This window comes from Streptomyces sp. NPDC017979 (genome assembly GCF_044328175.1).
Taxonomy (GTDB): domain Bacteria; phylum Actinomycetota; class Actinomycetes; order Streptomycetales; family Streptomycetaceae; genus Streptomyces.
On the sequence record NZ_JBIRGU010000001.1, the window covers coordinates 228,660 to 286,330 of the forward strand.

General features: G+C 71.6%; 49 protein-coding genes, 1 pseudogene and 1 riboswitch (1 of these 51 only partly in view). Of the genes and pseudogenes, 12 read left to right on the forward strand and 38 right to left on the reverse strand.

Annotated elements, in window-relative coordinates; translation table 11 throughout:
* Positions 1-1,045: the 3' portion of an MFS transporter gene (locus ACH4E8_RS01010; protein WP_398443065.1), read on the forward strand. Its footprint begins 287 nt before the window's first position; the window shows 1,045 of its 1,332 coding nt (coding positions 288-1,332); its start codon lies beyond the left edge, outside the window; the stop codon is at positions 1,043-1,045.
* A 16-nt stretch (positions 1,046-1,061) separates the two neighbouring features.
* Here ACH4E8_RS01010 and ACH4E8_RS01015 read toward each other — a convergent pair whose 3' ends face one another.
* The 4 genes from ACH4E8_RS01015 to ACH4E8_RS01030 all read right to left on the reverse strand — a co-directional run bounded on the left by ACH4E8_RS01015 (position 1,062) and on the right by ACH4E8_RS01030 (position 7,214).
* Entirely contained in the window at positions 1,062-1,847 is a 786-nt protein-coding gene (locus ACH4E8_RS01015; protein ID WP_398443067.1) for a GNAT family N-acetyltransferase, read from the reverse strand.
* Between the two features lie 64 nt (positions 1,848-1,911).
* Positions 1,912-2,493 carry a GNAT family N-acetyltransferase gene (locus ACH4E8_RS01020; protein ID WP_398443070.1) on the reverse strand — a complete coding sequence of 194 codons (582 nt, stop codon included), beginning with the start codon at positions 2,491-2,493 and terminating at the stop codon, positions 1,912-1,914.
* Between the two features lie 71 nt (positions 2,494-2,564).
* A complete protein-coding gene (locus ACH4E8_RS01025; protein WP_398443072.1) occupies positions 2,565-4,802 on the reverse strand; it encodes an MMPL family transporter in 2,238 nt (745 codons plus the stop codon).
* A 183-nt stretch (positions 4,803-4,985) separates the two neighbouring features.
* A complete protein-coding gene (locus ACH4E8_RS01030; RefSeq protein WP_398443074.1) occupies positions 4,986-7,214 on the reverse strand; it encodes a phosphocholine-specific phospholipase C in 2,229 nt (742 codons plus the stop codon).
* A 480-nt stretch (positions 7,215-7,694) separates the two neighbouring features.
* Here ACH4E8_RS01030 and ACH4E8_RS01035 point away from each other — a divergent pair, with 480 nt between their 5' ends.
* Positions 7,695-8,594 (forward strand): hypothetical protein, encoded by a 900-nt coding sequence (locus ACH4E8_RS01035; RefSeq protein ID WP_398443076.1) that lies wholly within the window; start codon positions 7,695-7,697, stop codon positions 8,592-8,594.
* A 98-nt stretch (positions 8,595-8,692) separates the two neighbouring features.
* Here the strand turns inward: ACH4E8_RS01035 and gatB are convergent, their stop codons facing one another.
* The 9 genes from gatB to ACH4E8_RS01080 form a co-directional block, all read right to left on the reverse strand.
* A complete protein-coding gene (gene gatB / locus ACH4E8_RS01040) occupies positions 8,693-10,204 on the reverse strand; it encodes an Asp-tRNA(Asn)/Glu-tRNA(Gln) amidotransferase subunit GatB (RefSeq protein ID WP_398443078.1) in 1,512 nt (503 codons plus the stop codon).
* Between the two features lie 17 nt (positions 10,205-10,221).
* Complete coding sequence (locus ACH4E8_RS01045; RefSeq protein ID WP_398443079.1) at positions 10,222-10,461, reverse strand: hypothetical protein; 240 nt, start codon at positions 10,459-10,461, stop codon at positions 10,222-10,224.
* Positions 10,458-11,951 (reverse strand): Asp-tRNA(Asn)/Glu-tRNA(Gln) amidotransferase subunit GatA, encoded by a 1,494-nt coding sequence (gatA, locus tag ACH4E8_RS01050; protein ID WP_398443081.1) that lies wholly within the window; start codon positions 11,949-11,951, stop codon positions 10,458-10,460. The genes ACH4E8_RS01045 and gatA overlap by 4 nt, the downstream gene beginning before the upstream one ends.
* 7 nt (positions 11,952-11,958) lie before the next feature.
* The gene (gene gatC, locus ACH4E8_RS01055) at positions 11,959-12,255 is read right to left on the reverse strand and encodes an Asp-tRNA(Asn)/Glu-tRNA(Gln) amidotransferase subunit GatC (RefSeq protein ID WP_018845281.1); all 297 of its coding nucleotides are present in this window, start codon (positions 12,253-12,255) and stop codon (positions 11,959-11,961) included.
* 351 nt (positions 12,256-12,606) lie between these two features.
* Positions 12,607-14,841: a putative bifunctional diguanylate cyclase/phosphodiesterase gene (locus ACH4E8_RS01060; RefSeq protein WP_398443083.1), complete on the reverse strand. Its 2,235-nt coding sequence runs from the start codon at positions 14,839-14,841 to the stop codon at positions 12,607-12,609.
* Between the two features lie 356 nt (positions 14,842-15,197).
* Positions 15,198-17,498: an NAD-dependent DNA ligase LigA gene (gene ligA, locus ACH4E8_RS01065; RefSeq protein ID WP_398443085.1), complete on the reverse strand. Its 2,301-nt coding sequence runs from the start codon at positions 17,496-17,498 to the stop codon at positions 15,198-15,200.
* A 14-nt stretch (positions 17,499-17,512) separates the two neighbouring features.
* Entirely contained in the window at positions 17,513-18,511 is a 999-nt protein-coding gene (locus tag ACH4E8_RS01070) for a methionine synthase (RefSeq protein ID WP_398443087.1), read from the reverse strand.
* Between the two features lie 117 nt (positions 18,512-18,628).
* Entirely contained in the window at positions 18,629-19,318 is a 690-nt protein-coding gene (locus ACH4E8_RS01075; RefSeq protein ID WP_398443088.1) for an SDR family oxidoreductase, read from the reverse strand.
* A 74-nt stretch (positions 19,319-19,392) separates the two neighbouring features.
* Positions 19,393-19,932, reverse strand: a complete 540-nt coding sequence (locus ACH4E8_RS01080; RefSeq protein WP_398443090.1) for a TIGR00730 family Rossman fold protein — start codon at positions 19,930-19,932, stop codon at positions 19,393-19,395.
* Positions 19,933-20,134: 202 nt separating this feature from the next.
* Between ACH4E8_RS01080 and ACH4E8_RS01085 the strand changes: the two genes are divergently transcribed.
* The gene (locus tag ACH4E8_RS01085; protein ID WP_398443092.1) at positions 20,135-20,932 is read left to right on the forward strand and encodes an alpha/beta fold hydrolase; all 798 of its coding nucleotides are present in this window, start codon (positions 20,135-20,137) and stop codon (positions 20,930-20,932) included.
* Positions 20,933-21,114: 182 nt separating this feature from the next.
* Here the strand turns inward: ACH4E8_RS01085 and mnmA are convergent, their stop codons facing one another.
* Entirely contained in the window at positions 21,115-22,239 is a 1,125-nt protein-coding gene (gene mnmA / locus ACH4E8_RS01090) for a tRNA 2-thiouridine(34) synthase MnmA (protein WP_398443094.1), read from the reverse strand.
* A 60-nt stretch (positions 22,240-22,299) separates the two neighbouring features.
* Here mnmA and ACH4E8_RS01095 point away from each other — a divergent pair, with 60 nt between their 5' ends.
* A complete protein-coding gene (locus tag ACH4E8_RS01095; RefSeq protein WP_398443096.1) occupies positions 22,300-23,040 on the forward strand; it encodes an N-acetylmuramoyl-L-alanine amidase in 741 nt (246 codons plus the stop codon).
* Between the two features lie 128 nt (positions 23,041-23,168).
* Here the strand turns inward: ACH4E8_RS01095 and ACH4E8_RS01100 are convergent, their stop codons facing one another.
* From ACH4E8_RS01100 to ACH4E8_RS01155, 12 genes are all read right to left on the reverse strand, one after another.
* Entirely contained in the window at positions 23,169-24,332 is a 1,164-nt protein-coding gene (locus ACH4E8_RS01100) for a cysteine desulfurase family protein (protein ID WP_398443098.1), read from the reverse strand.
* A gap of 136 nt (positions 24,333-24,468) precedes the next feature.
* Positions 24,469-25,545, reverse strand: coding sequence for a helix-turn-helix transcriptional regulator (locus tag ACH4E8_RS01105; RefSeq protein WP_398443100.1), 1,077 nt, complete (start codon positions 25,543-25,545; stop codon positions 24,469-24,471).
* Positions 25,546-25,561: 16 nt separating this feature from the next.
* Positions 25,562-26,407 carry a thioesterase family protein gene (locus ACH4E8_RS01110; protein ID WP_398443102.1) on the reverse strand — a complete coding sequence of 282 codons (846 nt, stop codon included), beginning with the start codon at positions 26,405-26,407 and terminating at the stop codon, positions 25,562-25,564.
* Between the two features lie 200 nt (positions 26,408-26,607).
* Positions 26,608-27,267 carry a trimeric intracellular cation channel family protein gene (locus ACH4E8_RS01115; protein ID WP_398443104.1) on the reverse strand — a complete coding sequence of 220 codons (660 nt, stop codon included), beginning with the start codon at positions 27,265-27,267 and terminating at the stop codon, positions 26,608-26,610.
* Positions 27,268-27,310: 43 nt separating this feature from the next.
* Positions 27,311-28,501 carry an ABC transporter ATP-binding protein gene (locus ACH4E8_RS01120; RefSeq protein WP_398443105.1) on the reverse strand — a complete coding sequence of 397 codons (1,191 nt, stop codon included), beginning with the start codon at positions 28,499-28,501 and terminating at the stop codon, positions 27,311-27,313.
* 8 nt (positions 28,502-28,509) lie between these two features.
* Entirely contained in the window at positions 28,510-29,628 is a 1,119-nt protein-coding gene (locus ACH4E8_RS01125) for an ABC transporter ATP-binding protein (RefSeq protein WP_398443107.1), read from the reverse strand.
* Positions 29,625-30,581 (reverse strand): ABC transporter permease, encoded by a 957-nt coding sequence (locus tag ACH4E8_RS01130; protein WP_398444672.1) that lies wholly within the window; start codon positions 30,579-30,581, stop codon positions 29,625-29,627. The genes ACH4E8_RS01125 and ACH4E8_RS01130 overlap by 4 nt, the downstream gene beginning before the upstream one ends.
* 218 nt (positions 30,582-30,799) lie before the next feature.
* Positions 30,800-32,578 carry an ABC transporter substrate-binding protein gene (locus tag ACH4E8_RS01135; RefSeq protein WP_398443109.1) on the reverse strand — a complete coding sequence of 593 codons (1,779 nt, stop codon included), beginning with the start codon at positions 32,576-32,578 and terminating at the stop codon, positions 30,800-30,802.
* A gap of 122 nt (positions 32,579-32,700) precedes the next feature.
* Positions 32,701-33,705 (reverse strand): ABC transporter permease, encoded by a 1,005-nt coding sequence (locus tag ACH4E8_RS01140; RefSeq protein ID WP_398443111.1) that lies wholly within the window; start codon positions 33,703-33,705, stop codon positions 32,701-32,703.
* Between the two features lie 478 nt (positions 33,706-34,183).
* On the reverse strand, positions 34,184-34,993 hold the full coding sequence (locus ACH4E8_RS01145) for an enhanced serine sensitivity protein SseB C-terminal domain-containing protein (RefSeq protein ID WP_398443113.1): 810 nt from the start codon (positions 34,991-34,993) through the stop codon (positions 34,184-34,186).
* Between the two features lie 171 nt (positions 34,994-35,164).
* Positions 35,165-35,959: an enhanced serine sensitivity protein SseB gene (locus ACH4E8_RS01150; protein WP_398443115.1), complete on the reverse strand. Its 795-nt coding sequence runs from the start codon at positions 35,957-35,959 to the stop codon at positions 35,165-35,167.
* A gap of 169 nt (positions 35,960-36,128) precedes the next feature.
* Positions 36,129-36,836, reverse strand: a complete 708-nt coding sequence (locus ACH4E8_RS01155; RefSeq protein WP_398443117.1) for an AAA family ATPase — start codon at positions 36,834-36,836, stop codon at positions 36,129-36,131.
* A 212-nt stretch (positions 36,837-37,048) separates the two neighbouring features.
* A riboswitch (glycine riboswitch) is annotated at positions 37,049-37,142 on the forward strand.
* A 169-nt stretch (positions 37,143-37,311) separates the two neighbouring features.
* Between ACH4E8_RS01155 and gcvT the strand changes: the two genes are divergently transcribed.
* The 8 genes and pseudogenes from gcvT (at position 37,312) to ACH4E8_RS01195 (ending at position 44,856) form a co-directional block, all read left to right on the forward strand.
* The gene (gene gcvT, locus ACH4E8_RS01160) at positions 37,312-38,439 is read left to right on the forward strand and encodes a glycine cleavage system aminomethyltransferase GcvT (RefSeq protein ID WP_398443119.1); all 1,128 of its coding nucleotides are present in this window, start codon (positions 37,312-37,314) and stop codon (positions 38,437-38,439) included.
* Positions 38,440-38,621: 182 nt separating this feature from the next.
* Positions 38,622-38,999: a glycine cleavage system protein GcvH gene (gene gcvH, locus ACH4E8_RS01165; RefSeq protein WP_398443121.1), complete on the forward strand. Its 378-nt coding sequence runs from the start codon at positions 38,622-38,624 to the stop codon at positions 38,997-38,999.
* Between the two features lie 61 nt (positions 39,000-39,060).
* Entirely contained in the window at positions 39,061-40,320 is a 1,260-nt protein-coding gene (gene glyA / locus ACH4E8_RS01170; protein ID WP_398443123.1) for a serine hydroxymethyltransferase, read from the forward strand.
* 209 nt (positions 40,321-40,529) lie between these two features.
* Positions 40,530-41,897 (forward strand): L-serine ammonia-lyase, encoded by a 1,368-nt coding sequence (locus ACH4E8_RS01175; RefSeq protein ID WP_398443125.1) that lies wholly within the window; start codon positions 40,530-40,532, stop codon positions 41,895-41,897.
* A 445-nt stretch (positions 41,898-42,342) separates the two neighbouring features.
* Positions 42,343-42,537, forward strand: a pseudogene (locus ACH4E8_RS01180) (HAD hydrolase-like protein); the annotation flags it as partial.
* Positions 42,538-42,701: 164 nt separating this feature from the next.
* Complete coding sequence (locus tag ACH4E8_RS01185; protein ID WP_398443127.1) at positions 42,702-43,247, forward strand: hypothetical protein; 546 nt, start codon at positions 42,702-42,704, stop codon at positions 43,245-43,247.
* Positions 43,248-43,605: 358 nt separating this feature from the next.
* Positions 43,606-44,103, forward strand: coding sequence for a hypothetical protein (locus ACH4E8_RS01190; protein WP_398443129.1), 498 nt, complete (start codon positions 43,606-43,608; stop codon positions 44,101-44,103).
* Between the two features lie 246 nt (positions 44,104-44,349).
* Positions 44,350-44,856 (forward strand): hypothetical protein, encoded by a 507-nt coding sequence (locus tag ACH4E8_RS01195; RefSeq protein ID WP_398443131.1) that lies wholly within the window; start codon positions 44,350-44,352, stop codon positions 44,854-44,856.
* Here ACH4E8_RS01195 and ACH4E8_RS01200 read toward each other — a convergent pair.
* The 12 genes from ACH4E8_RS01200 to ACH4E8_RS01255 form a co-directional block, all read right to left on the reverse strand.
* Positions 44,853-46,391: a helix-turn-helix domain-containing protein gene (locus ACH4E8_RS01200; protein ID WP_398443133.1), complete on the reverse strand. Its 1,539-nt coding sequence runs from the start codon at positions 46,389-46,391 to the stop codon at positions 44,853-44,855. The two genes, ACH4E8_RS01195 and ACH4E8_RS01200, sit on opposite strands and share 4 nt — an antisense overlap.
* A gap of 452 nt (positions 46,392-46,843) precedes the next feature.
* A complete protein-coding gene (locus tag ACH4E8_RS01205; RefSeq protein ID WP_398443135.1) occupies positions 46,844-47,059 on the reverse strand; it encodes an EF-hand domain-containing protein in 216 nt (71 codons plus the stop codon).
* Between the two features lie 109 nt (positions 47,060-47,168).
* On the reverse strand, positions 47,169-47,888 hold the full coding sequence (locus ACH4E8_RS01210; RefSeq protein WP_398443136.1) for an ADP-ribosyltransferase: 720 nt from the start codon (positions 47,886-47,888) through the stop codon (positions 47,169-47,171).
* Between the two features lie 120 nt (positions 47,889-48,008).
* Positions 48,009-49,280, reverse strand: a complete 1,272-nt coding sequence (locus tag ACH4E8_RS01215; protein WP_398443138.1) for a YncE family protein — start codon at positions 49,278-49,280, stop codon at positions 48,009-48,011.
* Positions 49,280-50,074 carry a polysaccharide deacetylase family protein gene (locus ACH4E8_RS01220; protein WP_398443140.1) on the reverse strand — a complete coding sequence of 265 codons (795 nt, stop codon included), beginning with the start codon at positions 50,072-50,074 and terminating at the stop codon, positions 49,280-49,282. Before ACH4E8_RS01220 ends, ACH4E8_RS01215 begins: the two co-directional genes overlap by 1 nt.
* A gap of 484 nt (positions 50,075-50,558) precedes the next feature.
* Complete coding sequence (locus ACH4E8_RS01225; RefSeq protein ID WP_398443142.1) at positions 50,559-51,077, reverse strand: ATP-binding protein; 519 nt, start codon at positions 51,075-51,077, stop codon at positions 50,559-50,561.
* Positions 51,078-51,399: 322 nt separating this feature from the next.
* Positions 51,400-52,185, reverse strand: coding sequence for an enoyl-CoA hydratase/isomerase family protein (locus ACH4E8_RS01230; RefSeq protein WP_398443144.1), 786 nt, complete (start codon positions 52,183-52,185; stop codon positions 51,400-51,402).
* A 97-nt stretch (positions 52,186-52,282) separates the two neighbouring features.
* Positions 52,283-53,548 (reverse strand): Ig-like domain-containing protein, encoded by a 1,266-nt coding sequence (locus ACH4E8_RS01235; protein WP_398443146.1) that lies wholly within the window; start codon positions 53,546-53,548, stop codon positions 52,283-52,285.
* 164 nt (positions 53,549-53,712) lie between these two features.
* Entirely contained in the window at positions 53,713-54,975 is a 1,263-nt protein-coding gene (locus ACH4E8_RS01240) for an Ig-like domain-containing protein (protein ID WP_398443150.1), read from the reverse strand.
* 233 nt (positions 54,976-55,208) lie between these two features.
* Positions 55,209-55,853, reverse strand: coding sequence for a response regulator (locus ACH4E8_RS01245; protein WP_398443152.1), 645 nt, complete (start codon positions 55,851-55,853; stop codon positions 55,209-55,211).
* Positions 55,846-57,225, reverse strand: a complete 1,380-nt coding sequence (locus tag ACH4E8_RS01250) for a sensor histidine kinase (RefSeq protein ID WP_398443154.1) — start codon at positions 57,223-57,225, stop codon at positions 55,846-55,848. The genes ACH4E8_RS01245 and ACH4E8_RS01250 overlap by 8 nt, the downstream gene beginning before the upstream one ends.
* Before the next feature lie 85 nt (positions 57,226-57,310).
* Positions 57,311-57,514 (reverse strand): hypothetical protein, encoded by a 204-nt coding sequence (locus ACH4E8_RS01255; protein ID WP_398443156.1) that lies wholly within the window; start codon positions 57,512-57,514, stop codon positions 57,311-57,313.
* Positions 57,515-57,671 lie beyond the last annotated feature (157 nt).

A 57,671-nucleotide genomic window follows, 5' to 3' on the forward strand; every position in this document is an offset into this window, starting at 1 on the left:
GATGGTGGTGCTGGCCGTGGGCAACGCCCTGACCGCGGTGGCGGACGACTTCGGCCTGCTCATGGCCGCCCGGGTGATCCTCGGCATCGGGATGGGAGTCGTGTGGGGCCTCTCGTCCGCGATCGCGCCCCGGCTCGTATCACCGCGCAATGCCGCGCTGGCCGTGTCCGTCTCGGTCAGCGGAGTCGCGGCGGCGTCGGTCGTCGGCGTGCCGCTGGGCACGCTGGTCAGCAGCTCCTTCGGGTGGCGGACGGTCTTCGGCGCGCTCGCGGGCTGCGCGGTGGCGCTCGCCGCCGGCCTGCTGTTCGCGCTGCCCCGACTGCCTCGCCCGGCGGCGCCGACCGCCACCGCTGACGGCGCGGACGCGGCGTCCCCGCTGCGCGTCCGCCCGGTGCGGGTCGGGCTGGCCCTGTTCCTGGTCCTGGTCACCGCGCACTTCGCGGCGTACACCTACGTACGGCCCGTCCTTGAGGAGCGCACCGGGCTGACGCCGAGCACCATCGCCGTCGTCCTGCTCGTGTACGGGTTCTTCGGGCTGTTCGGCAACTTCACGGCCGGCGCCCTGGCGGCCCGCCGCGCCCGCGGCACCGTGCTCGTCCTGACGGCCGGCATCGGCGCGTCGATCGTCCTGCTCGCGCTCGTCAGCCGGTGGGCAGGACCCACCGGCATCGCCGTGGCGCTGTGGGGCCTGACGTACGGCGGGCTCTCGGTGGCCGGTCAGATCTGGATGGCGCGGTCGGCGCCCGACCGCGTCGAGCAGGTGACCGGGATCTACGTGGGCGTCTTCACCGCGGCCATCGCCCTCGGCGCCTTCCTCGGCGGCGTCGTGGTGGAGGCGTCGGGAGTCACGGCGCTGCTGTGGAGCGCTGCGGTTCTCGCGGCCGCGGCGCTCGCCGTGGGACTGCTCGGCGGCGGCCGGACGCCGTCGACCACCCCGCCCGTGCCGGCCGCGGCTGCGAACGTCCGGGCCACGACGACCGTCCCGAACGGCCAGGAGTCCGCGGCGGTGCGGGAGCCCTGCGCCGGTGCTGCGCCTCGGGAGTGAGCCCGGGCCGGGGTGATCAGCCGGCGGACGCGGTCCCCGCGGGCGTCCACACGTACGGCGTGGTGGTGCTGAGCACCCGGAACCCGAGCCGTTCCAGGATCGGCCGGCTCTGGTCGCTGGCGTCCACCTGGAGGTGACGGTAGCCGCGCGCCGCGGCGATCTCGGCGCGGTGGGCGACCAGCGCCCGGTAGATGCCCCGGCCGCGCCACTCGGGGTGCGTGCCGCCGCCCCACAGGCTGGCGAACCCGGTGCCGGGGTGCAGGTCCATCCGGGCCGAGCACACCGGCACGTCGCCGGCCATCGCCACGGCCATCACCGTGGTGTCGCTGCCGAGCTGCCGCAGGAGCTGTTGCTCCATCTCGGCGTGGTCCCGCCCGAACGCCAGCTCGTTGACCCGGGTCATCAGCCGTACGCCCGCCGCGTCGGTGACGTCGTCGATCCGCACGCCCTCCGGTAGGGGCGCTTCCGTGGGCAGTTCGGCGATCTCGGCGACCATCAGGGCCTCCTCGGGCTCGGGCACGAAGCCCGCCGCGAGCAGCCGGTCCCCGAGGTCGGCGGGCCGGTCGTGGGAGTACAGCTTCCACTCGAAGTCCCGCCCGGCCGCCGCGAAGTACGCCGTCTCGGCGGCGATCGCGGCGTCCGCGGTGGCGTCGTCGAGGTCGGACCACAGGACGCCGTTCCAGTCGGGCGCGGTCGCCCGTACGACGTCGCCGACCCGCTCGAAGCGGGTGTCGGGGTCGTCGGCGACGAGGTCGCGGCGCAGGTGCACGTCGAACAGGGCGAGCAGTTCTGTCTGGTCCATCCGCCCATTGGAGCAGCCGGGAACCGGGGCGACCAGCGGGTTTTTCCCAGCGCCCCGGCCGTCGTCAGCCGGCGGCCTCCGCGGCGGCGCGCAGCTCGTGCCACTCGGGCGCCAGCACCGACCAGACCTCCATGTCGTGCCGTACGCCGCGGTGCTCGTACGACTCCCGCAGGACCCCGTCCCGGCGCATCCCCAGCCGCTGGGCGACGTTCACGCTGGCGGTGTTCCCCGATGCGACGACCCACTCGACCCGGTGCACCCCGCGCACCTGCACCGCCCAGTCGACGAGGACCGTGACGGACTGGGTGACCAGCCCGCGGCCGACCGCGGCGGGCTCCAGCCAGCAGCCCACCTCGCAGCTCCCGCCGACGGCGTCGAGGGAGACGAAGAGGACCCCGCCGACCAGGGTGCCGTCCAGCCAGATGCCGTAGATCCTGGCGCCGTCGGCGGCCTGCCGGTCGGCGTACGACTGGAGCAGGGCGCGGGCGGACGGGAGGTCCGCGGCCCGGTCGGCGAAGGAGATGAACCGTCCGACGAAGTCCCGGCCGCGGTCCATGTGGGCGAGGAACTCGGCCGCGCGCCACGGCTCCAGGGGCCGCAGTTCCGCCGTCTCGCCGTCCCGCGCCTTCAGGGGTATCGCAAACATCGCCGCCGCCGTTCTCGTCTTCGTTCTTCGTGTACGTTCTCGTACTCGCCCGTGCCGTGGTGCGCGCCCGGTCAGCGCCGCCCGACCGTGCTCCGCTCGTGGTGCTGCTCCGGGATCTTCGCATGTGCCCGGCACTCGGGCCGTTCGATGCTGATCCGCGGCAGCCGCCGGTCCAGCCAGCGCGGCAGCCACCAGTTCGCCCCGCCGAGCATGTGCATGAGGGCCGGGACGAGCAGCGTGCGGAGCACGAAGGCGTCGAGGGCGACGGCCGCGGCGAGCGCGATGCCGAACATGGCGATCACCCGGTCGCCGCTGAGGACGAAGGCCAGGAAGACCGAGATCATGATGACGGCCGCCGAGTTGATCACACGGCTGGTCTCGGCGAGGCCCACCCGCACCGCCCGCCGGTTGTCCCCGGTCTCCAACCACTCCTCGTACATCCGACTGACGAGGAAGACCTGGTAGTCCATGGAGAGTCCGAAGAGCACGGAGACCATGATGACCGGCAGGAACGGTTCGATCGGGCCCGCCCTGCCCAGTCCGAGCAGCTCGCTGCCCCACCCCCACTGGAAGATGGCGACGACGACGCCGAAGGACGAGGCGACGGCGGCCACGTTCATCGCCGCCGCCTTCAGCGGGATGCCGATGGAGCGGAAGGCGAGCAACAGCAGCAGACAACCGAAGGCGATCACGGAACCCACGAAGAGCGGCAGCTTCCCCACGATCACCGCCGCGAAGTCGTCGTACCCGGCCGTCACCCCGCCGACGTGGACCTTCAGCGAGGTGCCCGCGGCGGCCTTCGGCAACAGCTCGCCGCGCAGCCGGTCGACCAGTTCGCTGGTGGCCTCGGCCTGCGGCGCCGAGTCGGGGACGACCGTGAGCACCGCCGTGTCCCCGCTGCCGTTGTACGTGACCGGACCGACCGAAGCGACGCCGTCCGCGCCGCGCAGCTCCTGCGGCAGCCGGTCCATGGCCACCTGCTGGGCGGCCCCGTCGAGCCGGGCGACCAGGGTGAGCGGACCGTTCACGCCGGGGCCGAAGCCGCCGCCCGAGCCCTCGGGCTGCCCCGGGCCGCCGTGCGCCAGCAGGTCGTACGCCTTGCGGGTGGTGCTGGACGCCGGGTTGTTGCCCTGGTCGGAGCTGCCGAGGTGGAGGGAGAGCGCGGGCAGCGCGAGCACCGCCATCACCACCACGGCGACGGCCCCCAACAGCTTCGGACGGCGTTCCACGAAGGCGGACCAGCGGGCCGCGAAACCGGTCGGCACCTCCGGCTGGGGTCCCGCGTCGCGCAGCCGGCGCCGCTCGCGCCCGCTGAGCGCGCGGTCCCCGATGTACGACAGCAGCGCCGGCAGCAGCGTCACGGACGCGGCCACGGTGAGCACCACCGTGAGGCAGGCGGCGATCGCGACGCCGTTGAGGAAGCTGAGGCGCAGTATCAACATCCCGAGCAGCGCGATGCACACGGTGGCGCCGGCGAAGACGACGGCCCGGCCGGTGGTCGCCACTGCGTTCTGCGCGGCACGGGGCACGGTGAGGCCCGCGCGCAGCCCCTTGCGGTGCCGGGTGACGATGAACAGGGCGTAGTCGATCCCGACGCCGAGACCGATCAGCATGCCGAGCATGGGCGCGAAGTCGGCGACGGTCATCAGGTGGCCGAGCAGGACGATGCCGGCGTACGCCGTGCCGACGGAGACGACCGCGGTGGCTATCGGGAGCAGGCTGGCGGCGAGGGAGCCGAAGGCCAGGAAGAGGACGACGGCGGCGACGGCCACGCCCACGGCTTCGGCGAGGTGGCCCGGGGAGGACTCGGAGAGGCCGACGGTCGGGCCGCCCAGCTCGACCTGGACGCCGTCCGTCTGCGCCGCCTTCGCGGTCTTCGTCACGGCGTCGACGTGGGACGTCGGCACGGAGTCCGGCGGCTCGTCGTAGCTGACGGTGGCGTAGGCCGTGCGCCCGTCGGGGCTGATCCGGCTCGCGCCGTCGGTCGCGTACGGGCTGCTCACGGCGGCCACCGAGGGCAGTTCGGCGACGTCGTCGAGCATCGTGGACATCCGCTGCTGCACGTCGGGCGCGCGGACGGTGCCGCGCTCCACGTGCCACACGACGGTGTCGCCCTCGCCGCCCTGGCCGCGGAAGCCCTCCTCGATCAGCGCGGTGGCGCGACCGGACTCGGTGCCGGGGACTTCGTAGTCGCTGGAGTAGGCGGAGCCGATCGCGCCCGCCGCGGTGACGACGCCCGCACAGGCGAACAACCAGATGAGGACGGTGGCGAGTCGGTGCTTGACGCACCACCGGGCGATGGCTGCCAACGGACGTGCTCCCTGGTGGTTCGTGGATCTTGATCGGGAACAGCCCGAAAAGAACTCAATGAACTCTTGGCCCCTGCGCTGACACTCTCGCAGCCAATCGTGATCGTTTGTCCCTTTGGGGCTCTTTCGTGGGCTTAGTCACAGTCGGTGTGCTGCGGGCAGCAGCGGCCCGTGCGCGCCGGCTCATCCGGAGACGCTGGGCCGCCCGTTCTCGATGTGCCCCGTCAACCTGCGACGGAACGCCGGATCCCGGTCCGCGGTGACCTCCAGGTCGTACCAGCCGTGGGCGTCGGCCGCGGAGTGCACGACGGTGCGGCTGCGCCCCGGCTTCACCCTGATGGTGCGCGTCCAGTCAGCGAGGTCGGCGTCGTCCACGTACGCCAGCGGGCGGACGGTGAAGGTGACCGAGGTGGCGCCGGTGTTGCGCAGGACGAGGTGCAGATCGCGGTCGTGGTGGTCGACGGCGGTGGCCACCTCGGGTCCGCGGCGGCGCCCCGCGCTGCCGGCGAACTCCCGGCGGAAGCCGTTGGGCCCGGTGACGGTGAACCGGTAGGCGCCCCCGGCGACGCCGGCGAGCGGCACGTTCCACTGCGCCGTGCCCTGCACGTCCCGGTGCTGGGGCCCGGCGAACTCCCCCGCGTACGGATAGAGCGCGAGGTGGGCGCTCGACCGCCCGGCGTTGGTCACGGTCAACTCGAAGGCGTCGCCCGCGACCCGGCCGTGCGCGTCCGGCTGGTACGGCAGCGGACGGGCCGGCCGGCGCCCCGGCTCCTGCCGCGGCATCCGCTGCACCTGCGGCGGCTTCGGCCGCCACCGCTCGCCGAGGGGCGGCACGGCGCCCGGCGGCTCGACTTCGGGACCCGGCCGGGCGCGGCGGAAGTCGAACGCGGACGTCAGATCGCCGGCGACGGTGCGCCGCCAGGCGCCGATGTTCGGCTCCCGCACCCCGGTCCAGCGCTCCAGGAAGCGGACCACGGAGGTGTGGTCGAAGACCTCGGAGCAGACGTAACCGCCGACGGACCAGGGCGAGACGACGAGCATCGGCACCCGGACGCCGAGCCCGGTGGGCCGGCCCTGCCACCACTCCGCCGCGACCTCGGGCGGTGCGACGGGCGGCGGCACGTGGTCGAAGAAGCCGTCGTTCTCGTCGTAGGTGATCAGCAGCACGGTGCGCCGCCACACCTCGGGGTGGCGGCCGAGCGCGTCGAGCACCTGGTAGACGATCGAGGCGCTGTGGGCGGGCGAGGAGACGCTCGGGTGCTCGGAGTCGACGGCGGACGGCACCAGGTACGAGACCTCCGGCAGGGTGCCGTCCGCCACGTCCCGGGCGAACTCCTCGGCCAGCGTCCCCGTCGGCACCCTGCGCAGCCCGCGCTCGAAGAGGCTGCGCCGCTCCGCGTCGAGGCCGGCGACGCCCTCCTCCAGCAGGGCCAGCAGCCGGGCCCGCTCCGCCTCGTCGCGGGCGTCGCGCACGGCGGCGTAGAAGGACTCCATGTAGGTGTGGCCGCCGGTCCGGTCGAGGGCGGCGCGGGCGACCTCCTTGAAGGTGGTGAAGAACTCGACCTGGTTGTCGGTGAAGTTCTCCCACTCCGTGTACGTCTTCCAACTCCGCCCCGCCCGCTCCAGGCGCTCGGCGTAGGTGGTCCAGCCGTAGCCGGGGTGGGTGCCCTCGGCGTACGCGTCGTTGCCGACGGCCCGCGCGCCGCTGGCCTCGAAGCCGGTCCAGCCGCTCCACAGGTGGTTGCGGTTGGGGCTGGTGGAGCTGTGGATGGAGGAGTGGTACGCGTCGCAGACGGTGAAGGTGTCCGCCAACTCGTAGTGCAGGGGCAGGTCGCGCCGGTCGTAGTACGCCATGGTCGCGGCGGACTTCGCGGTGACCCAGCCGTTCATCCACCCGCCGCCCCACGCCGTGGCGCCGCCGCTGAAGGAGTGGTCGAGGGCGCCCACGTACTGGAGGTCCTTCTGCTGGGCAGCGGCCGCCTCGCGCACGGGGAAGGGCAGCACGGCGCCGCCGCCGGGGGCGGGCTGCTCGAAGACGGGGGCGCCGGTGGGGAGCGTCACGGCGTTGCGGTCGCTGAAGCCCCGCACCCCGCGGAGGGTGCCGAAGTAGTGGTCGAAGGAACGGTTCTCCTGCATCAGCACCACGACGTGCCGCACCTGGTCGAGACCGCCGCGGTCCGCCGGGGGCTCGGCGGCCAGCGCCGAGCGCAGGGAGGGCGGCAGGAACGACCCCGCGGTGGACGCCGCGACGGCGGAGGCGCCGACGACCCCGGAGAGGGTGAGGAGCCGACGGCGCGAGACGTCGCGTGAGCCTTCGACGCGCGAACCTTCGACGCGTGAGTCTTCGTCGAGTGGTGCTTGGTGCCGCGTGCTACCCGTGGTGTTCGGGGTGTCCGTGTGATCCGTGGACACGTGATCTCCTCCATGGTCCGGTGCCGCAGCGGCGACGCTATGCGGGGCGGATGACCCCGCGGCGTCCCGCGCAGAACGGCACGGTGAACAGGCGTGGTGGCAGGGTGCCGCTGGTTCGGATCGGGTTCGGGTTCGGGATCGAGACCGGGGATCGGGGATCGGGGATCGGGGACCGAGGTTCGGGAACGGGTATCCGGAACGGGTGCAGGGTTCGGGGTGCAGGGTTCGGGGTTCGGGGTTCGGGGTCGAGTCTGGGTTCAGATGCACGTTCGAGTCCGGGCGCTGTGCGAATGATCCATGCGAATGTCCGTACGGACCAGCCGACGGTGCCCGGCAACCGCATATGCCGCAGGTCTGACGTACCGTCAATTCACTCTGCACGCCCGCCGACCGGGCAGGACACGACCGATCGACCACCCGTCAGGGCACACCGCGATTAACCCCGGGACCGTTGTCGGTCACGACTGGCACGATGGGTTCATGGAGACGATGGGGACCAGCCAGCCGATCCTGGATCCGTACGCCGCGGCCGAGTTGGCCCGGGTGCTGCACGACTCCCCCGGCCGGTTCCTCGGCCGCGAGCCGGTCCCCGTGCACGCGTTCGCCCCCGGCGCCTCGCTGCGCGAGCGGCGCGAGTCCTTCGCCGAGGTGTACGGCACGATCCTGGCCCGCATCGGCGAGCCCACGCTCTACGGCGGCTCGGCCTACGGCCCCAACGTCCGCTGGCGCAGCGCCGAGCGGACCGTCCTGCTCCACTGCGCCGGCCACTGGGCCCTGCTCTCCGCCCACCACACGGAGTCCCTGGAGGCCGCCGAGCACCGTTCGTTCGCCTGGAGCGGCCCTTGGTCGGCGACCGAGCCGCACGAGTTCGACCTGCTGCCGTACGTCTGGCAGTTGGACCGCAGCGGTCCGGGCGAGCAGCCCGCCGAGCGCTCCCCCGGGCGGATGGCCTCCTGCCTGGAGCACTTCGAATCCGCCCTGGAGCTGATGCTGACGTCCTGGGTCGAGCAGCTCCCGGTCCAGGTCGGGTGCGACTGGGCCGGCTTCACGCTGACCAGCAGCGCCGATCGCGGCCGACGCCTCCAGGTGTCGTACGCGCTGGAGGACGGCCTGCACGTCTCCGTCGACGACCGGGACGGCGAGGACACCCCGGAGCGGTCCGCCCTGATGCGCTCCCGCGGCTGGCAGTCCCGCGACCGCGGTTGGTGGCAGGCGGAGTTCCCGGCCCCCGAGCGCCCCGACGCTTCAGAGGCGGCCCGCCTCACCCTGGCCGAACTCCGCGCCCGCGGCACCAGCGCCCCGAAGGAACTCCGCGCGCGCGACGTCAGTTGCAAGGACCGCGGCGAACTGTTCCTCCCCGGCCTGGGCATACGCCATTAAGCCGTACGGGCCGCCGATGCCCGTCGGGTCACCCGCGACGCGAAGGGCGGCCCCCACCCGATGGTGGAGGCCGCCCCTGTTGCGCATCATCCCGAGCGTCAGCCTTCGGTGACGCCCAGCTTCTCCAGGATCAGCTCCTTGACGCGCGCCGCGTCCGCCTGGCCGCGGGTGGCCTTCATGACCGCTCCCACGAGCGCACCGGCCGCCGCCACCTTGCCGCCGCGGATCTTGTCCGCGACCGCCGCGTTCTGTGCGATGGCCTCGTCCACGGCCGCCCCGAGCGCGCCCTCGTCGGACACGACCTTCAGGCCGCGCTTGTCGACGACGGCGTCCGGGTCGCCCTCGCCCGCGAGCACGCCCTCGATCACCTGGCGGGCCAGCTTGTCGTTCAGGTCGCCCGCGGCGACCAGCTCGGCGACCCGGGCCACCTGCACCGGCGTGATCGGCAGCTCGTCGAGCCCGCGACCGGACTCGTTGGCGTTGCGGGCCAGCTCGCCCATCCACCACTTGCGCGCCTGGTCGGCCGGCGCGCCCGCGTCCGTCGTGGCGACGATCAGGTCGACCGCGCCCGCGTTCAGGATCGACTGCATGTCGTGCGCGGAGACCCCCCACTCCTCACGGAGCCGGTTGCGGCGCACCCGCGGCAGCTCGGGCAGGGTGGCCCGCAGCTCCTCGACCCACGCGCGGGCGGGGGCGACCGGGACGAGGTCGGGCTCCGGGAAGTACCGGTAGTCCTCGGCCTCCTCCTTCACCCGGCCGGACGTCGTGGAGCCGTCGTCCTCGTGGAAGTGCCGGGTCTCCTGGACGATCGTCCCGCCCGACTCCAGCACCGCGGCGTGCCGCTGGATCTCGTACGTCGCCGCCCGCTCGACCGAGCGCAGCGAGTTGACGTTCTTGGTCTCGGAGCGGGTGCCGAACGTCGACGTGCCCTTGGGCATCAGCGACAGGTTCACGTCGCACCGCATCTGGCCCATCTCCATGCGCGCTTCGGAGACTCCGAGCGCCCGGATCAGCTCCCGCAGCTCCGCGACGTACGCCCGCGCGACCTCGGGCGCGCGCTCGCCCGCTCCGACGATCGGCTTGGTGACGATCTCGATGAGCGGGATGCCGGCGCGGTTGTAGTCCAGCAGGGAGTGGGACGCGCCGTGGATGCGGCCGGTGGCGCCGCCGACGTGCGTCGACTTGCCGGTGTCCTCCTCCATGTGGGCGCGCTCGATCTCCACGCGGAAGACCTCGCCGTCCTCCAACTGCACGTCGAGGTAGCCGTTGAAGGCGATCGGCTCGTCGTACTGGGAGGTCTGGAAGTTCTTCGGCATGTCCGGATAGAAGTAGTTCTTCCGGGCGAAGCGGCACCACTCGGCGATCTCGCAGTTCAGCGCGAGACCGATCTTGATCGCGGACTCGATGCCGATCGCGTTGACGACCGGCAGCGAGCCGGGCAGCCCCAGACAGGTCGGGCAGGTCTGCGCGTTGGGCTCCGCGCCCAGCTCCGTGGAGCAGCCGCAGAACATCTTGGTCTTCGTACCGAGTTCGACATGGACCTCAAGGCCCATGACGGGGTCGTACTCGGCGAGCGCCGCCTCGTACGACACCAGTTCAGTGACGGTCACAGTAGAAACTTTCCCTCTCAGCCCAGCAGGACGTCGTCGTCGCCGATGCGCTTGAGCTCGCGCACCAGCAGGGCGATGCCGGTGACGATGGCGGCCCCGGTGATCACGGCGTCCACCAGCCGCAGCGCGTCGTGCTCGCTGCGGGCCTTCTGTACCTGCTTGGCGACGCCGACCGCGCCGAACGCCGTCGTGCCGATGGACAGGTAGGTGCCCGCCTTGGACTTCTTGAAGCCCTTGGCCTTGCTCAGTGCGTTCACAGCGACGGTGCCTCCTCCAGGAGTGGGTGACCCCACTTTTCCACGAACGCGGCCTCGACGGCGGCGCCGACCTTGTACAGCCGGTCGTCCTTCATGGCGGGGGCGATGATCTGCAGGCCGACCGGGAGGCCGTCCTCGGGCGCGAGGCCGCAGGGCAGCGACATCGCCGCGTTGCCCGCCAGGTTGGTCGGGATGGTGCACACGTCGGCGAGGTACATCGCCATCGGGTCGTCGGCCCGCTCCCCGATCGGGAACGCGGTCGTCGGCGTCGACGGCGAGACGATCACGTCGACCTGCTCGAAGGCCCGCTCGAAGTCCTGCTTGATCAGGGTGCGGACCTTCTGCGCGCTGCCGTAGTACGCGTCGTAGTAGCCGGAGCTCAGGGCGTAGGTGCCGAGCATGATCCGGCGCTTGACCTCGTCACCGAAGCCGGCCTCGCGGGTGAGCGCGGTGACCTCCTCGGCGGACTTCGTGCCGTCGTCGCCGACCCGCAGCCCGTACCGCATGGCGTCGAAGCGCGCGAGGTTCGAGGAGCACTCCGACGGTGCGATGAGGTAGTACGCCGACAGGGCGAGGTCGAAGGACGGGCAGTCCAGCTCGACGATCTCCGCGCCGAGCTCCTTCAGCAGCGTGACGGCCTCGTCGAAGCGCTGGACGACGCCGGCCTGGTAGCCCTCGCCGCGGAACTGCTTGACGACGCCGACCCGCATGCCCGCCACGCTGCCGTTGCGGGCGGCCTCGACGACCGGGGGCACCGGGGCGTCGATGGAGGTCGAGTCCAGCGGGTCGTGGCCCGCGATGACCTCGTGCAGCAGCGCTGCGTCCAGGACCGTGCGGGCGCACGGCCCGCCCTGGTCCAGCGAGGACGAGAAGGCGACCATGCCGTAGCGGGAGACGCCGCCGTACGTGGGCTTGACGCCGACCGTGCCGGTGACGGAGGCGGGCTGGCGGATCGAACCGCCGGTGTCCGTGCCGATCGCCAACGGAGCCTCGTACGCGGCGAGCGCGGCGCTGGAGCCGCCGCCGGAGCCACCGGGGATCCGGGTGAGGTCCCACGGGTTGCCCGTCGGGCCGTACGCGCTGTTCTCGGTCGACGAACCCATGGCGAACTCGTCCATGTTCGTCTTGCCGAGGATGACGACGTCCGCTTCCTTCAGCTTGCGCGTCAGGGTGGCGTCGTACGGCGGGATCCAGCCTTCGAGGATCTTGGAGCCGACCGTCGTCGGGACGCCCTCGGTGGTGAAGATGTCCTTGAGCGCGAGCGGGACGCCCGCGAGGGGGCCCAGCTTCTCGCCGGCGGCGCGCTTGGCGTCCACGGCGCGGGCCTGAGCGAGGGCGCCCTCCCGGTCGACGTGCAGGAAGGCGTGCACCTTCTCGTCGACGGCGGCGATCCGGGCCAGGTGGGCCTCGGTGACCTCGACGGCGGTGAGCTCGCCGGAGGCGATCTTCGCGGCGATCTCGGCCGCGGTGAGCTTGATGATGTCCGTCATGACGTTCTCAGTCCTCCCCCAGGATCTGCGGCACCTTGAAGCGCTGCTGCTCCTGGGCCGGGGCGCCGGAGAGCGCCTGCTCGGGCGTGAGCGACGGACGGACCTCGTCGGCGCGCATGACGTTCGTCAGCGGCAGAGGGTGGGAGGTCGGGGGTACGTCCTGGTCGGCGACCTCTGCGACACGGGCGACCGCGCCGATGATGTCGTCGAGCTGACCTGCGAAGTGATCGAGTTCCTCGCCGGACAACTCCAGACGTGCCAGCCGGGCGAGGTGGGCGACCTCCTCGCGCGTGATGCCAGGCATGCGGAGATCCTCATCAGGGTGAGTGTTGGTTTTCCCCAATCCTATGGGTCCCCCCGCCCCCGGCACGAAACGGCCGCCCGACGACCCCCCGCCACCCGGTGACGACCAACGCACCCGCGGAACGACGGAGGGCACATCAGGGCCGCGCTGGGGCTCCCCCCATGCCCTCTGGGCGTAGGTGGGGGTGCCTCCGTGCCCGCAGGGCGCAGGGGGAGGAACCGCGTGACAGGCCCACCACCGGCCCGCGGACGGGCCACGGACCGAACCCCGCCGGCGCGCCCCGCACGAGCACCGCCCGCATGAGCACCGCCCGCACGACCATCGCCCGTGCGATGCCCGCCCGCGCCGGCCTCACCGCACCGCCCGGCCCGACGCCTCCCCCGTTTCCAAGTCCGGCGACGGCCGTCCCGCACCCGCCGCGGCCGACGAAGCGGCCGGAGTCCCGGCACTCGCGGGATCCGGGCCCCCCGAAGCACCCGGCGCAGCCGAAACCGCACCGGCTGTGCCGTCCCCCGGCCGGTGCCACCCCCGCTCCCCCCGCGCCCGCAACCACGCCGTCGTCTCCTGCGGCGGCATCGCCGCGGCCACCAGCCACCCCTGCACGGCGTCGCACCCCAGGTCCCGCAACCGCTCCCAGGTCTCGTCGTCCTCCACGCCCTCCGCGACGACCAGCAGTCCCAGCGAGTGGGCGAGGTCGACCGTGCAGCGCACGATCTCCGCGTCCTGGGCGTCGACGGCCAGCCGGGCCACGAAGGAACGGTCGATCTTCAGCTCGCTCACCGGCAGTCGCCGCAGGTGGACGAGGGAGGAGTACCCCGTACCGAAGTCGTCGAGCGACATGCGCACGCCGTGGTCGCAGAGCCCCGCGAGGGTGTCCGCGGCCCGCTGCGGGTCCTCCAGCAGCACGTGCTCCGTTATCTCCAACTGGAGCGCTCCCGCGGGCACCCCGTGCCGCGCCAGCCGCGCGGCGACGGAGCCGGCGAAGCCGGGGGTGTGCACGTCCCGCGGCGACACGTTGACCGCCACCGGCACCATCAGCCCCTGCGAGCGCCACCTCGCCACCTGGGCGAGCGCGGTCTCCAGGACGTACTCGGTGAGGTGCGGCATCAGGCCGGAGGACTCGGCGATCGCGATGAACTCGTCGGGCGGCACGCGCCCGCGCTCCGGGTGCACCCAGCGGACCAGCGCCTCAAGCCCGGCGACCTGACCGTCGAAGCGGACCTTCGGCTGGTAGTGCAGCTCGACCTCGTGCGCGTCCAGGGCCCGCCGCAGGTCTCCGAGGAGCCCGAGGCGGTCGGGTGTGTTGCTGTCCCGCTTGGACTCGTACACCTCCACGCCCGTGCGGTCGCGCTTGGCCTGGTACATCGCCACGTCGGCGCGGCGCAGCAGCCCCTCCGCGTCCAACGCGTGCTCGGGGAAGACGGCGACCCCGGCACTGGCCTCCAGCACGAGGGTCAGCCCGTCGAGGTCGAGCGGCGACGAGAGCTCCGCGGCGAGTTGCCGGGCGACGCGCTGCGCGCTGGTGATGGAGTCCGCCGTCGGCAGCAGCACGGCGAACTCGTCGCCGCCGAGCCGCGCGGCCTCCGCACCGCGCGGCAGTGCCTGCCGCAGCCGCTGGGCTATCTGCAACAGCAGCCGGTCGCCGGCGAGGTGTCCGAGCGTGTCGTTGACGGAACGGAAGCGGTCGAGGTCGATCAGGACGAGCGCGGCCCGGGTGCCCTGGCCCTCCGCGTCCTCCAACGCCGTCCAGGTGCGCTCCAGTAGCCACTGCCGGTTCGGCAACCCGGTGAGCGGGTCCCTCAGTTGCTCCTCCGCCCTGGCCCGGGCGATCCACAGCGTGGAGTCCAGCGCGATCAGCGGCACGGCGAACAGCGGCAGCAGCAGCGGCTGGGAGACGGCGACCACGCAGATCAGGGGTGCGATCCCGAGGAGCGCGACGGCCACCAGGCCCTGCCGGATCAGGGCGGTGCGGGCGATCGTCGGCAGCCCGCTGCTCTGCGGCGCGAGCACGTACCAGAGCAGCAGGCGGGTGACCAGGAGATAGGTGACGGCGGCGAGCAGGACCTCCAGCGCGGCCTCGATCCCCCAGTCGAGTGGGGACCAGGGCCGTTCGACGCTGGGCATGCGGTCGAAGAAGGAGAGCACGAGGGCCGCGGTCCCGACGCCGAGCACGTCGACGGAGCCGTGCAGCGCGCCGTGGCGCCACCGGTGTCGCCGGGCCGCACCGACCAGGGTGACGACGGCCAGGCTCACCAACCCGGCCGGCACCCAGCCGTACAGGAGGAGCACGGCGAGGGTGAGCGCCGCGCCCGAACCCGTACCGCCCCACCAACGGTCGCGGCCCATGGCGACGAGGTGGGCGACGACGATGCCGGTGAGCACCGCGAGCGACCAACCGGCGGTGGAGCCGGGGAAGAGCGCCCGGCCCTCCTGCACGGCCGTGAAGGCGCCGGTGCCCATGACGAGCGCCGCGCCGGCGGCCACGGCGACGGGCAGTCCGGGGGACATGCCCGCGAGCCCACTGGCGAGGGCCGCCGCGTACCCCCGGGGCCGCGGGACCGGGGCGGCGCTCTCAGTCGGTTCCATTCCCGTCCCTCTCACAGCCGGTGGTGCCGATGCCTCGCGTGGTTAAGTGGTCATGCCACCACGACCGAAATCCGACCACGCAGCCGTGCACGACAGGCGCACGTCTCAACAGTAGGCCGCGGCAGGCTTCGACGGGCAGCGCTCTACAGCTCTTGCCCGAATGCGACCGGACCACCCTTATCCATCTGCTATGCGCCGAACGGGTGACTGTTACCGGTCGCCGCCGGGGCGGGAAGGACGTCTGGTTCTCATCCCTTACGCCCTGTTCGACCACTGCTGAGAGGTCGTCACCCATCTTGTCCCCGCCCCCCTCACTCCGCGTCAGCACTCACCGGAGCGCACTCGGTCCCCCGCCGTCACTCCTCCACGGGCACAGCAGCCTCACGAGCCGCATCCGGCCCCTGTTCCAGGAGGATCACCAGACCGTCCTCGTTCAAAACCGGCACCTTGAGCTGCATCGCCTTGTCGTACTTCGAGCCCGGGTTGTCACCGACGACGACGAAGCCCGTCTTCTTCGACACGGATCCGGTCACTTTCGCGCCGAGGTTCTGGAGCGCCTCTTTTGCGCCATCCCTCGTGTAGTTGACCAGGGTCCCGGTGACGACGACGGTCAGACCTTCGAGCGGCCTGGGCCCCTGCTCCTCCCCCGCGCCCTCCTCCTCCAGGCGGACGCCCGCGGCCCGCCACTTGCGCAGGATCTCCTGGTGCCACTCCTCGGCGAACCACTGCTTCAGGGAGGCGGCGATGATCGCGCCGACGCCGTCCGTGGCCGCCAACTCCTCCTCGGTGGCCTCCTGGATGCGGTCGATGGAGCGGAACTCCCGGGCCAGCGCCTCCGCCGCGACCGGCCCCACGTGCCGGATGGAGAGTCCGGTCAACACCCGGGCGAGCGGCCGGTCCTTGGCCGCCTCGATGCTCTCCAGCAACGCGAGGGTGTTCTTCTTGGCCTCGCCCTGCTGGTTGGCGAAGACGGTCGCCTTCTTCTCCTCGCCGTCCGGGTCCAGCTTGGGCAGTCCGCTGTCCTGGTCGAGGACGTACGCCACGATGGGCAGCAGTTGCTCGACCTTGAGGCCGAACAGGTCGCCCTCGTCCTTGAGTGGCGGCTCAGCGGGCTCCAGCGGCCGGGTGAGCGCGGCGGCGGTGACGTAGCCGAAGTGGTCGATGTCGAAGGCCCTGCGGCCAGCGAGGTAGAACAACCGCTCGCGCAACTGGGCGGGGCAGGAACGGGCGTTGGGGCAGCGCAGGTCGACGTCGCCCTCCTTCATGGGCCGCAGCGCGGTCCCGCACTCCGGGCAGTCCGCCGGCATCACGAACTCCCGCTCGCTGCCGTCGCGCAGGTCGGCCACCGGCCCCAGGATCTCGGGGATGACGTCACCGGCCTTGCGCAGCACCACCGTGTCTCCGATGAGGACGCCCTTGGCCTTGACCACGTCCTGGTTGTGCAGGGTGGCGAACTCCACCTCGGAGCCGGCCACCTTCACCGGCTCCACCTGCGCGTACGGAGTGACGCGACCGGTGCGGCCGACGCCCACGCGGATGTTGACCAGCTTGGTGTTGACCTCCTCCGGGGGGTACTTCCAAGCGATCGCCCACCGCGGGGCCCGCGAGGTGGAGCCCAACCGCCCCTGGAGCGGGATCTCGTCCAGCTTGACGACCACCCCGTCGATCTCGTGCTCCATGGAGTGGCGGTTCTTGCCGTAGTACGCGATGAACTCCCGGACGCCGTCCAGGGAGTCGACCACCTTGAAGTGCCGGGAGGTGGGCAGGCCCCACTCGTGCAGCAGTTCGTAGGCGTGTGACAGGCAGTCGATGTCGAAGCCGTCGCGGGCCCCGATGCCGTGCACCACCATGTGCAGCGGGAGCGTCGCCGTGACCTTGGGGTCCTTCTGCCGCAGCGAACCGGAGGCGGAGTTGCGCGGATTGGCGTACGGCTGCTCGCCGGCGGCGATGCGACGCGCGTTCAGCTCCTCGAAGGCGTCCATCGGGAAGAAGACCTCGCCGCGGATCTCGACGAGGTCCGGGATCCGGTCGCCCGACAGCCGGTCGGGGATGTCGCCGATGGTGCGGATGTTGGGCGTGATCTCCTCGCCGACGCGGCCGTCGCCCCGGGTCGCGGCCCGCACGAGGCGGCCCTTCTCGTACGTCAGGTTCACCGCGAGGCCGTCGATCTTCAGCTCGCACAGGAAGTGGAAGTCCGTGGTGCCGACGTCGCGCGCGACCCGCTCGGCCCAGGCGGCCAACTCCTCCTCGTCGAAGGCGTTGTCCAAGGAGAGCATCCGCTGCCGGTGCTCGACCTTGGTCAGATCGGTCTCGTAGTGACCGGCGACCTTCTGGGTGGGGGAATCGGGCGTGCGCAGCGCCGGATGCCGCTCCTCCAGGGCTTCCAGGGAGCGCATCAGCGTGTCGAACTCGCCGTCGCTGATGACCGGCTGGTCCTTCACGTAGTACCGAAAGCGGTGCTCGTCGATCTGCTCGGCGAGTTGGGCGTGCTCCTCGCGCGCCCGCGCCGGCAGGTCGGCGTCGCCCTGCACCGCCGACAGGTCCGCGCCCGTCCCGTCCGCCCCGATCCGAACGTCCTGCCCGTCCTGCCCGTCCTGTGCGGGCTCTTCAGTCCGCTCTTCGCCAGTCACCGTCTCGTCCTCCCGATTCCCCGGCATTGCCCCGTCACCCGTCACTCAGGGTGTTCTGCGAGTGATCTCGCGGCCCGGACGCAGTGGGCGAGCGCGGCCCGGGCGTACGCCGGAGATGCGCCTGCCAGACCACAGGTCGGGGTGATGACCACGGACTCGCTCAGAGTCCCCGGATTCAGTCCCAGCCTGCGCCACAGCGTCCTGACACCCATGACGCTACCTGCCGGGTCTGACAATGCGGTGTCAGTGGACGGCACGACGCCCGCGAAGAGTCGGACCCCGCCCTCGACCGACTCGCCGATCGCCTCCTCGTCACGCTCGGTGAGGAGGCCGAAGTCGAAGGAGATTCCGGCCGCCCCGGCCCTCCGCAACAGCGCGAACGGCACGTCGGGAGCGCAGGAGTGCACCACGGCGACCTCGTCTCCGATGACGTCCCGCAGCGCACCTTCCACGACCTGGCGGTCCACCGCCCGGTGCGTGCGGTAGCCGCTGGCGGTCCTGACCTGCCCGCGCAGCACGGCGGTCAGCGACGGCTCGTCCAACTGGAGCGCCAGCCGGGCGCCGGGCACCCGGCGGCGCACCTGCGCCAGGTGCGTGCGCAGCCCCTCGGCGAGGGAGCCGACGAGGTCCCGGCAGGCGCCGGGGTCGGCGAGCGCCGACTCCCCGTTGCGCAGTTCCAGCGCGGCGGCGAGCGTCCACGGGCCGACGGCCTGGACCTTCAGCGGCCCCTGGTGGCCCTGGGTGAACTCCTCCAGGGCGTCCAGGTCCTCGCCGAGCCAGGAGACGGCCCGGCGGGTGTCGCGGCCCGGCCGGTCGCTGATGCGCCAGCCGCTGGGCTCGACGTGCGCGTACATCTCGACGAGGAGTCCCAGGGTCCGTCCGATCATGTCGGCACCGGGGCCCCGGGCGGGCAGTTCGAAGAGGTGGGGGAAGTCCTCGAAGGACCCCGTGACGGTCTTCGCCGCCTCCCGGGCGTCGCCCCCGGGCATGGACCCGACGCCGGTGGCCGGACCCCAGCTGAACTCGCGCTTCTCACTCACCCCGGCAGCGTACGTGCCGTTCGCCGGCGGGTGCTCCCCAGCGTCCCGACCGCAGGCCCGGCGCCCACGGCACCGGTGCAGTGCCGTGTGGTGCCGTGCTGGCCGGGCGGTGCGGACTCAGCGCCCGGGCCGTACGGTCAGGTCGTTGATCTCGGCGTCCCGGGGCAGGTCGATCGCGGTGATCAGGGCCGTGGCGACCGACTCCGGGTCGATCCAGCGCGCCGGGTCGTACTCCTTGCCCTCCTGCGAGTGCACCTTCGCCTGCATGGGGCTCGCGGTGCGGCCCGGGTAGACGGAGGTGACCCGTACGCCGTTGTCGTGCTCCTCCGCCCGGAGGGAGTCGGCGAGCGCCTTCAGACCGTGCTTGGAAGCGGCGTACGCGCTCCACTCCGCGCTCGCCCGCAGCCCCGCGCCCGAGTTCACGAACACCACGTGCCCCTGCGAGACGCGCAGTTGCGGCAGGAGCAGCCGGGTCAGTTCGGCCGGGGCGACGAGGTTGGTGTTCAGCTGCTGGTGCCAGGTCACGGGGCGCAGGTCGGCGACGGGTCCGAGGTCCACCACGCCCGCGATGTGCAGCAGCGAGTCCAGCCGGTCCGGCACTTCCTGGTGCGACAGGGCCCAGGAGATGCGGTCGGGGTCGGACAGGTCGGCCACGAGCGTGCGCGCACCCGGGTAGCGCGCGGCGAACTCCCTGGCCCGTCCGGCGTCGCGGGCCAGCAGTACGAGGTCGTCGCCCCGGGCGTGGAGCCGGGCGGCGACGGCGGCGCCGATGCCGGAGCCGGCTCCGGTGATCACATGGGTCGTCATGGCGCCCATGCTCGCACCCGCGCCCCCGGCGACGGAAAACGCGGCAGCGCCCGCCGGGGCACCGCGTCCCGGCTCTACTGGATCCCGACCGACTCCTCCAGGTACGCGAGCGCCGAGACGCCGTCCTCGGCGAAGAACACCAGGTCGGTCAGGGGCAGCGGCAGGAAGCCCTCCTCCTCCATCCGTCGGAACTGCGCCTTCAGGCCGTCGTAGAAACCGGCCGTGTTCAACAGCACCACGGGCTTGTCGTGCTTTCCGTGCTTCTTGAGCTCCAGGATCTCGGTGGCCTCGTCCAGGGTCCCGGTACCGCCGACCATGACCACCACGGCGTCCGACTTGGCGAGCAGCAGTGCCTTGCGCTCGGCGAGGTCCTTGGCGACCACCATCTCGTCCGCGTCCTCGCGGGCCACGTGGGACAGGAAGTCCACCGAGACGCCGACGAGGCGCCCGCCCGTCTGCCGCACGCCGTCGGCGACGACCTTCATCAGCCCGCTCTCGGAGCCGCCCCACACCAGGGCGTGGCCCCCCTTGCCGAGGAGTTCGGCGAACTCCCGGGCGGGGCGGGTGTATCGGTCGTCGAGGTCGGCGGCGGAGAGGAAGACGCAAATGTTCATGCCGCCACCGTACGGGGCCGGGACGCACCTCGGGGTGACGGCCGTCGAACCTGTGGATGAACCTGTGGATGACGGGCGGCCGAACCACGGCGCACCGCTGGCACAGCATCCGCACCCCTGCGCTGACCTGGGGCGCAGCGGAAATCCGAAAAAAGCCGTCCGCCAGCGATGAGTTGCGCAGACCCGTCCGGTCAGCACTGCCATGGACTACACGAGCCGTACGCTCAACAGGGCGTGCTCGGCGGACGGCACGCCCATCGCGTACGAGCAGCGCGGTGACGGCCCCGCCGTGGTGCTGGTCGGCGGGGCGCTGGACACCGCCGCGGCCCAGACGCCGCTCGCCGAGCTGTTGGCGTCGCACTTCAGCGTCTTCACCTACGACCGGCGCGGCCGGGGCGGCAGCGGCGATGCCGCCGGGTACGCGGTGGAGCGGGAGATCGAGGACCTGGCCGCGGTCATCGAGGAGGCCGGCGGTCGGGCCCGGGTGCACGGCACGTCGTCGGGCGGTGCGCTCGCGCTGCGGGCCGCGGCGGCGGGGCTGCCGATCACCCAGCTCTCCGTCTACGAGCCGCCGTTCGACCCGATCACGCCCTCCGGCCGCCCGGTGGGTGACCATCTGGCGCGCACCCGCGAACTGGTGGCCGTCGGCAAGGTCGACGAGGCGCTGGTGCTCTTCTTGGACCTGCTGGGGACGCCGGGCCCCGTGATCGAGCACATGCGGGACTTCCCCGGCTGGTCCGAGCTGGCGGCGACGGCGCACACGCTCCCGTACGACTACGCCGTCATGGGCGACCGCACGGTGCCGGTGCGCCTGCTGCACCAGGTCGCGGTGCGCGTGATGGTGATCGAAGGCGGCGCCAGCGCCCCGTCGATGCGGGAGGCGGCGCGGCTGGTGGCGGAGGCGCTGCCGCGCGGGCGCCACCGTACGTTGACCGGACAGACCCACGACGTGGCGCCGCACGTGCTGGCGCCCGTGGTGGCGGCGTTCTTCGCGTCCTGAGCCGGCGCGCGCGGCGCACGCCGGCGCGTCGGGCACGGGCGCACGGGCGTCGCTGAAGGCCGTGGTGGGCGGTGTCGGAGTTCCACGGGGGTGGACTCGGGCACGGCCGCACGGCCCCCATGGGTCCGTACGGCTTCTCGCCGTGCCCGCGTCCGGCGCGACCGTGGCCTGCGCCGGAGCGCTCAGGCCATGGAAGCCGCGGCGCGCTGCGTGGCGGAAATCGTCGCCGAGCCCACCACGCGGGTGCCGTCGTACAGCACGATCGCCTGGCCGGGGGCGACGCCGCGCACCGCCTCGGCGAAGGTCACCTGCAACTCGCCGTCGACCATCACGGCCGTCACCGGGGTCTCGCCGCCGTGGGCACGCAGCTGAGCGGTGTACGTCCCCGGGCCCTGCGGCTCGGCGCCGCACCAGCGGGGCTTGATCGCGGTCAGTCCCATGACGTCCAGCGCCTCGGCGGGACCCACGGTCACGGTGTTGTTCACCGGCGAGATGTCGAGCACGTAGCGCGGCTTCCCGTCGGGCGCGGGGTGGCCGATCCGCAGCCCCTTGCGCTGGCCGATCGTGAAGCCGTACGCGCCCCCGTGGCTGCCGAGTCGGGTACCGGACTCGTCGACGATGTCGCCCTCGGCGGTGCCGAGGCGGGAGGCCAGGAAGCCCTGGGTGTCGCCGTCGGCGATGAAGCAGATGTCGTGGCTGTCGGGCTTGTGCGCCACCGCGAGGCCGCGGCGCTCGGCCTCGGCGCGGATCTCGTCCTTGGTGGTGAGGGTGTCGCCGAGGGGGAACACGGCGTGCGCGAGCTGACGCTCGTCCAGCACCCCGAGGACGTACGACTGGTCCTTGGCGGCGTCGCTGGCGCGGTGCAGCTCGCGGCGGCCGTCCTCGGTGACGACGACGGTCGCGTAATGGCCCGTGCACACGGCGTCGAAGCCGAGGGCGAGCGCCTTGTCCAGCAGCGCGGCGAACTTGATCTTCTCGTTGCACCGCAGGCAGGGGTTGGGGGTGCGGCCGGCCTCGTACTCGGCGATGAAGTCCTCCACGACGTCCTCGCGGAACCGTTCGGCCAGGTCCCAGACGTAGAAGGGGATGCCGATGACGTCCGCGGCGCGGCGCGCGTCGCGCGAGTCTTCGATGGTGCAGCAACCGCGCGCACCGGTGCGGAAGGACTGCGGATTCGCGGAGAGCGCGAGGTGGACGCCGGTCACGTCGTGCCCCGCTTCGACGGCTCGGGCGGCGGCGACGGCGGAGTCCACGCCTCCGGACATGGCGGCGAGCACGCGGAGCGGGCGCTGGGGAGTCTCAGTCATAGCCCTACCAGGGTACGGTCACGGAGAACCAAGAGCTCGCGAGTATGCGTTGTAGGGGATATGGGAAGCGAAACGGGACGCGGGCGTGGAGAGCGGGACGGGAGCGACCGGGCCAAGGCCAAGGGCCGCCGATTGCCGGGGCTGAACCGGCGGGGTCTGCTGATCGGGGGCGCTGCGGCGCTGGTCGGCGGCGGGGTGCTGGCCCGTGACGGGCTGAGCCGGCTGTGGTGGAAGGTGCCCGGCATGACCAAGCCGCGCAAGGAGGGTGAGCTCGACCACGCCGGCGCGGAGTGGACGGCGGCGTCCCGGGCGAACTGGCGGCTCGCGGACCGCCCCGACGACTACCGCATCGACCGGGTGATCATCCACGTCGTGCAGGGGAGCTTTCCGACGGCGCTGCGGGTATTCAAGGACCCGGGTCACGGCGCGGCGACGCACTACGTGGTGCGCAAGGACGGCCACGTGGCGCAGATGATCCGCGAGCTGGACGTGGCCTTCCACGCGGGGAATCGTTCCTTCAACGAACGCAGCGTCGGCATCGAGCACGAGGGGTTCGTGGACCGTCCGCAGGACTTCACGGACGCGATGTACGAGGGGTCTGCGCGGCTGACGGCCGGGATCTGCGTGCGGTACGAGATACCCGTGGACCGCGAGCACATCATGGGACACGTGGAGGTGCCGGGGACGGACCACACGGACCCGGGGCCGCACTGGGACTGGGATCGGTACATGAAACTCGTCCGCGATGCGATGCCGGCGGCGCGGCAGGCCCGGGAGACGCAGGAGAACGCAAAGGGGTAGCCCGCCGCAGGGCGCCGCGGCCGGGGCCGGGCGGAAACTGGGCGGGAACTGCACGAAGCAGATGCTTCGGTTCCGCTTCTGGCGTGTGGACGCCAGAGCGCGTTGGGCGGGTTCGCCGTGGGGCAGAGTTAGGTCAGACCCGCCGTTCGGGCCCGGTCGACCGCCGGCCCGATCGCCTTCGCGAGCGCTTCCACGTCCGCCGTGGTGGAGGTGTGACCGAGGGTGAAGCGAAGGGTCCCTCGCGCCAGGTCAGGGTCGGTGCCCGTCGCGAGGAGGACATGGCTGGGCTGGGCAACCCCGGCGGTGCAGGCCGACCCCGTGGAGCACTCGATGCCCTGTGCGTCCAGGAGCAGGAGCAGCGAGTCGCCCTCGCATCCAGGGAAGGTGAAGTGCGCGTTGGCGGGCAGTCGATCCTCGGGGTCGCCACCGAGGATCGCGTCCGGCACCGCGTCCAGTACGGCACGGACGAGCTGGTCCCGAAGGGAGCCGATCTCTCGCGCGAACTCCTCACGGCGTTCGGCGACCAGCTTGCCGGCCACGGCAAAGGAGGCGATGGCAGGGGTGTCCAGGGTCCCGGAGCGTACGTGGCGCTCCTGCCCGCCTCCGTGGAGTACCGGTACGGGAGCGTAGTCCCGGCCCAGGAGCAGCGCGCCGATCCCGTACGGCCCGCCGATCTTGTGACCGGAGACCGTCATGGCCGCGAGCCCGGAGTCGGCAAAGCTCACGTCGAGCTGGCCGACGGCCTGGACCGCGTCCGCATGCAGCGGGACGCCGTATTCACTCGCCACTTCGGCGAGTGCGGCGACCGGCATCACGGTGCCGATCTCGTTGTTGGCCCACATGACGGTGGCGAGGGCGACATCGTCGGGATTGCGCTCGATGGCCGCGCGCAGGGCCTCGGGGTGTACCCGCCCGTAGGCGTCGACGGGCAGGTACTCCACCGTGGCGCCTTCGTGGTCGCCGAGCCAGTCCACGGCGTCGAGGACGGCGTGGTGCTCCACGGGGCTCGCCAGCACCCGGGTGCGCGCGGGATCGGCGTCCCGGCGCTGCCAGTAGAGGCCCTTCACGGCGAGGTTGTCCGCTTCGGTGCCGCCCGAGGTGAAGACCACCTCGCTGGGGCGGGCGCCCAGCGCGTCGGCGAGGGTTTCGCGCGCCTCTTCGACGGTGCGCCGGGCACGCCGCCCGGCGGCGTGCAGCGCGGACGCGTTGCCGGTGACGGTGAACTGCGCAGTCATCGCCTCGATGGCCTCCGGAAGCATCGGAGTCGTCGCGGCGTGGTCGAGGTAAGCCATGGTGGCCTCGATTCTACGAGGCGGAAAGGGGGGCGCGGACGCGGCGCAGGGAGGTACGGAAAGGCAGGAGGTGATGGAGCATCGCACGGACCGGGTGCACGGCGGGGGTTCGGCGCTGAATACGGGCAGCGCCGGCTCACCCCGTCCCGTAGAGCGCGACCACGTCAGCAGCGGTGCGGGCGAGCTGTTCCCGGGCCTCGGGCGGGGTGAGGACGCGTACGGAGGAGCCGAAGGTGAGGAGGGTGCCGACCTCTCCCAGCGCGGAGAACCCGAGTTGCAATCGGTGCCAGCCGGCGCCCCCGGCAACCTGGGTGGCTGCCGCAGCGGCCTCAGCCTGGTCAGCCTGGTTCGTCAGCTCGGCCTGCTCGGTCTGCTCGACCCGCTCCGTCTGCTCGGCCTGCTCGGCCTGTTCGGCCTGCTCTTGGTGGTTGCTGAGGATTCGGTGGGCGTTGAGTCGTAGGAAGAGTTCGAGTCGGTCGCGGTGCACCAGCACCGTCGCAGTGATCAGTGGGGGCCGGGTCTCCAGCCGGCGGCGCAGGGTCTCCCAGACCTCGGTGAGTTCGAGGCCGGGGCGGCGGCGCACGTCCTCGTCGAGGATCTCCGCCCGGGCCACCCGGTCAGCCCGGAAGAGTCGGGGCACCGCCTCCTCGTCGGCGACGAGGTACCAGACGCCGGCCTTGACGACCAGGCCGTAGGGGTCGACCAGGTGGACGTCGGGCGCGGCCGACCGGTTGCGACGGTAGCTCAGTCGCAGCCGGCGGTCGGTGAAGACGGCCGCCGTCAGCACGTCCAGGTCGACGGCGGCCGGCTGCTGGGAGAGCCAGCGGGCGGGGTCGACCAGGATCCGGCGGCTCGTCAGCTCCGCTGCGGGACGGTGGGGTTCCGGTAGGGCGGCCATCACCTTGCGCAGCGCCGAGCGCAGGGCGGCGTCCAGCCCGAGGGCGGCGTGGGTGCCTTGGGAGGCCAGGACGAAGAGCGCCCGGGACTCGTCCTCCGTGAGACCGGTCACATCGGTGCGGAAGCCGGGGAGCAGGGTGATCCCGCCATGTCGGCCGCGCTCCGCGTAGACGGGGACGCCGGCGGCGGACAGCGCGTCGACGTCCCGGTAGATGGTGCGCACGGACACCTCCAGGCGCTCCGCGAGTTCGGAGGCGGGGACGAGGCCGCGGGTCTGGAGGAGCAGCAGGATCGACAGCAACCGGTCTGATTTCACGGGGAGTCCACCGGGGTCAGCGGGGCGCCTTCGCCAGTTGTCGGGACTGGGCGACCAGGCGGCCTCGGCTGTCCCAGATCTCGGCGTCCTCTTCCAGGAAGCCGCCCGCCAAGTTGCGGGTGGAGATCGCGACGCCGAGCGGGCCGGGGGCCGGGCGGCAGCGGATGTGGGTGGTCAGTTCGACGGTCGGGGTCCATCCCTTGAGCCCCAGGTCGAAGGAGGTCGGCGGCATGGCGTCGACCGTGAGCAGCAGGGAGAGCGGGTCGGCGTCCCGGCCGTCCGCGAGGCCGAACCAGCCGCGCACCTCCCCCTTGCCGGAGGGGGCTCCGACGGCCCAGCCGATGGTGTTCGGGTCGAGCCGGATGTCCAGGCGGCCCAGGATCGCCCACTTCTCGGCGAACTCGGGGTCGGGTGCATCGGCCGAGCCGAAGCACTGCTCGTACGGGGATATGGCGGGCGGGGTCGCGGAGGTGCGCACCTCGTCGGTGAGGTCGTTCAGATCGCCGTAGGTGGCCAGCACTCGGATGCGCTCGACCTCCGTGCCGTCCTCGTCGTACTGGAACAAGGAAGCCTGGCCGGTGGAGAGCGTGCGGCCGGTGCGGACGGTCTGCGTCCGGATGACTGCCGGGCCGGGGGTGCTAGCGCTGACGAAGTGGGCCGAGGTGGTGAAGGGGTCGGGGTGCGGTAGCGCGTCCCCAAGGGCTCGGCCGGCGACGGCCAGCAAGTAGCCGCCGTTGACGGCGTGGGCGATCGTCCAGCCCGCGGAGAGCCGGGTGTCGTAGACGCCTGGTGTGCGCAGCGTGACGGCGGTGTCGCGGTCGAACTCGCTGTCGCCGATGGATGCCTGAACTGCCTGTGCCATATCGGCACGGTACCCCAAGAACATACTGAGCAGTAGCTTTTTGGGGCTCCGAGACTTCCGCGGATGCCGACGCACGCCGGCAGACGCCGGGGGACGCCGGGGGACGCCGGGGGACGCCGACACACGCCAGTGGACCGGGCAGGAGACGGCAGGCCGCCCCCGCAGAAGCTCAGCGGAAACCCCTTGGCCCCGGGTTCTCCTCAGACCTCCTCCACCGCCGTGGAGCGGCGGTTCCAGGCGCGGGGGGCGCGCCAGTGGAAGCGCATCGCCAGCAGCCGCAGCGTGAAGGCGGCGAGGGCGGCGAAGCCGCTGGTCAGCCCGTTCAGGGCGTCGAACTGGATGAATAGCGCGACCATCGCGGCGCCGACGATCGCCGGGACGGCGTAGAGGTCGCGGTCCCAGCGCAACAGGGACGGCACCTCGTTGGCCAGTACGTCCCGGAGGACGCCGCCGCCCGCGGCGGTCGCCACGCCCAGCACCGCCGAGGAGGTCAGGCCGAGCCCGTATTCGTACGCCTTGGTGGTGCCGGTGACGCAGAAGAGGCCGAGGCCGGCGGCGTCGAAGACGTTCACCCCGGTCTGGATGCGCTCCACGACGGGGTGGAGGAAGAAGACGAGGGCCGTCGCGACCAGGGGCATCAGGAAGTAGCCGAGGTCGGTGAAGGCCGCCGGCGGAACGGCCCCGATGATCAGGTCGCGCAGCAGCCCTCCGCCCAGCGCGGTGACCTCGGCGAGCACCGCCATGCCGAACACGTCGAAGTTCTTGCGTACGGCGAGCAGTGCGCCGGAGATCGCGAAGACGAAGATCCCGGCGAGGTCGAGCGCGTGCTGGACGGAGGGCGTGAACAATTCTTGGAGCACCGGACGATTGTGCCGCCTTTGTCCCCGTGCTCCGGACCGGCGACTACTTCTTCGGGGAGCTGCCTTCGTCGCCTCCGTCGCCCCCGTCGCGCTGTGCCGCCTGGTCCGCAGCGTCCTCGGTGGCCGACTCCTCGGACTTCGGGACCGCGGTCACCACCTCGACCGCGTCCTTGGCCGATGCCAGCCGGGATTCGTCGGGGGCCTGGTCCGGGGCGTTCTCCGGGTGGTGGCAGGCGACCTGCTGCCCCGGGCGCAGCTCGATCAGCGGGGGCTCCTTCGTCGTGCAGAGCTCCGTCGCCTTCCAGCACCGGGTGTGGAAGCGGCAGCCCGTCGGCGGCTCGATCGGCGACGGCACGTCGCCCTTCAGGAGGATGCGCTCGCTCTTCGCGCCGCGCCTGCGCGGGTCCGGCACCGGCACTGCGGAGAGCAGCGCCTTGGTGTACGGGTGCATGGGCGACTCGTACAGCGACGCGCGGTCCGCCAGCTCCACGATCTTGCCCAGGTACATCACCGCGATCCGGTCCGAGACGTGCCTGATCACCGAGAGGTCGTGGGCGATGATCACGTACGTGAGCCCCAGCTCGTCCTGGAGGTCGTCGAGCAGGTTCACCACCTGCGCCTGGATCGACACGTCCAGCGCGGATACCGGCTCGTCCGCCACCACCAGCTTCGGCTTCAGCGCCAGCGCCCGCGCGATCCCGATGCGCTGGCGCTGACCGCCGGAGAACTCGTGCGGATAGCGGTTGTAGTGCTCCGGGTTGAGGCCGACCAGCTCCAACAGCCGCTGGACCTCCTTCTTCACCCCGCCCTCGGGGGTGATGCCCTGGAGCTTGAAGGGCGCGGAGACGATGGTGCCGATGGTGTGCCGGGGGTTCAGCGAGGAGTACGGGTCCTGGAAGATCATCTGGACGTCACGGCGCAGCGGGCGCATCTGCCCGACGCCCATGTGCGTGATGTCGTGGCCCTCGAACTCGATCCGGCCGCCCGTCGGCTCCAGCAGCCGGGTGATCAGCCGCCCCATGGTGGACTTGCCGCAGCCCGACTCCCCCACCACGCCCAGCGTCTCGCCCGGGCGCACGTCGAAGGAGAGCCCGTCCACCGCCTGCACGGCGCCGGTCTGCCGCCGCAACAGCCCCGAGCGGATCGGGAAGTGCTTGACCAGCCCCTCGACCTTGAGCAGCGCGTCCGGTGCGGTGGCCGATCCGGTCTCCGCCGCCTGGTGGGGAATCTTCACGTTGTCACTCACAGCTTGGGCGCAATCTCTTCGGTCCAGATCCGCGTCCGCTCCTCCTGCGCCATGTGGCAGGCGGAGAAGTGCCGGCTGCCGACCTCGGTCAGTTCGGGGCGGACGGTGCGCGTCACGTTGTCCTTCGGTACGTCCGCGTAGGGGCACCGCGGGTTGAAGGCGCAGCCGTCGGGGATGTTGATCAGGCTGGGCGGGGAGCCCTTGACCGGGATGAGCCGCTCGGTCTGGTCGCGGTCGATGCGCGGCATCGAGCCGAGCAGCCCCCAGGTGTAGGGGTGCTGCGGTTCGTAGAAGACCTGCTCGGCGGGGCCGCGCTCCACGCACCGGCCGCCGTACATCACCAGGATGTCGTCGGCCAGTTCGGCGACGACGCCCAGGTCGTGGGTGATGACGATGACCGCCGAGCCGAACTCCTTCTGCAGGTCCCTGATCAGGTCGAGGATCTGCGCCTGGACGGTGACGTCCAGGGCGGTCGTCGGCTCGTCGGCGATCAGCAGTTCGGGGTTGTTGACCAGGGACATCGCGATCATCGCGCGCTGGCGCATGCCGCCGGAGAACTCGTGCGGGTAGTTGTCCACCCGCTTGTCGGGCTGCGGGATGCCGACCCGGTCGAGCATTTCGACGGCCCGGGCGCGCGCGACCTTCTTGTCGACGTCGTGGTGGACCCGGTACGCCTCCACGATCTGCCGCCCGATCGTGTAGTACGGGTGCAGCGCGGACAGCGGGTCCTGGAAGATCATCGCCATGTTCCGGCCGCGGAGCTTGCGCACCTCGTCCGGTTCGGCGCCCAGCAGTTCCTGGCCGTCCAGCCAGATCTCGCCGGAGATCTGGGCCTTGCGGCGGCCGTACTGACCGGCCGTGTGCAGGCCCATGATGCCGAGCGAGGTGACGGACTTGCCGGAGCCGGACTCGCCGACGATGCCGAGGGTCTTGCCCTTCTCCAGTTGGAAGCTGAGGCCGTCGACGGACTTGACCACGCCGTCGTCGGTCGGGAAGTGGACCTTGAGGTCGCGCACTTCGAGGAAGGCGTCGGGGGCGGGCGCGCCGGCCCGGGCGACCTCGCCGGGGGCGGTGGCCGGGCCGGTGGCGGCCCCGGTCTTGTTCAGGTCGGTCATCCGATCCTCACTCGTGGGTCGACGACGGCGTACAACATGTCCACGACGAGGTTCGCCACGCAGATGAAGAGCGCCGCGAAGAGGGTGACGCCGAGAATCAGCGGCAGGTCCTTGGAGTTGATGGACTCGATCGCGAGCTTGCCGAGCCCGGGCAGGTTGTACGTGGACTCGGTGAGCACGGCACCGCCGAGCAGCGCCCCGAGGTCGAGTCCGAGCAGGGTGAGCACCGGGGTCCAGGTGGAGCGCATCGCGTGCCGGCCGATGACGACCCGTTCGGTCAGCCCCTTGGCGCGGGCGGTGCGGATGTAGTCCTCGCCCATGATCTCCAGCATGGTGGCGCGGGTGAGCCGGGCGTACATCGCCGCGTACAGGAACGCGAGGGTGATCCACGGCAGCACCAGGGTCTGGAACCACTGGGCGGGGTCCTGCTCCAGCGGTGCGTACTCGCCGCTGACCCAGTCGAGTTGCCAGCTGAAGACGGCGAGCGAGATCAGTCCGGTGAAGTAGATGGGCAGCGAGACGCCGGCGAGCGCGACCGTCATCGCGGCCCGGTCCCACAGGGTGCCCCGGCGCAGCGCCGAGACGACGCCGGCCGCGACGCCGCCGCCGACCCAGAGCAGACAGGCGCCGGCCGCGAGCGAGAGGGTGACCGGGATGGCGTCGGCGAGCTGCGGCCACACGGCCTGCTCGGTGCGGAAGGAGTAGCCGAAGCAGGGGGCAGGGCACTTCGTGACGTCCGCGCCGTTGGCGTACTCCCGGCCGGCGAAGATGCCCTGGACGAAGTTCCAGAACTGCACCAGCACCGGGTCGGCGAGGCCCAGCTTCTTGCGGATGCCCTCGATCGCGGCGGGGTCGGCCTGCTTCCCCGCGAACAGGTACGCGGGATCGGAGCCGGCCCACTTGGGGAGCACGAAGAAGATGACGAAGGTCGTCAGGGTCACGACCAACAGCATCATGGCGACGGCGAACAATCGCCGGATGACGTAAGCAAGCACTGTGCGCGGCCCGGCGGCGGCCCCGGGAACCCGGATTTCGGGTCGTGGGGGACGCCGCCCGAGGCCATCACCTGCCCTTCGGGACTGGCGGTTTGGGCGTTGGCGGTGTGGTGCCGGTGGTGACCCGCTGCTCGGGGCAGCGGGTCACCACCGGGGATCCTCGGGAGGGTTGAGGACTACTTGACGACGCCCAGCGAGACGTAGTCGTAGCGACCGCTGTACGCGCCGGTGGAGTAGGCGTTCGTCAGCCGCGAGCTGCGCCAGGTGATGTTCTTCTCGTAGACGAGCGGCATCTGGACGGCGAGGTCGGAGACCGCGTGGTTCATCTGCTTGTAGATCTCACCGGCCTTGTTGGGGTCGGTCTCCAGCAGCGCGTCGTCGAAGAACTTGTTGATCTTCGGGTCGTTCGTCTGCGACATGTTGTAGTTGCCGTTTTCGGAGATGAAACGGCCGTCGATGATCGGCTGGGAGAAGCCCTGGCCGGTCGGGAAGTCCGGGCCCCAACCGCTCATGATCAGACCGAGGTTGCGCTGCTTGACCACGGCCGGGGAGCCGGTGATGCTGGCGGACTCGGCGCCGTCGATCGACTCGACCTGGGTCTTGATGCCGACGGCCTTCAGGGACTCCTGGAGGGCCTCGGCGGCCGGGACTTCCTGCGGGTTGTTGCTGCGGGCGCTGATGTTGGTGGTGAAGCCGTCCGGCCTGCCGCACTTCTTCAGCGCGTCCTTGGCCTTGGCGACGTCCGGCTTGCCCTTGCGCTCAAGGACGCCGTACGGGTCGTAGTCGTCGGCGCCCTTGACGTCCTTCGGCAGCATGTTGGGCGCGATGTCGCCACCGGCCTGCGGGCCGCCGCGGACCTGCTGGATGGAGGCGAAGTCGGTCGCGTAGATGACCGCCTTGCGGCACTCGATGTTGTTGAAGGGCTCCAGCGCGGTGACGAAGTCGACGTACCGGACGAAGGCCGTCTGGATGTTGTCGACGTTGTCCTTGCTCTCCTTGAGCGCCTTGCCACGGCCGGCCTGGCCCATGCCGGTGGCGTTCAGGTCGAGGTCGTACTCGCCCTTGATCAGCAGCTCGTCGATCGCCTCGATGTTGGAGTTGATCGTCACGGTGACCTTGTCCGGCAGCGCGGGCCGGACCGGGTCGGACGCCTTGGCCCACTTGTCGTTGCGGACCAGGCTGATGCTCTTCTTCGGCTCGTACTTCTCGAACTTGTACGGGCCCGAGGAGAAGGGCTTGAGCTGGTACTGGGCGCCCTTGTCCATCTCCTTCTTCACCGGGGAGCCGGCCGGCATGGCGAGCATCTGCTCGAAGTCGCCGTTGGCCTTCGGGAGGTTGAAGACGATGGTCTTGTCGTCCGGCGTCTGGATCGCCTTCAGGCCGAGCTTGTCGGGCGCGGTGTCCTTGTACGGGCCCTTGTAGGTGTTGCCCGGGTCGAGGACCTGGCGCAGGTACTGCGGGCCGCCGGTGATGACGTCGGTGGCCCAGATGCGCTGGATGCCGTACTTGATGTCCTTGGAGGTGATCGGCGAACCGTCCTCCCAGGTGATCCCTTCACGCAGCTTGTACGTGTAGGTCTTGCCGTCGTTGCTGATCGCGGCCTTGTCCTGGGCCAGGTCGGGCACCAGTTCGGCGCCGGCGGGGCCCGGCTTGGTGGCGTACGTGACGAGCTGGCGCGAGTAGAACCGGCTGAAGTCCCAGGCCATGCCGTAGTACTGGCGCTGCGGGTCCGCGGAGTCCAGGTCCTGCTTGCCGATGAACTTCAGCGTGCCGCCCGCCTTGGTGGACGGGTTCGCGATGCCCTTGACGCCGGCGTTGAACCCGGCCGCCTTGCCGCCACCGCCGCCGTTGTCGTCGCTGTCGCCGCCGCCGCAGGCCGCAGTGGCCGTGAGCGCGGCCACGACGACGGCCGCACCGGCGACCCGCCTGGCCCTCGACGAACGTTGGGGAGTCATGGTTACAACCTCCGGAGTAGCGCGGTCCCTGCTCGACGCCGGGAGACCAGTTCGGAGCCGCCTGACAGGGGTGGCAGGGGCACGTTCAGTTGTGTGCGGCCGTCCGTGGCCGCCGCGGGCCGTCACCGGGTGCCCTTGGGGTCGAGCGCGTCGCGCACGCCGTCGCCGAAGAGGTTGAAGGCGAGCACCGTGATGAAGATGGCAAGACCGGGGATGACCATGAAGGTCGGGTCGGCCTCGTAGGTCTTCACCGCGGTGGAGAGCATCTGGCCCCAGGACGCGGTCGGCGGACGGACTCCGGCGCCGAGGAAGCTGAGCGCGGCCTCGGTGAGGATGTTCGTCGGGATCATCAGCGTGGCGTAGACGGTGATGGGGGCGACCAGGTTCGGCAGCAGCTCCTTGAAGAGCACGTAGCGCGAGCCGGCGCCCAGGCTGCGGGCGGCCTCGATGTACTCCTTCTCGCGCAGCGAGAGGGTCTGGCCGCGCACGATGCGGCCGACGTAGGGCCAGCCGAAGAAGCCGATGACCGAGACGAGGATCGCGATGCGCACGCTCGAACCGGTCAGTCCGAACAGGTCGTTGGGTAGCACCGCGACCAGGGAGATGATGAAGAGCAGCTGCGGGAAGGACAGCAGCATGTCCATGACCCGGCTGATGATCGCGTCGACCCAGCCGCCGAAGTAGCCGGCGATGATGCCGAAGATCGTGCCGAGCAGTACCGCGACGACCGCGGCGAGGAAGGCGACCAGCAGCGAGATCCGGGCGCCGTACACGATCCGGCTGAAGACGTCCCGGCCGTTGTTGGGCTCGACGCCCAGCAGGTGTTCGGAGCTGATGCCGCCGAAGGCGCCCTTGGGCGTGTTGAACAGCGGGTCCAGCTTGTCCTGGTGGAACTTGTTCGGCGGATGCCCGAACAGGTCGACGATCAGCGGAGCGAAGATCGCGACGAGCACCAGGAAGATGACAACGATGCCGCCGGCCAGCGCCAGCTTGTCCTGTTTCAGCCGTGACCAGGCGATCTGCCGTAGCGACCGCCCCTCGACCGACTTCCTGACTACAGCCGCCGCGACATCGGTGGACGCGGCCTTGTCCGCTTCCGTGCCCGTGTCGTGCATTGGTGCCGTCATCGTGGTGGGGACCCCTCCCGGCCGGAGGTGACCGGCCCGTACCCGCCGCTGTAGCGGCTTGCTGTGAACTTCTGGTGCACGAGGAGCAGTTGGTACGAGATGTACGTGTTACCCGGCCGTACACGCGGGCGAATCTCCCCTTGGTGCGGGAGTCTTCAACGGTCGCGCGATCAGCCGCCAGACCCCCAGGACAATGGTTGCCCAACCGTGATGCGCGTAGAGGGATTCCGTTATCCGGACGACGTCGCGGGCTCAGCGGGGAACCATGTCCCCCCACGACAACGGGAGTTGAGCCATTGTCCGATAATCGGTGAATTGATTCTTCCGGGATTCCCCTGCACTTCAAAGGGATTGCGCGTCCCGAATCCCCCAATCCAATGCGCAGATCCCGGAAATGGGCATGGAAAGGGGGGAGCGTCTTCTGAAGAGACGTCCCTGGAGGGGTGCTGCCGGGGAAGCCGGAGCCGGGTCCGGTCGGTCAGTGACCGGCCACCGGCGGATAGCCGTAGCCATCGCCGGGGGCGACTGCGGGGGCCGCGCCGGGCGCGCCGCCGTGGGCGTCCCGGTCGTAGAACGGCCGGGCGTTGGCCCGCAGCCACATCCCCACCGGGTCGTACTCGTCCGACAGCGCCACCGTCGACACCGGCAGCCCGTCGGGCACCGCCGTGATGGACTGCTGCATCATCGCCCGCACCGCGTCCACCGACTGCCGCCCGGTGTCGTACAGGTCCAGGCCGATGGCGAGGTACGGGGCGCCCAGCGCGGGCTGCACCCAGGCGCGGCGCAGCGAGCGGACGGCGGGCGTGTGGTGCGCGTTGCGCGACAGCAGGGCGTAGAAGTGCGGGATCTCCAGGGCGGGCTCGGACAGCCGCAGCGGCCCCGCGGGCATCCGGTCGAGGCCGGTGGCGATCCGGCGCAGGTCCGGCCAGGGGATGCCGACCCCGCCGCCGGGCGCGTGCGGGTTCAGCCAGATGCCCCAGCGGTCGGGGTAGAGGGCGCGGGCCGCGTCCAGTCCGGTGACGACCTCGTGGGCGCGGTTCCAGCCGGAGACGGACAGTTCCTGGGCGGAGGTGACCGCGGGGGCGTAGCCGACGCCGTCGACCTCCAGGTTTCCGTACTGGGCCTCGGGAGAGCCGGGGCGGCCGTGCCACAGCAGCATCCAGATGCGTCCGCCGGTCGGGTCGGCGAGGGCCTGGAGCAGCGCCTCGTACGCGTCGTACCGTCCCGGGGTCACCTGGCGGAGCATGTGCTCGATCTGCCCGGTCGCCGCGGTGCCTGACGCGCTCACCCTGTTCCGCCCCTTCGTGCCGACCCTGTCTCGAACCTGCCCCGCTGCTCGCCCCGTGGAACAACCGGTGGTGACGGGAGCCAGCTTAAACGGGACGCCCGACAGCACGCGGCCGCTCTCGGCGGCTTCACCCGCACCGGCCGGCGCCGGCCCGCGAAGCCGCTGGCGCCGCTACCGCCGCTCGTAGAAGGGGCGGACCTTCTCCAGCATCCATTCGCCCACCGGGTCCTGCGCGACGTCCAGCAGGACCAGGTTCACCGGCCAGGGGGCCGGGACGCGGCCGAGGGCACGACCGAGGGCGTCCAGCGGAGCGGCCTGCTCGGCGGGCCCCCAGGCGGAGAGCTGGACGCCGATGAAGAGGGACGGGGCGTCGCCCTCGATCGAGGCCAGCGCCCGGCGCGCGGTCATCACCACGCCCGTGGCCTGGAACTCCTCCGCCGCGGCGCCGAGGAACTCCATCGGGTCCTGCTGCCAGTCCGGCTCGAAGAGCCGCACCCGCCCGCCGCTCGCCGGTCCGGCGCCGGGGGCGCCGTCGGGGAGGGCGTCCGCGAGCGGGGCCCGGCCGTCGCGGCACAGCTCCGCGACCGCGGGCGGCGGCAGCGGGACGCCGACCGTGCCGCCCGGGTTCACCGCGATGCCCACCTGCGGCTGGAGCCCGCGGGCGAACTCCCGCGCCGGGGCGACGACGTACGAGACGTAGTCGCCGACGCAACTGCGGTACTGCTGCTCGGAGCTGAACACCGGTACGTACGCGGCGCCGTCGATCTCCATCATCGGCAGGTCGAGCTCCCGGCTGTCCGGGGCTCCGCCCTGCGGCAGCGGCACCCATATGTCGCTGCGGCCCAACACCTCGACGAGCCGCGCGCCCGCGCCCGGGTCGCCCAGCGAGGCGGCGAGCGCCCGCTCCAACTCGTTCGCGGGCCACGCGCCCGTCTCCAGCAGGTCCATGTGTCCCGGCATGCCCATCCCGCTTCGCGCCTCTCCCCGACTCGCCGACGGCCGACTCGCGGCCCGTCCCCCACCACTTGAGCACCGCTTGAGCCCGTCGGCTCCCCTTACGGCCCGCGGGCACGGAGACCCCATGACTCTAGGGCCTGTACGGTCCGGCGCCGTCCCGTTCGGTACCGCGGGCCGGCTACCCCGCCCGGAAGCCGATGCGGGTCAAGGTGGTGGCGGCCGGGCGGTCCAGGAGCGTCACCGAGGCGCAGCCGGCCGGGGCGCGGCCGACCCCCGCGTCCGCGATCAGCCGGCCGGCGGCCCGCCGGTGGCGCGCGAAGGCGTAACCGGAGACTCCGCGTCCGCGCTCGCGCTGCCCCTCCCGGGCGACGTCGGGCGGCACGTCCAGCAGCAGGAGATGGAGGGCGCTGCCGCGGCGCCGGGCCTGGCGGGCGAGCCAGCGGCGGACCCACGCCTGGGTGCCGCAGTCGTGGACCACGACGCTCCGGCCCGAGCGCAGCGCCTTGCGCAGCCCCGCGTAGTGCGCGATGCGGACGAAGGGGCGGTACAGGGCGTACGGCAGGAAGCGGGGCGTCGCCGCGTCCCAGCGGTCGCGGGTGTCCTGGGAGTCGATGCGCGTGCCGCGTACCGTGCGCTTGATCAGGGTGGACTTGCCGCTGCCGGGCAGTCCGGAGACCACGACGACGTCGCCCGTGGCGAAGGCGAGGGTGCGGGGGGTGCGCCCCGAGCGGTCCCGCAGGTCCCGCAGGACGGGCGCCCCGGAGGCCCCGGAGAGCGCCGACAGCGTCGACGGAGCGGGGTCCCCCACCCGCTTCCGCACGGGCACCTGTGGCTGTGCGGGCACCCCCGCGGTAGTGGCGTAGGCACCGGAGTGCTGCAACGTCATCACACCCTCCTCCCCCGGTTCAGGTCACCCACACACATGCCCATGGAGCGTAAAGAAATGGTAATTCGGCGCCATCGATTTCTTCGGTGGTCCACCGCGCCCGGTGTTGCGCCCGGCCGTCGGGCGCGCTCGGGGCGCGAACGTTCCGGTCCGCACTCCCCCTTCCCGCCTGCGCGTGCAATGATGTGCCCGCCAACTGCATACCGGCCGCTTGAATCCACGCGGGAGAGTCCCGGCACGTCCGCCGGGCGCCGAAGGAGCAAGTTCCTCCCTTGAATCTCTCAGGCCCCGTACCGCGTGCGATGAGGCAGATCTGAAAAGCGGGCCGCGTCAGCCGGCTCCACCCAAGGTGCAAGTCACGACCGTACGCCCAGCAGTACGTACGATCGCGACGAACCTCTCAGGTTCCGATGACAGATGGGGAGGATCGTCCTCGTCGTCATGTGTTTCCGTCATGCCCCTGGGAGAAGCGTCCATGAGCCCGTCCGCGAACACCGCCCCCCGCCGAACCGCCCTCGACGCGCTGCACCGCTCGCTGGGCGCGACCATGACCGACTTCGCCGGCTGGGACATGCCGCTGCGGTACGGCAGCGAGCGCGACGAGCACAACGCCGTGCGCACCACCGCGGGCCTCTTCGACCTCTCCCACATGGGCGAGATCACCGTCTCCGGCCCGCAGGCCGTCGCACTGCTGGACCACGCCCTGGTGGGCAACATCTCCACGGTCGGCGCCGGCCGCGCCCGCTACACGATGATCTGCCGTGAGGACGGCGGCATCCTCGACGACCTGATCGTGTACCGCACCGGTGCCACGGAGTACATGGTCGTCGCGAACGCGGGCAACGCCCAGGTCGTCCTCGACGCCCTCGTCGAGCGCTCCGCCGGCTTCGACGCCGAGGTGCGCGACGACCGCGACGCCTACGCCCTGATCGCCGTCCAGGGCCCGGCCTCCCCCGGCATCATGAAGTCCGTCACCGACGCCGACCTCGACGGGCTGAAGTACTACGCGGGCCTGCCGGGCACGGTCGCCGGCGTGCCGGCGCTGATCGCCCGCACCGGCTACACCGGCGAGGACGGCTTCGAACTCTTCGTCGCACCCGAGCACGCCGAGACGCTGTGGCGGGCGCTGACCGAGGCCGGGGCGCCCGCGGGCCTGGTGCCGGCCGGGCTGTCCTGCCGGGACACCCTGCGCCTGGAGGCGGGCATGCCGCTGTACGGGCACGAGCTGACGACCGCGCTCACCCCCTTCGACGCCGGCCTCGGCCGGGTGGTGAAGTTCGAGAAGGAGGGCGACTTCGTGGGGCGCGCCGCGCTGACCGAGGCCGCCGCGCGCGCCGAGTCCGCACCGCCGCGCAAGCTGGTCGGCCTGATCGCCGAGGGCCGTCGGGTGCCCCGCGCCGGCTATCCGGTGGTCGCCGGCGGCGAGGTGATCGGCGAGGTCACCTCGGGCGCGCCGTCCCCCACCCTCGGCAAGCCGATCGCGATGGCGTACGTCGACGCCGCGCACGCGGCACCGGGCACGACGGGCGTCGCGGTCGACGTCCGGGGTGCGCACGAGCCGTACGAGGTCGTGGCGCTGCCCTTCTACCGCCGCCAGAAGTGAGCCCCTGCTGACTCCGGCGCGGGCCGGGGCCCACGAAGCCCTCCGGTCCCGCGCACCGGCGGTGCATGCCGTCGCGCACCGGTCGGTCATCCACCCCGCCCGGTCACCGAAGTGACCAGCGGCACGTCAGCGCGCCGCCCGTCCGTCCGTTCGCCCTTTCCGCATACAGGAGAATTCACGACATGAGCAACCCGCAGCAGCACCGCTACAGCAAGGAGCACGAGTGGCTGTCGCCCGCCGAGGACGGCGTGTCGACGGTCGGGATCACCGAGCACGCCGCGAACGCGCTCGGTGACGTCGTCTTCGCCCAGCTCCCCGCGGTCGGCGACGACGTCACCGCGGGCGAGTCCTGCGGCGAGCTGGAGTCCACCAAGTCCGTCAGCGACCTGTACTCGCCGGTGTCGGGGGAGGTCACGGAGGTCAACCAGAACGTCGTGGACGACCCGTCGTTGGTGAACAGCGCCCCCTTCGAGGGCGGCTGGCTGTTCAAGGTGCGGGTCACCGGCGAGCAGGACGAGCTGCTCACGGCCGACGAGTACACCGCGTTCTCCGCGGGCTGACGGTCACGCTCCGTACGACCACAGACAGCACACAGGGATCAAGGGACACAGGGACTCACACATGTCGCTTCTCAACACCCCTCTCCACGAGCTGGACCCGGACGTCGCCGCCGCCGTCGACGCCGAGCTCCACCGCCAGCAGTCGACCCTGGAGATGATCGCCTCGGAGAACTTCGCTCCGGTCGCGGTCATGGAGGCCCAGGGCTCGGTCCTGACCAACAAGTACGCCGAGGGCTACCCCGGTCGCCGCTACTACGGCGGCTGCGAGCACGTCGACGTGGTCGAGCAGATCGCGATCGACCGCATCAAGGAGCTGTTCGGCGCCGAGCACGCCAACGTTCAGCCGCACTCGGGCGCCCAGGCGAACGCGGCGGCGATGTTCGCGCTGCTGAAGCCGGGCGACACGATCATGGGTCTGAACCTCGCCCACGGCGGGCACCTGACCCACGGCATGAAGATCAACTTCTCCGGCAAGCTCTACAACGTGGTCGCCTACCACGTGGACGACGCCACCGGTCAGGTCGACATGGCCGAGGTCGAGAAGCTGGCCAAGGAGTCCCGCCCGAAGCTGATCGTGGCCGGCTGGTCCGCCTACCCGCGCCAGCTCGACTTCGCCGCCTTCCGCCGGATCGCGGACGAGGTCGGCGCGTACCTGATGGTCGACATGGCCCACTTCGCGGGCCTGGTGGCGGCCGGGCTGCACCCGAACCCGGTGCCGCACGCCCACGTGGTGACCACCACCACGCACAAGACGCTGGGCGGCCCCCGCGGCGGCGTGATCCTCTCCACCGCCGAGCTGGCGAAGAAGATCAACTCCGCGGTCTTCCCGGGCCAGCAGGGCGGCCCGCTGGAGCACGTCATCGCGGCGAAGGCGGTCTCCTTCAAGATCGCCGCGTCCGAGGAGTTCAAGGAGCGCCAGCAGCGCACCCTGGACGGCGCGCGGATCCTCGCCGAGCGCCTGGTCCGCGAGGACGTCACCGAGCACGGCGTCTCGGTGCTGTCGGGCGGCACGGACGTGCACCTGGTCCTGGTGGACCTGCGCCACTCCGAGCTGGACGGACAGCAGGCCGAGGACCGGCTCCACGAGGTCGGCATCACGGTCAACCGCAACGCCGTCCCGAACGACCCGCGGCCCCCGATGGTGACCTCGGGCCTGCGGATCGGCACCCCGGCGCTGGCCACCCGCGGCTTCGGCGACGAGGACTTCCGCGAGGTCGCGGACGTGATCGCGGAGGCGCTGAAGCCGTCGTACGACGCGGCCGCGCTGCGCGCGCGGGTCTCGGCGCTGGCGGCGAAGCACCCGCTGTACCCGGGGCTGTAACCCGTACGTTTGTACGAGGTGCGGGGGCATCGCGCACACTGAACGGTGAGCCGGTGCCCCCGCTCGTACGTCAACACCCACCCCATCCGTCACACCAGCACCACCCCGTACCGCCTTGCACGGCCCGCATCCACTGCATCGACTGCACCCCCGCACCGCCTTGCACAGCCGGCAGACAACGGCGTCTACCAACCCGCTAGGAGTTCTCCGTGGCCATCTCGGTCTTCGACCTGTTCTCGATCGGCATCGGCCCGTCCAGCTCGCACACGGTCGGCCCGATGCGCGCGGCCCGGATGTTCGCCCGGCGGCTGAAGAACGAGGGCCTGCTCGCCCACACCACCGCGGTCCGCGCCGAGCTGTTCGGCTCGCTGGGCGCCACCGGCCACGGCCACGGCACCCCCAAGGCGGTGCTGCTGGGCCTGGAGGGCGCCTCCCCGCGCACGGTCGACGTCGAGGGCGCCGACGAGCGGGTGGCGACGATCAGGGCGGCCGGCCGGCTGAACCTCCTCGGGGCGCACGAGATCGCCTTCGACGCCGACGAGGACCTGGTCCTGCACCGTCGCAAGGCGCTGCCGTACCACGCGAACGGCATGACGATCACGGCGTACGACGCCGAGGGCGCCACCGTGCTGGAGAAGACGTACTACTCGGTCGGCGGCGGGTTCGTCGTCGACGAGGACGCGGTCGGCGAGGACCGGATCAAGCTCGACGACACCGTGCTGAAGTACCCCTTCCGCACCGGCGACGAACTGCTGCGGCTCACCAAGGAGACCGGACTCTCCATCTCCTCGCTGATGCTGGAGAACGAGAAGGCGTGGCGCACCGAGGACGAGATCCGCGCCGGCCTGCTGGAGATCTGGCGGGTGATGCAGTCCTGCGTGACCCGCGGCATGACCCGCGAGGGCATCCTCCCCGGCGGCCTCAAGGTCCGCCGCCGCGCCGCCAACACCGCCCGCCAACTGCGCGCCGAGGGCGACCCGCTGGCCCGCGCGATGGAGTGGATCACCCTCTACGCGATGGCGGTGAACGAGGAGAACGCGGCGGGCGGCCGGGTGGTGACCGCCCCCACCAACGGCGCCGCCGGCATCATCCCCGCCGTGCTGCACCACTACGTGAACTTCGTCCCCGGCGCCGACGAGGACGGCGTCGTCCGCTTCCTGCTCGCGGCCGGCGCGATCGGCATGCTCTTCAAGGAGAACGCCTCCATCTCCGGCGCCGAGGTCGGCTGCCAGGGCGAGGTCGGCTCCGCCTGCTCGATGGCGGCCGGCGCCCTCGCGGAGGTCCTGGGCGGCACCCCGGAGCAGGTGGAGAACGCCGCGGAGATCGGCATGGAGCACAACCTCGGCCTGACCTGCGACCCCGTCGGCGGTCTGGTGCAGATCCCGTGCATCGAGCGCAACGGCATGGCGGCGGTCAAGGCGGTCACGGCGGCGAAGATGGCGATGCGCGGCGACGGGAACCACCTCGTCTCCCTGGACAAGGTCATCAAGACGATGAAGGAGACCGGGGCGGACATGTCGGTGAAGTACAAGGAGACGGCGCGGGGCGGGCTCGCGGTGAACATCATCGAGTGCTAGGCGGATGGGCCCTGACCAGCGCGTTCGTGTCTTTCGACGCTGTCAGGGCCTTCCCTGCTTACGCGTCGGAAAGTCCCTGAGGCCTCCCTGGGACAGACGTGAAAGTCCCTGGGATGTCCCTGGCTCGCTGAGTGTGCAACGCCCACGAGCAGTCACCCACACGAGTGAACTGACACTGCGTTCTCCAGGTGCCGGAGCCGGGTCTGTGGCCCGCCTACCTGCCGCTCACCGCCCACCCGCCAACGAGGAGCGGCAGCGCCGGGCAACGAACGAGGAGACGCGACCGGAGGAACCTCACGTATCGAGAGCATCGCACCAGCCTCAAGTCATTCAGGAGACAGAAGCCTCTCCACTCGATCCACGAGTTGCCGAACTTCTCTGCGGTACGGGCCCCACCGCGCCGTGTACGAGGTCAGCTGGGACATGCGAATGCCGACAGACTCACCGGAGCAACACCGTCATCGTCGGGGACTCGTTGGAGGACGTCCGCACCGGACGTGAAGGCGGGGCGCGGGTGATCGGTGTCGCCTCCGGGACCACCTCCGCAGCCGATCTGGCCGACGCGGGCGCGGACCATGTCGTCTCCGACCTCACCGACCCTTCGCAGCTTCTGCGGCTGATCGGACCTGGGGCCGAGTAGGAGCAAGGATCATCGAGGAGTCGGCCGCGCCCATCTATCGCTGGCGGCCCGGCTTACCCAAGCCTCGCGGTCCTGGGGTGACGGCGCGTGTCCGTGTGATCCAATGGCCGCCGAGCCGGGACCACCTCGCGAAGGGAACACGAAGCGTGTCGACGGTCATACCTGTGCCCGATGACTGGCAGCCGTTGTTCGACGGTTGGGAAGACCTCCGGCACGGCTACCACTATGGGGACAAGGACGAGACGGTGCGCGACTGCGCCCGCCGGCTCGACGCGACGGTGCCGGGGGCCGAGGAGAGTCCCGTGCTGTTCTGGACGCTGGGTTTGCTGATGCTCACCCCTTACGTGGCCTTCGGCGAGCCCGGTCCGGGAGTCAAGGACGAGGTCGTCGGCGTACTGAGCCGGGTGGCGCGCGGTGACGACGGCCAGGCGTGCGCGCACGGCTGGCATCCGTACGACATCGAGGTCGACGACGTCCTCGAATTCCTTCCCGCCGGCCTCGACGAGCTGAGCGCCCCGGCGGACCAGGACCTCGACGACCTGCTTCCCGAGCACGTGCTTCCCGCGCACTGCCTGGAAGAGCTCGAAGACCAGGAGGCCGAACCCGCGTCTCTCTCCGGACCCGAGATCCTCGCCCGCTGGCAGTGTCCGCGTGCCGCATCGGGGTTCGCCCGCGCCGCCCTCGACTACCTGGGCGCAACCGTCCGTTGAGGCGGCGCCTCGAAGGGTGGGCAGTCGGCTGGCCCGGCTCCCCGGCCCACCCCGTTCGGGCGCGTCGCAGCCGGATGACGCGGAAGCGCCAAGAGCGCGCTGCTGGAGCGGGCCCGACCCCGGCCAAGTGCGGGACGGGCCCGTCCTGTTGAGGCGGTCCGCTGGTGATCAGGGGGCCTGACCGGTCCGGTGGGCACGGTGCACCCCTGCTCCGCAGGGAATGAGCATCGTGCCTGGTGATGGCGGGCACGACCAGCGCATAGCGTCACTGACCGGTCGGGCCGCCCGCGGAACCGACCACAGCATCAGCTCGATCCTCGCGCGTCGGCGGCGGGGTCCCGAACGGTCAGGAAGCACAGTGAAGAAGACGGTTACCGCCCTCTCCAGGGGAATGCTCGCCACGGCGCTGGCCGCCGGCGGGCTGCTGGTCGCCAGCAGCCCGACGACGGCGGCGGAGACGGCCGCGAGCAGGGGATGTTCCACGAAGCAGCACAAGGAGTTCGACACCTCGGGGTACAACACGGACGTGTACCTCACGCTCTGCGTGGCAAGCCGTGACGGCGGCTACATAGCGAGCGCCGACGGGTACTACATCGACGGCGGCGGAAAGCGGAAGTTCGACAACTTCGACATCCAGATCCGGCTCGAACGCGACAACAAGGACCTCAAGGTCTCGGTCTGCGACATCACCGCGGAGATCAACCGGGCCGACAACGGGCCGATCCAGTGCCAGACGAAGATCCACGCGACGGGGAGTTCGAAGGGTCTCTCCGCCGACGGGAAGGTCAACTACGACCTGGACGCGGACGGCAAGGGCGGATACACCTGGGCACTCACCGGGTCGCCGCGCCTCTAGCCCCCTCTCCCGGAAGGGACCTGGGTCGAACGCCGTTCGCCGGGCGCTTCCGCCTCGGGCGGCGAGCGCCAAAGCTGAGCAGCGTGCACGCTCGTGGCCGCAAAGTTGAGCATCGTGCCAGGTGGTGGCGGGGGTGGACACCGCATAGCGTCATTCATCAGTCGGAGTGCCTACGGGTTCCGGCCGCACCATCAGCTCGATCCGCGCGCCTCGGGGTGCGGCATCTCAAACGAAGCAGGATTCACGGTGAAGAAGACGGTTACCGCTCTGTCCAGGGGAATGCTCGTCACGGCGCTGGCCGCCGGTGGCGTCCTGGTCGCCGGCAACCCGGTCACGGCAGCGGAGACCGCGGCGGGGACGCCGATCAGGGCTTGCTCCACGCAGCAGCACAAGGAGTTCCCCACCTCCGGGTACAACACCGACGTGTACATCAAGCTCTGCGTGGCGCCCCGCACCAACGGCTGGATCGCGAGCGCGGACGGCTACTGGACCGACGGCGGCGGGAAGCGGAAGTTCGACAACTTCGACATCCAGATCCGGCTCGAACGCAACGACAAGGACGTCCTGGTCTCCCTCTGCGACATCACCGCGGAGGTCAACCGGGCCGACAGCGGCACGATCCAGTGCCAGACGAAGATCCACAAGACCGAGAACATGAAGGGCCTCAGCGCCGACGGGAAGGTCAACTACGACCTGGACGCGGACGGCAAGGGCGGATACACCTGGGCACTCACCGGGTCGCCGCGCCTCTAATCGGGCGGCGAACCGCCTGTCGGGGGGCCGGCGGTGCCGTTCTCGACCGTGAGGGCGTGGACGAGGTCGTAGACGCCCGAGTGGGTGCCCAGCAGGTCTCGGTGGAGCAACCGCCCCGCGGTGCGCAGGCGGTCGCCGACCGTGTTGCGTCCCACGCCGAGGCTGTGGGACGCCCGGCGGGCGTCGGTGTTGGCTTCGATCCAGGCGCTCAGGGTGCCCCGGAGGTCGCGAGGGCCGTCGGGGAGCGGAGCCAGGAACGTACGGGCCCAGCTCACTGCGGGCGGGGTGCACAACAGGTCTTCCAGGACCGGGGCGGGGCGCGGCACGGGGGTGCGCGCCCCGCTCTCGTACCAGGGCGCGTCGGGGACCGACAGGGCCAGGGCGAGCGCCGCGCGGGAGCGGACGTCCGCCAGGTCCAGGCCGAGGGCCTGCCCGGCGCGGTCGAGGTGTGCGGCGACGCTGTTGCGGCTGACGCCCAGCAGGCGCGCGACGCCGGACCGGGGGAAGGTCAGCGACAGCCGGGTGATCTCGTGGGTCAGCTTGGGGGCGGTGTCCAGCGGTCGCAGGACTTCCCGGGCCCAGGCCGCGGCAGGACCGGCCGGCAGCACCCGCCCCAGCGACACCCCGCCGCCGGATCCCGCGACCCGGTCGGGGGCGCCGCGCGCGACGGCGAGGGCGTGGCGGGCCTGTTCGTAGGCGTCGGCCGTCTCGTCGAGGGGGTGGGGGTCGCTCACGCCCAGCCTGTAGTGGCCGTGCTCCGACACCAGGCGCCGCAGCGCGGCTCCGGGGCCGTCGGGCGACTCGGGCGCGTCCTCGGCGATCAGGCAGATCAGGTGGTCGTCGTAGACGGGGCAGCGCACCATCAGGGCCGGGCCGTGGTAGCCCGACGCGTCCTGGAGTTCGCGGGCGATGCGGTCGCGGTCCTCGGCGCCGCAGCGCAGCAGTTCGACCCGGAGCGAGCCGGCGTCCAGCAGGTCCGGGACGGCGCCGGCGGTCATCCGGCGGGCCAGCACCGGGTCTCCGGCCATCAGCGCCATGAAGACCGCCAGCCGCAGTTGTCCCGCTTTGCGGTGGTACTCGCGGGAGGCCGCGGCGGCCCGGCCGGCGCTGCGCAGCAGCATCATCAGGCCGCCGGTGTGCGAGGCGAGGAGGGCGGCGTCCCGGCTCAGGGCGTCGGGTGCGGCCACCACCAGCACGGGGCGGGGGGTCCGCTCGCCGAGCGCCTCCAGACGCACCTGCACGGGACCCGCGCCGGTGACCGCGTCGGTCGCCGCGGCGTCCAGGGCACCGTCCGCCAGCCGTTCGAGCAGGGGGCGCAGCGCGGGCAGCACTTGTCGGGGGAACGCGGCTCCCGCCGCCTCGACCGCGCCGGCGCGGTCCACCAGCGCGACCGCGGCACCGAGCTGGGCGCCCAGCCACTCCACCAGTTCGCACAGGTCGAAGGCCGCTTCGTCGGACTGCTGACGCCGGACCTGGCGCAGGAGTTCATGGAGCGGTCTCGACCCGCCGTGCTCGTCGACGTCGCCCGAAGCCACGTGCCTGCCCCCCTCACCCGGACGTGCCTGCGTCCGGACCTCCCTGTGCACCGAATGTCCGCCGGCTGTGCACCGAATTCCGCCGGCCCGCTTCCCGGCCCCGCGCGGGCGGCCCGGCCGCTCCGGCGCTCCCGGTGTGCCGCCGGATACGACCGGCGGTTCGCTCACGTCGCCCGGAACGGGGCGCCCGGCGAGCGGAACATCGAATCACCTTCGACCGATGATCGCCACGGCCGTCGAGCGCTGCTGACCGAATGTCCAACGGGACGACCGCCTCCGCATCGTAAGGGGTCTGGCCGAAAATCGACGAAAGCGGTTTCCGATATCACCGTTGTCGGCCGGCTCCGGCACCTCGTCGCCGCTGGACTGCCCCCGCCACCGCCGCGCACACCGGGCCGGACGTGCGGAAGGGCGGCCACCCGCGGGGGTGGCCGCCCTTCCGTCGACGTGCCTCAGACCTTGCTGAAGGAGGTCCAGAACTCCTCGAAGGTCAGCTTGCCGTCGCCGTTGAGGTCCTTCGACTTGATCACCGCTTCGGCGACCGTTTCCGTGACGTTGAAGTCGCCCAGCTGCGCCATCACGCTCTTGTACTCGGACGCCGTGATCAGACCGTCGCCGTCCAGGTCGTACCGGTCGAACGCCCTGCGGGCCGCTTCCTTGTCCGCCACTTCCTCTGCCCCTCCTCGGTGCACTACTGACGGGAGTCAGATTATCGGTCCGAAGCACCCCGACGGCTCAAGGGGCGGCCCTTGGGCCTGCCTTACGGATCAGGCCGGCTCAGCGACCGGCGAGGGCCGGGACCTTGGCGGGCGCCGGCTCGACGCTCGCCGCCGGGTAGCCCGCGCGCCAGGGCTCGTAGTGCGGGTTGTCCACGCACTCGCTCATGATCTCGACCTTCTTGACCTTGTCGATCGGACAGACGCCGACGACGAACTGCCGCGCCACCCCGCCGGGGAACGCCACCTCGACCTGGTCGGCGTACTTGTGGCTGTCGCCGATGGTCTTGTTCACGTCGACCCCGCCGGGGGCGTCGATGTAGTAGTTCCAGCCGTTCTTCCACGACTTGTACAGGTCGTGGTTGTACGAGGTGGAGACGTACGGGGAGGGCTGGTTGACCAGGACGTACTTCTCGATGTCGTACTGGCCGTCCAGCGGCGCCTTGGGGTGGAAGCCCTGCTCGAAGACGATCTCCGGGCCGCGGCCGTCGGTGCGGTAGAGCTGGAGGCAGTTGGCGCGCCAGGCGGGGTCGGGCGTGATGCGGTCGACGTCCACGCGCCGGTCGGCCGCGGCGTAGAGGCGGTCCGCGACCGCGGGGCAGGAGTTGGCGGGGGCGGCCGCGCGGGTCGCCTGCGCGGGAACGGCGGGCACGGCGGATGCCGCGGTTCCGGTGGACTCCGCAGCGGGGGTCGCGGACGACGAGGCCGCGGCGGGGACGAGGACGGTGGACAGGGACAGGACGAGAACGGCGGCCCGGCGCCGCAGTCGGGTGGTGATCATGGGATCACCTTCCCGACCGACGGTCACCGGGCCGGGCAACGTCACCGGTTGGTGGGCGGGTTGGGGCGCACGGCTTGACGCAGGGGTGTTCGCCGCGTCAGTCAGGACGGCCCCCGCCCCTCACCGGAAGACGCCGGTGTGCCCCAGGGAGTAGCGGCCGGGCTGCGGGTAGAAGGCGAGCCCGTGGGGGCCGTCGCCCACCGGGATGCGGGCCAGTTGCTTGCCGCTCTGGGTGTCGATCGCGTACACCTCGGCGTCGTACCGGCCCGACAGCCAGAGCACCTTGCCGTCCGCGGAGACCCCGCCCATGTCGGGGCTGCCGCCGTCCGGGAGCCACCACTTCTTGGTGAGCTTGTTCTGCGGGAAGTCGAAGACGGAGACGGAGCCCTCGCCGCGGTTGGGGATGTACATCTCCTTGGAGTCGCGGCTGATGTAGAGGCCGTGGGCGCCCTCGCCGGTGGGCAGCAGGGTCGGGGTGGTGAACTTCTCCCCGTCGAGCACCCACACCCCGTGCGCCATCATGTCGGCGACGTAGAAGGTCTTGCCGTCCGGCGAGAGCTTCACGTCCTGCGGCATGGCGCCCTCGAAGGGCAGCTTCTGCTGGCCGACGACCTCCATCTTCTCCGTGTCGACCTTCAACAGCTCGCCGGAGAACTCGCAGGAGACGATGAAGTACCGCCCGTCCGCCGAGAAGTCCGCGTGGTTGACGCCGTAGCAGGTCACGGGGGTGGTCTTCACCCGGTCCATGGTGTGCGGATCGCGGAAGACCAGCTCGCGGTCCATGGAGGCCATGACGACCGCGTGCTTGCCGTTGGGCGTGAAGTAGAGGTTGTACGGGTCGTGCACCTCGACCTCCTTGCCGGCCTTGCCGGTGGCGGGGTCGATGGGGGTGAGGGTGTGGCCGCGGTTGTTGTTCACCCACAGGGTCTTCAGGTCCCAGGAGGGGACGACGTGCTGCGGCTGGATGCCGACGTCGATGGTCTCCACGACCTTGTAGGTGGCGGGGTCGATCACGGACACCGTGTTGGAGTTGGTGTTGGGGACGTACACCTTCGTCGGGAAGCCCTTCACCACCGGGGAGAGCGCGCCCGGGCGGTCCGCCGCGTAGATGTCCTTCGGGTCGAGCACCGGCGGCATCCCGGGCAGCCCGGGCGGGGCGGCGGGCTTGGTGGCCTTCTTCGCCGCGGCGGCCTTGGACGCGTCCGTCCGCACGGACTGGCCGGTGTCGGCGCCGCAGCCGGCGACCAGGGCGAGCAGGGCCCCGGCGCACACCACCCGGCCGCATCTGGAGAGCCGGGCGGACCGACGGGAACGGGCCCGGTACGGCGGTGGCGACGGGGACGAGTGGGACGACGGGGCCGACGGGGACGACGGGGACAGGGGGTAGCGCATCAGCTCAGCAGCTCCGTGGTGGTCACCGCGCGCAGTCCGCGGCGGTGGAGGTCGTCGAGGAGGGCGGGCAGTGCGGCGACCGTGTCCGCATAGCCGAAGTGCAGGCTGACCACCGATCCGCGCTGGATCTGCCCGGCGACAGTGCGGGTCACGGCCGTGGCGCCGGGCGAGGTGGAGTCGAGGGAGTCCAGGTCGTACGAGAGGACGTGGGGGTAGCCGGCGCGCTGGGCGAGCCGGACGACGAGGGGGGTCGCGGATTCGGTGCGCGAGGGGCGGAACCAGGTGCCGATCGAGCCGGTGAGGCGGCGCAGCCGGTCGGCGCACCCGGTGATCTCGGCGTACGCCTCGTCCGCCGGCAGCTCGTTGATCGTGACGTGGTTCAGGGTGTGGTTGCCCAGGTCGTGACCGCCGTCGAGGATGCGGCGGGCCATCTCGGGGTGCTCGTCGAGCCAGCCGCCGACGGCGAGCACGGTGATCTTGGCGCCGGCCCGTTCGACCTCGGTGAGCACGGCCCGCGCGGTGGCCGGGTCGCCGCCGCCGTGGAAGGTCAGGGCGACCCGGTCGCGGTCGGCGGGGCCGTGGGTGATCTGGGCGGGCTGGCCCGGGTAGCGCCGGGCGGCGGGTGCGGCGCGCGGCCGGCCGGCCGCGGCGGCGGCAGGGGCGCTGGTCGCTGCCGGGGAGGCCGTCGGCGGCCTCGGGGCGCGACCGCCGTCGGCGCAGCCGGTGGCGAGGGCGCCGGCGAGGGCGGCCCTCGCTCCGGCGCGCAGGACGCGGCGGCGGTCGGTCGGGGTCATAGCTGAGGACGCTAGACAGCCGGTACGAAAAAAGTAACGATTAGACCGATTCAGGCAGTTTCGCCAAGCCACCTCGAAGCCGTCTCGAAGTCGCCGCAAGACCCACCCCGGGCCGCCCCGAAGCCCCCACAGGGCCGCTCGGGCGAGGCGCACTCGTTCACCTCAAGGCAAGGAAATATTCATCGATAACGAGATCTTGGCGATGTTTATGAGGCCAGTGCGCCATCTCACCTGAGATCTTCATGAGATGCGTCCGCTTTGCTCACCTTTGGGTGATTGTGGAGTTTGGGGGAAGTGCCCCCGTCTGCCATAGTCGGAAGCACGACCGCCCTTGACCCGGGCTCGGTCGTTCATGGCGGTCGTGGACACACCCCCTTAGCCACGGCCCTCCCGCAGAAGCCCCCCGTTTGGCCGCACACCGGTTCGCGCGGGGGCTTCTGGTTTCCGGGCCCGCATCCCGCAGGCGCCCGGCCGGGGCCGGCCGTCAGGACTGCGGGGGGCGCCGCTGCGGAACCCGCATCTCGAACCAGGTGGTCTTGCCGCGCGGCAGCAGGTCGACCCCCCAGCGCTCGGAGAGCTCGTCCACCAGGAAGAGTCCGCGCCCGCTGACGTCCAGCGGCTGCACGGGCAGCAAGCAGGGCAGCCCGCGCGAGGGGTCGCGGACCTCGACCCGGATCAGACCGGGGCGGCGCGACATCCGTAGCCCGAAGGCCCGGGCGCCGGTGTGCCGGACCGCGTTCCCGACGAGTTCGGAGACGAGCAGGACGGCGGACTCCGCGAGTTGGACGGAGAGCCCCCACTGCCGCACGACCACGGAGTGGGTGAGACGGCGAGCGGTGGCGGCGGATTCCGGCCGGGACGGCAACGACACCTCGGCCTCGGTCGGATCCCCGAACTCCGCCAGCGCCTTGTACGCCTGCTCGTCCTCGATGGCCGTCACCCACCGCGTAGCGGTCGCGCCGCCGCGCTGCCGCGGCTGTTCCACACCTTCGAGGCCCGCCATGCCCCCATCATGGCCGTCAGGAGCGGTTTCCGTGACCGAACCAGCGGAATACGACTCCCGGAACGAGCTGTTCCGGGGGCGCCTGTTGGCATATGACATCGACCCCATAGGGACCGTCGTGCCCACCGTGAACTGCATTGACACCCTGTCAACAAGGTCCGTCGGCAGCCTTGTGGGATTGCACGACCCTTAAGGTGGTCTTAAGGCAGCAATAAGGAAGACTCACCCTTACCGGCCACCCCCGTCGCCCCAACTCACTCCGAAGCGTGCCCGCTTCGGGCGGCCGGGGCGCGGGAGCGGCGGCGGCCGGGTCCGGGGGCCGTCAGCGGAAGACCGCCTTGCCCGGCCCCTCCTCGACGAAGCTGCGCATCCCGCGCTCCTTGTCCTCCGTCGCGAAGAGCCCGGCGAACCAGTTCCGTTCGATCGCGAGCCCGGTCTCGACGTCCGTCTCCAGCCCCGCGTCCACGCACTCCTTGGCCGCCCGCAGCGCCAGCGCCGGCCCCTTCGCCAGCTTCCCGGCCCACGCCCGCGCCTGCTCGTACACCTCGGCCGCCGGCACCACCCGGTCCACCAACCCGATCTCCAGCGCCTCGGCCGCCCGCACCTGACGCCCGGTGAAGATCAGGTCCTTCGCCTTCGACGGCCCCACCAGCCGCGCCAGCCGCTGGGTGCCGCCCGCGCCCGGGATCAGCCCCAGCAGGATCTCCGGCTGCCCGAGCTTGGCGTCGTCCGCGGCGATCCGGTAGTCGGCGCAGAGCGCCAGCTCGCAACCGCCGCCCAGCGCGTACCCGGTGACCGCGGCCACCACCGGCTTCGGGATCCGCGCGACGGCGGTGAACGCCTCCTGGAGACCGCGGGAGCGGACCACCATCGCGGCGTGGTCCATCGTCTGCATCTCCTTGATGTCCGCCCCCGCCGCGAACACCTTCTCCCCGCCGTACAGGATCACGGCCCGCACGTCGTCCCGCCGCCCGATCTCCTCGGCCAGCTCGCGCAGCCGGTCCTGGAGTGCGATGTCCAACGCGTTCATCGGCGGGCGGTCGAGCCGGATCGTCCCGACGCCGTCGGAGACTTCGAGGGTCACGGTGGTGACGGATGCAGAGGTCATGCCAGCAGGTTAACCGTCGCTAACGGCAATGCCGCCGGTGCGCTGGCTCACACCGACGGCGTTGGCGTCGTCCCGTACCGCCGCTGCCGGCGCGGTGCTACTTGGTCCACTCCGACCAGGGCATGTTCCAGCCGTTGAGGCCGTTGTCCGGGGCGATCTGCTTGTCCTTGGAGTTCTTCACGACCACCACGTCACCGAGGAGGGAGCGGTCGTAGAACCAGGCCGCCGGGGTGGCGGAGTCGCCCGCGCCGCGGACGTCGCGCAGGCCGACGCAGCCGTGGCTGACGTTCTGGGCGCCGAAGGTGCCGGCCGACGCCCAGTAGTTGCCGTGCAGGAAGGTGCCGGAGTCGGAGAGGCGCATGGCGTGCGGCACGTCCTTGATGTCGTACTCGCCGCCGAAGCCGACGGTGGCGCCGTTCATCCGGGTGACCTTGTGCTTCTCGCTGATGACCATGGTGCCGTTGTACGTCGTGGTGGCCGGGGCGCCCGCGGTGATCGGGACCGTCTTGATCTGCTGGCCGTCGCGGACGACCGTCATGGTCTTGGCGCTCGCGTCGACCGTGGAAATCTGGCTGCGGCCGATGGTGAAGGTGAAGCTCTTCGCCTGCTTGCCGTAGACGCCGGGGCGACCTTCGACGCCGTCGAGGTTGAGCTTGACGGTGACCTTGGTGCCGGGCTTCCAGAACTCCTCCGGGCGGAAGTCGAGCCGGTCGTTGCCGAACCAGTGGCCCTTGACGGGGACGGCCGGGTCGGCGGTCACCTCGACGGCCTTCTCGACGGCCTCCGGGTTGGTGATCCCGCGGGTGAAGCGCAGCGACACCGGCATCCCGACGCCGACCGTGGAGCCGTTCTCGGGGGTGTAGTGGCCGGTGAAGGTGTTCTTCGGCACCAGGGTGGTGAAGGAGACGTCCTTCGCGGACTCGCGGCCGTCGCCGTCCTTCGCCACCGCGTGCACCCGGTACTTGGTGGCGCCCGCGAGGTGGTGCGAGGGGAGCCAGCTCTTGCCGTCGGAGGAGAGCGCGCCGGGGACCTTGCGTCCCTCGTCGTCTTGGACGGTGACGCTGGTCAGCTTGCCGTCGCTGGCGCTGACCTTCAGCGCGCCGCTGGTGGCGACCGCGGTGGCGCCGTCGTCGGGGGCGACGGTGACGACGGCCGCCGACGCGGCGTTCGCGACGCTCCCGCCCTTGCCGTCGCCGCCCGAGCCGCCGCACGCGGTCACCAGGACCAGCAGCCCGGCGGCGAGCGGGGCGAGCAGCGCGGCGCGCCGGCGCCGGTTGCGGGGCGGCCGGACGGCCGCCCCGGCCATCGCACCCGCGGCACCCGAATCGCCGGCCGCTCCCCCGGATATGCCGCGCCCGTCCATGGTCGTCCTCCCGTCGCCCGGCCCGGCACCCGCCGCGGCCCGTTCCCCCGTGCAACCTCACGTGCACATGTCGAAAGGGAATCACGGCGGGCGTCGTGGGACGGCTCCACGACCGTCACCGTTCCGTACCAACGGACCCGGCGGGAGGTGCCGGGCAGCGGGCCTCAGCGCAGCGCCGAACCGTCCTTCCACGCCTTCCAGTCCACGTTCCAACCGCTCAGCCCGTTGTTGGGTTCCACCAGCTTGTCGTGGGAGTTGATCACCTCGACGACGTCGCCGATCAGGGTCCGGTCGAAGAACCAGCCCGCGGGGGTGTCGCCGCTGCCGCCCTTCACGTCGCGCAGACCGACGCAGCCGTGGCTGACGTTGGCCGCGCCGAAGGTCTCCGGGCTCGCCCAGTAGTTGCCGTGCAGGAAGGTGCCGGTCTTCGTCAGCCGCATCGCGTGCGGCACGTCCTTGATGTCGTACTCCCCCTTGCCGTCGTCGTCCGTGAAGCCGACGGTGGCGCCGTTCATCCTGGTCACGTCGTACATCTCGCTGACGACCATCTTGCCGTTGTACGTCATGGCGTTCGGCGCGCCCGCGGTGATCGGCAAGGTGGCGATCAGTTGCCCGTCGCGCCGGATCTCCATGGTCTTGGCCTCGGCGTCCACCAGCGAGGTCTGGGAGCGGCCGACGGTGAAGGTGACCTTCTTGTCCTGGATGCCGTACGCGCCGGGTGCGGCCTCCACGTCCCGCAGCCGCACGTCGACCGTGACCTTGGTGCCGGGCTCCCAGTAGTGCTCGGGGCGGAAGTCGAGGCGCTGGTCGCCGAACCAGTGGCCGGCGATCTCGACCGCGGGGTCCGAGGTGACCTTGATGGCGCGTTGGACCCCGGCCCGGTCGGTGATCTTCCGGTTGAAGTCGAAGGAGACGATCATCCCGGTGCCGACGGTGGAGCGGTGTTCGGGCTTGAAGTAGCCGATGAAGCGGCTCTCGGGGACCTTGGTGGTGAAGGTGGTGTGCCGGGCGACCCGACGGCCGTGGCCGTCGAGGGCGACGGCGTCGACGGAGTACTTGGCGGCGAGGACGAGCCGGGTGTCCTCCTTGGGGCGCCAGCGCAGCCCGTCCTCGGAGACGGTGCCGGGCACGGGCGTGGGGGTCTCGTTCTCGATCCGGGTCACCGTGACGCGCTCCAGCCGACCGCTGGTCAACCGCACTTCGAGCCGGCTCTTGGGGTCGACGTCCTGCGCGCCGTCCTCGGGCAGGACCCGGATCGCCTCGCCCGAGGTCAGGGGCTCCGCGACGGCGCCGGGGTCCTTCTCGGCTCCCCCGTCCGCGGTGCAGCCGGCGAGCCCCACCGCCGCTGCCGCGAGTGCCACCAGTCCGCTGCGGGTCAGGGCTGCCCGGGTGCCGCGGGCCGCCCGCTTCAGTACGTTTCGTCTCACGCCCGCTCAACGACCGCGGGCCCGACGTGGAAACGTGGTCGGATGCCAGACGGGTTGCGCCTCGGGGACACGGCCGCCGCAACTCTGCGGGAGCACTGGTCTCCGCGGCCCGGTGGGTGGTTTGTCGCGCACCGGGCCGCCGACGCAACGGCACAGCTCGCCACGCGGCGCTACCGCGCTGCCGGACGGGCACGAGGGCAAGCGCGCGGGCTCGGAGGCTCAGCCGAGGGGGCTCAGCCGAGGATGCCGCGCTCGTAGCCGAGCGCGACCGCCGCCGCGCGGTCCTTGGCACCCAACTTGGCGAAGACGTGGCCCAGATGGGTCTTCACGGTGGCCTCGCTGATGAAGAGTTCCGCCGCGATCTCCTTGTTCGACGTGCCCTTGGCGACCAGGACGAGCACTTCCCGTTCGCGCGCGGAGAGCTGTTCGCCGGCGCCGTCGGTGCGCGGCGCGCGGACGTGGGAGACCAGCCGGGAGGCGATCGCCGGGGAGAGCACCGTGCGCCCCTCGGCCGCCGCGCGCACCGCGTTGAACAACTCCTCGCGCGGCGCGTCCTTGAGGAGGTAACCGGTGGCGCCGGCCTCGATCGCGGGGAGGGTGTCGGAGTCGGTGTCGTACGTGGTGAGGACCAGGACCTTGGCGCGGGCGCGCCGGCGGGTCAGCTCGGCGATGGCGGCGACGCCCCCGCCGCCCGGCATCCGCAGGTCCATCAGGACGACGTCGGGGTCGAGGCGGAGCGCGAGTGCCACGGCGGTGACGCCGTTGTCGGCCTCGCCGAGGACGACGAAGCCCGCGGAGGACTCGAACATGCCGCGCAGCCCGTCGCGTACGACGGGGTGGTCGTCGACCACGATCAGGGAGATCACGGAGTCAGCCATGGCGCACCAACGGTACGCGAGCGGAGACCGCGGTGCCCTGTTCGGGTTCGGATTCGACCTGCGCCGTGCCCGCGATCCGCTCGGCGCGCGCCCGTATGCCCTCCAGGCCGAAGCCGCCGCTGCCGGAGCGGGCAGGCACGGCGCGCGGGTCGAAGCCGCGGCCGTCGTCCCGGACGTCGACGATCACCTCGTCGGCGAGGTAGCAGAGGGTGACCCCGACGCGGCTGGCGTCGGCGTGCCGGGCGGTGTTGGCCAGCGCCTCCTGGACGATGCGCAGCAGCGTCGCCTCGACCTCCGCGTGCAGCGGCTCCTCGGTGCCGGTGACGGTGAACCGGGCGGACACCCCGGAGTTGCGGGACCACTCGGCGACGGTCTTCTCCAGCGCCTGCGGGAGGGTGTCGTGCTCCAGGGCGACGGGGCTGAGGTTGTGCACCGAGCGGCGGGCCTCGCGCAGGCTGGAGCGGGCGAGGTCGGCGGCGCGGGTGAGGTGTTCGCGGGCGGTCCCCTCGTCGCGGGTGAGGGTGACGACCTGGAGTTGGGCGATGATTTCGGCGAGCCCCTGGGCGATGGTGTCGTGGATCTCGGCGGCCAGTCGGCGCCGCTCGTCGGCGACGCCCGCCTCCCGGGCCTGGACGAGCAGTTGGGCCTGGAGGTGGGCGTTCTCGGCGAGCGCCTGGGTGAGCCGGGCGTTGGTGCGCTCCAGTTCGCGGTAGGCCCGGGCCTTCTGTTGCAGTGCGTCCTGCTCGTGTCCGCCGATGTGGACGAAGACCAGGCAGAAGAAGGCGTTCAGCACGAACAGGGCGACGAAGGCGAGCCAGTTGTCCGCCGTTCGGGGCGGCAGCCCGCCGGACTGGGAGCCGGCCATGATGATCGTGGTGGCCAGCAGCCCCAGGCGCAGCCGGCGCACCGGCAGCAGGTGGGACGCGTCGAAGTAGCCGATCACGGCGTAGATGGCGAAGAACGGGTTGGCCCAGGTGAGGCCGAAGGCGAGCAGGGTCCGCAGCGCGTAGAAGACCTGACCCGAGGTGGCGGCCCGGCCGCGCGGGGGGATGGTGAGGACGGTCGTGTGCACGTGGTCGTCGCGCGCGGGGGCGCCGAAGCTCCACCACAGTTGGAGCGCGACCGCCAGCACCAGCAGTACGGCCGCCACGTGGATCTCGGTGCGGCTCATGACGGCCCGGGCCGAGACGGCGGAGAGGAAGGTGGCGAGGGCGAGCACCAGGTAGGGGCCGTAGCGGAAGAACTGGGCCCAGCGGACCTCGGCGAGGCTCGCCACGGGAGCACCGGGTACGCCGAAGGGGCCGGTGGGACGGCTGCCGCCCGGGACGTCCCGCGTCGTCGGGGGTTGGCTCGTGAGTCTTGCACCGGTCATGACAGCAGTCTCTCCCGTGCACCGCGGTTCCGACACGGTCACTCCCACCGCAACGGCCGGGCCGCGGCGCAGGTCAGCACCTGGGTCATGGCAGCGGAGCCGCTTCGGCGACGCCGAGGACGCCGGGCCTGCCGGACCGTCGGACGGTGCGGTCGGGGAACGCGCCGTCGAAGCCGCGGCGTTCGGCGTGCGGGCGCCGGGGCGCGGGGCCCGGGTGGAACGCGGCGTACGGCTCCAGCACCTCCCGCACGGCCAGCTTCGTCCCGCCCGCCACCTGCACCGTCGTCATACCGAGCAGGATGGCCGGCGGGGCTCGGCGGCCGCATCGCCCATCGCGCTCGGATGCGCATCAGCCGATCGGTTGATGCCCGGCTGCGACCCGGGGCGAGGATCACCACCCCGAAATCGAGGTGTGGCGGGTCAGGGGTGAACCGTAGGCTCGGTGC

Excerpts from the sequence above, each read along its gene's own strand:
- ACH4E8_RS01015 (WP_398443067.1), bottom strand. The coding sequence starts at position 1,847 with ATGGACCAGACAGAACTGCTCGCCCTGTTCGACGTGCACCTGCGCCGC.
- ACH4E8_RS01020 (WP_398443070.1), bottom strand. The coding sequence starts at position 2,493 with ATGTTTGCGATACCCCTGAAGGCGCGGGACGGCGAGACGGCGGAACTG.
- ACH4E8_RS01035 (WP_398443076.1), top strand. The coding sequence starts at position 7,695 with ATGGAGACGATGGGGACCAGCCAGCCGATCCTGGATCCGTACGCCGCG.
- gatA (WP_398443081.1), bottom strand. The coding sequence starts at position 11,951 with ATGACGGACATCATCAAGCTCACCGCGGCCGAGATCGCCGCGAAGATC.
- gatC (WP_018845281.1), bottom strand. The coding sequence starts at position 12,255 with ATGCCTGGCATCACGCGCGAGGAGGTCGCCCACCTCGCCCGGCTGGCA.
- ACH4E8_RS01060 (WP_398443083.1), bottom strand. The coding sequence starts at position 14,841 with ATGGAACCGACTGAGAGCGCCGCCCCGGTCCCGCGGCCCCGGGGGTAC.
- ligA (WP_398443085.1), bottom strand. The coding sequence starts at position 17,498 with ATGCCGGGGAATCGGGAGGACGAGACGGTGACTGGCGAAGAGCGGACT.
- ACH4E8_RS01075 (WP_398443088.1), bottom strand. The coding sequence starts at position 19,318 with ATGACGACCCATGTGATCACCGGAGCCGGCTCCGGCATCGGCGCCGCC.
- ACH4E8_RS01080 (WP_398443090.1), bottom strand. The coding sequence starts at position 19,932 with ATGAACATTTGCGTCTTCCTCTCCGCCGCCGACCTCGACGACCGATAC.
- ACH4E8_RS01085 (WP_398443092.1), top strand. The coding sequence starts at position 20,135 with ATGGACTACACGAGCCGTACGCTCAACAGGGCGTGCTCGGCGGACGGC.
- mnmA (WP_398443094.1), bottom strand. The coding sequence starts at position 22,239 with ATGACTGAGACTCCCCAGCGCCCGCTCCGCGTGCTCGCCGCCATGTCC.
- ACH4E8_RS01095 (WP_398443096.1), top strand. The coding sequence starts at position 22,300 with ATGGGAAGCGAAACGGGACGCGGGCGTGGAGAGCGGGACGGGAGCGAC.
- ACH4E8_RS01100 (WP_398443098.1), bottom strand. The coding sequence starts at position 24,332 with ATGGCTTACCTCGACCACGCCGCGACGACTCCGATGCTTCCGGAGGCC.
- ACH4E8_RS01110 (WP_398443102.1), bottom strand. The coding sequence starts at position 26,407 with ATGGCACAGGCAGTTCAGGCATCCATCGGCGACAGCGAGTTCGACCGC.
- ACH4E8_RS01125 (WP_398443107.1), bottom strand. The coding sequence starts at position 29,628 with ATGACCGACCTGAACAAGACCGGGGCCGCCACCGGCCCGGCCACCGCC.
- ACH4E8_RS01130 (WP_398444672.1), bottom strand. The coding sequence starts at position 30,581 with ATGCTGTTGGTCGTGACCCTGACGACCTTCGTCATCTTCTTCGTGCTC.
- ACH4E8_RS01135 (WP_398443109.1), bottom strand. The coding sequence starts at position 32,578 with ATGACTCCCCAACGTTCGTCGAGGGCCAGGCGGGTCGCCGGTGCGGCC.
- ACH4E8_RS01140 (WP_398443111.1), bottom strand. The coding sequence starts at position 33,705 with ATGACGGCACCAATGCACGACACGGGCACGGAAGCGGACAAGGCCGCG.
- ACH4E8_RS01150 (WP_398443115.1), bottom strand. The coding sequence starts at position 35,959 with ATGGGCATGCCGGGACACATGGACCTGCTGGAGACGGGCGCGTGGCCC.
- ACH4E8_RS01155 (WP_398443117.1), bottom strand. The coding sequence starts at position 36,836 with ATGACGTTGCAGCACTCCGGTGCCTACGCCACTACCGCGGGGGTGCCC.
- gcvT (WP_398443119.1), top strand. The coding sequence starts at position 37,312 with ATGAGCCCGTCCGCGAACACCGCCCCCCGCCGAACCGCCCTCGACGCG.
- gcvH (WP_398443121.1), top strand. The coding sequence starts at position 38,622 with ATGAGCAACCCGCAGCAGCACCGCTACAGCAAGGAGCACGAGTGGCTG.
- glyA (WP_398443123.1), top strand. The coding sequence starts at position 39,061 with ATGTCGCTTCTCAACACCCCTCTCCACGAGCTGGACCCGGACGTCGCC.
- ACH4E8_RS01210 (WP_398443136.1), bottom strand. The coding sequence starts at position 47,888 with ATGATCACCACCCGACTGCGGCGCCGGGCCGCCGTTCTCGTCCTGTCC.
- ACH4E8_RS01215 (WP_398443138.1), bottom strand. The coding sequence starts at position 49,280 with ATGCGCTACCCCCTGTCCCCGTCGTCCCCGTCGGCCCCGTCGTCCCAC.
- ACH4E8_RS01220 (WP_398443140.1), bottom strand. The coding sequence starts at position 50,074 with ATGACCCCGACCGACCGCCGCCGCGTCCTGCGCGCCGGAGCGAGGGCC.
- ACH4E8_RS01225 (WP_398443142.1), bottom strand. The coding sequence starts at position 51,077 with ATGGCGGGCCTCGAAGGTGTGGAACAGCCGCGGCAGCGCGGCGGCGCG.
- ACH4E8_RS01230 (WP_398443144.1), bottom strand. The coding sequence starts at position 52,185 with ATGACCTCTGCATCCGTCACCACCGTGACCCTCGAAGTCTCCGACGGC.
- ACH4E8_RS01235 (WP_398443146.1), bottom strand. The coding sequence starts at position 53,548 with ATGGACGGGCGCGGCATATCCGGGGGAGCGGCCGGCGATTCGGGTGCC.
- ACH4E8_RS01245 (WP_398443152.1), bottom strand. The coding sequence starts at position 55,853 with ATGGCTGACTCCGTGATCTCCCTGATCGTGGTCGACGACCACCCCGTC.
- ACH4E8_RS01250 (WP_398443154.1), bottom strand. The coding sequence starts at position 57,225 with ATGACCGGTGCAAGACTCACGAGCCAACCCCCGACGACGCGGGACGTC.
- ACH4E8_RS01255 (WP_398443156.1), bottom strand. The coding sequence starts at position 57,514 with ATGACGACGGTGCAGGTGGCGGGCGGGACGAAGCTGGCCGTGCGGGAG.